This window comes from Bacillus sp. Au-Bac7, from assembly GCF_021341655.1.
In the GTDB taxonomy this organism is placed as follows: Bacteria; Bacillota; Bacilli; order Bacillales; family Cytobacillaceae; genus Niallia.
Window position 1 is genome coordinate 1 of the sequence record NZ_JAJTTG010000024.1, and the last position, 45,619, is coordinate 45,619.

General features: G+C 37.4%; 42 protein-coding genes and 4 tRNA genes. 11 read left to right on the forward strand and 35 right to left on the reverse strand.

The window, feature by feature from the left end; genetic code table 11:
* A partial coding sequence (locus LXM54_RS26135; RefSeq protein ID WP_233319047.1) for a JAB domain-containing protein occupies positions 1-374 on the reverse strand: 374 nt, incomplete at its 3' end.
* A gap of 164 nt (positions 375-538) precedes the next feature.
* On the reverse strand, positions 539-889 hold the full coding sequence (locus LXM54_RS26140) for a hypothetical protein (RefSeq protein WP_233319048.1): 351 nt from the start codon (positions 887-889) through the stop codon (positions 539-541).
* A 183-nt stretch (positions 890-1,072) separates the two neighbouring features.
* Here LXM54_RS26140 and LXM54_RS26145 point away from each other — a divergent pair, with 183 nt between their 5' ends.
* Together LXM54_RS26145 and LXM54_RS26150 are read left to right on the forward strand one after the other, a co-directional pair.
* Positions 1,073-2,914: an HsdM family class I SAM-dependent methyltransferase gene (locus tag LXM54_RS26145; RefSeq protein ID WP_233319050.1), complete on the forward strand. Its 1,842-nt coding sequence runs from the start codon at positions 1,073-1,075 to the stop codon at positions 2,912-2,914.
* A complete protein-coding gene (locus LXM54_RS26150) occupies positions 2,914-3,861 on the forward strand; it encodes a restriction endonuclease subunit S (protein ID WP_233319053.1) in 948 nt (315 codons plus the stop codon). Before LXM54_RS26145 ends, LXM54_RS26150 begins: the two co-directional genes overlap by 1 nt.
* 43 nt (positions 3,862-3,904) lie before the next feature.
* Here LXM54_RS26150 and rlmH read toward each other — a convergent pair whose 3' ends face one another.
* The 23 genes from rlmH to LXM54_RS26265 form a co-directional block, all read right to left on the reverse strand.
* Positions 3,905-4,384: a 23S rRNA (pseudouridine(1915)-N(3))-methyltransferase RlmH gene (rlmH, locus tag LXM54_RS26155; protein ID WP_192486400.1), complete on the reverse strand. Its 480-nt coding sequence runs from the start codon at positions 4,382-4,384 to the stop codon at positions 3,905-3,907.
* Positions 4,385-4,464: 80 nt separating this feature from the next.
* A complete protein-coding gene (locus tag LXM54_RS26160) occupies positions 4,465-4,626 on the reverse strand; it encodes a CxxH/CxxC protein (RefSeq protein ID WP_192486417.1) in 162 nt (53 codons plus the stop codon).
* Positions 4,627-4,832: 206 nt separating this feature from the next.
* Positions 4,833-6,038: a S1C family serine protease gene (locus tag LXM54_RS26165; protein WP_233319055.1), complete on the reverse strand. Its 1,206-nt coding sequence runs from the start codon at positions 6,036-6,038 to the stop codon at positions 4,833-4,835.
* A 242-nt stretch (positions 6,039-6,280) separates the two neighbouring features.
* A complete protein-coding gene (locus tag LXM54_RS26170) occupies positions 6,281-7,069 on the reverse strand; it encodes an MBL fold metallo-hydrolase (RefSeq protein ID WP_192486398.1) in 789 nt (262 codons plus the stop codon).
* Between the two features lie 7 nt (positions 7,070-7,076).
* Positions 7,077-7,889: a two-component system regulatory protein YycI gene (locus tag LXM54_RS26175; RefSeq protein ID WP_233319056.1), complete on the reverse strand. Its 813-nt coding sequence runs from the start codon at positions 7,887-7,889 to the stop codon at positions 7,077-7,079.
* Complete coding sequence (locus LXM54_RS26180) at positions 7,876-9,195, reverse strand: YycH family regulatory protein (RefSeq protein WP_233319059.1); 1,320 nt, start codon at positions 9,193-9,195, stop codon at positions 7,876-7,878. Before LXM54_RS26180 ends, LXM54_RS26175 begins: the two co-directional genes overlap by 14 nt.
* Positions 9,192-11,024 (reverse strand): cell wall metabolism sensor histidine kinase WalK, encoded by a 1,833-nt coding sequence (gene walK, locus LXM54_RS26185; RefSeq protein ID WP_233319061.1) that lies wholly within the window; start codon positions 11,022-11,024, stop codon positions 9,192-9,194. Before walK ends, LXM54_RS26180 begins: the two co-directional genes overlap by 4 nt.
* A 9-nt stretch (positions 11,025-11,033) precedes the next feature.
* A complete protein-coding gene (yycF, locus tag LXM54_RS26190) occupies positions 11,034-11,744 on the reverse strand; it encodes a response regulator YycF (RefSeq protein ID WP_233319063.1) in 711 nt (236 codons plus the stop codon).
* 465 nt (positions 11,745-12,209) lie between these two features.
* Positions 12,210-12,282: transfer RNA gene (locus LXM54_RS26195), tRNA-Phe, on the reverse strand.
* Between the two features lie 58 nt (positions 12,283-12,340).
* A tRNA-Asp gene (locus LXM54_RS26200) sits at positions 12,341-12,416 on the reverse strand.
* 19 nt (positions 12,417-12,435) lie between these two features.
* Positions 12,436-12,507, reverse strand: a tRNA-Glu gene (locus tag LXM54_RS26205).
* 11 nt (positions 12,508-12,518) lie between these two features.
* Positions 12,519-12,594, reverse strand: a tRNA-Lys gene (locus tag LXM54_RS26210).
* Between the two features lie 174 nt (positions 12,595-12,768).
* Positions 12,769-14,061, reverse strand: a complete 1,293-nt coding sequence (locus LXM54_RS26215) for an adenylosuccinate synthase (RefSeq protein WP_233319064.1) — start codon at positions 14,059-14,061, stop codon at positions 12,769-12,771.
* Positions 14,062-14,314: 253 nt separating this feature from the next.
* Positions 14,315-15,679, reverse strand: a complete 1,365-nt coding sequence (dnaB, locus tag LXM54_RS26220) for a replicative DNA helicase (protein ID WP_233319065.1) — start codon at positions 15,677-15,679, stop codon at positions 14,315-14,317.
* A 144-nt stretch (positions 15,680-15,823) separates the two neighbouring features.
* Complete coding sequence (gene rplI / locus LXM54_RS26225; RefSeq protein ID WP_233319066.1) at positions 15,824-16,273, reverse strand: 50S ribosomal protein L9; 450 nt, start codon at positions 16,271-16,273, stop codon at positions 15,824-15,826.
* Entirely contained in the window at positions 16,270-18,243 is a 1,974-nt protein-coding gene (locus LXM54_RS26230; protein ID WP_233319067.1) for a DHH family phosphoesterase, read from the reverse strand. Before LXM54_RS26230 ends, rplI begins: the two co-directional genes overlap by 4 nt.
* 296 nt (positions 18,244-18,539) lie before the next feature.
* On the reverse strand, positions 18,540-18,776 hold the full coding sequence (rpsR, locus tag LXM54_RS26235; RefSeq protein WP_233319107.1) for a 30S ribosomal protein S18: 237 nt from the start codon (positions 18,774-18,776) through the stop codon (positions 18,540-18,542).
* A 41-nt stretch (positions 18,777-18,817) separates the two neighbouring features.
* A complete protein-coding gene (gene ssb, locus LXM54_RS26240; RefSeq protein WP_233319068.1) occupies positions 18,818-19,336 on the reverse strand; it encodes a single-stranded DNA-binding protein in 519 nt (172 codons plus the stop codon).
* A 54-nt stretch (positions 19,337-19,390) separates the two neighbouring features.
* The gene (rpsF, locus tag LXM54_RS26245) at positions 19,391-19,681 is read right to left on the reverse strand and encodes a 30S ribosomal protein S6 (protein WP_233319109.1); all 291 of its coding nucleotides are present in this window, start codon (positions 19,679-19,681) and stop codon (positions 19,391-19,393) included.
* Between the two features lie 146 nt (positions 19,682-19,827).
* Positions 19,828-20,979, reverse strand: a complete 1,152-nt coding sequence (locus LXM54_RS26250) for a glycosyltransferase family 4 protein (protein WP_233319070.1) — start codon at positions 20,977-20,979, stop codon at positions 19,828-19,830.
* Positions 20,980-21,241: 262 nt separating this feature from the next.
* A complete protein-coding gene (ychF, locus tag LXM54_RS26255; protein WP_233319072.1) occupies positions 21,242-22,342 on the reverse strand; it encodes a redox-regulated ATPase YchF in 1,101 nt (366 codons plus the stop codon).
* Positions 22,343-22,504: 162 nt separating this feature from the next.
* Positions 22,505-22,702: a DUF951 domain-containing protein gene (locus LXM54_RS26260; RefSeq protein ID WP_233319074.1), complete on the reverse strand. Its 198-nt coding sequence runs from the start codon at positions 22,700-22,702 to the stop codon at positions 22,505-22,507.
* Positions 22,703-22,715: 13 nt separating this feature from the next.
* Positions 22,716-23,576, reverse strand: a complete 861-nt coding sequence (locus LXM54_RS26265; protein ID WP_233319076.1) for a mechanosensitive ion channel family protein — start codon at positions 23,574-23,576, stop codon at positions 22,716-22,718.
* Between the two features lie 305 nt (positions 23,577-23,881).
* Between LXM54_RS26265 and yyaC the strand changes: the two genes are divergently transcribed.
* Complete coding sequence (gene yyaC, locus LXM54_RS26270) at positions 23,882-24,499, forward strand: spore protease YyaC (protein WP_233319077.1); 618 nt, start codon at positions 23,882-23,884, stop codon at positions 24,497-24,499.
* A 34-nt stretch (positions 24,500-24,533) separates the two neighbouring features.
* On the opposite strand, the gene LXM54_RS26275 is transcribed toward yyaC, so the two are convergent.
* From LXM54_RS26275 to rpmH, 10 genes are all read right to left on the reverse strand, one after another.
* Positions 24,534-25,391: a ParB/RepB/Spo0J family partition protein gene (locus tag LXM54_RS26275; RefSeq protein ID WP_233319079.1), complete on the reverse strand. Its 858-nt coding sequence runs from the start codon at positions 25,389-25,391 to the stop codon at positions 24,534-24,536.
* Positions 25,384-26,145: a ParA family protein gene (locus LXM54_RS26280; RefSeq protein ID WP_233319081.1), complete on the reverse strand. Its 762-nt coding sequence runs from the start codon at positions 26,143-26,145 to the stop codon at positions 25,384-25,386. Before LXM54_RS26280 ends, LXM54_RS26275 begins: the two co-directional genes overlap by 8 nt.
* A 407-nt stretch (positions 26,146-26,552) precedes the next feature.
* Entirely contained in the window at positions 26,553-27,443 is an 891-nt protein-coding gene (noc, locus tag LXM54_RS26285) for a nucleoid occlusion protein (protein ID WP_233319083.1), read from the reverse strand.
* A gap of 224 nt (positions 27,444-27,667) precedes the next feature.
* Entirely contained in the window at positions 27,668-28,387 is a 720-nt protein-coding gene (gene rsmG / locus LXM54_RS26290) for a 16S rRNA (guanine(527)-N(7))-methyltransferase RsmG (RefSeq protein ID WP_233319086.1), read from the reverse strand.
* A gap of 100 nt (positions 28,388-28,487) precedes the next feature.
* Complete coding sequence (mnmG, locus tag LXM54_RS26295; protein WP_233319112.1) at positions 28,488-30,368, reverse strand: tRNA uridine-5-carboxymethylaminomethyl(34) synthesis enzyme MnmG; 1,881 nt, start codon at positions 30,366-30,368, stop codon at positions 28,488-28,490.
* Between the two features lie 30 nt (positions 30,369-30,398).
* Positions 30,399-31,784, reverse strand: coding sequence for a tRNA uridine-5-carboxymethylaminomethyl(34) synthesis GTPase MnmE (gene mnmE / locus LXM54_RS26300; protein ID WP_233319088.1), 1,386 nt, complete (start codon positions 31,782-31,784; stop codon positions 30,399-30,401).
* 372 nt (positions 31,785-32,156) lie between these two features.
* Positions 32,157-32,792, reverse strand: coding sequence for an RNA-binding cell elongation regulator Jag/EloR (jag, locus tag LXM54_RS26305; protein WP_233319090.1), 636 nt, complete (start codon positions 32,790-32,792; stop codon positions 32,157-32,159).
* Positions 32,789-33,568: a YidC family membrane integrase SpoIIIJ gene (gene spoIIIJ / locus LXM54_RS26310; RefSeq protein WP_233319092.1), complete on the reverse strand. Its 780-nt coding sequence runs from the start codon at positions 33,566-33,568 to the stop codon at positions 32,789-32,791. The genes jag and spoIIIJ overlap by 4 nt, the downstream gene beginning before the upstream one ends.
* A 99-nt stretch (positions 33,569-33,667) precedes the next feature.
* A complete protein-coding gene (gene rnpA, locus LXM54_RS26315; RefSeq protein WP_233319094.1) occupies positions 33,668-34,018 on the reverse strand; it encodes a ribonuclease P protein component in 351 nt (116 codons plus the stop codon).
* 192 nt (positions 34,019-34,210) lie between these two features.
* A complete protein-coding gene (gene rpmH, locus LXM54_RS26320; RefSeq protein WP_127738799.1) occupies positions 34,211-34,345 on the reverse strand; it encodes a 50S ribosomal protein L34 in 135 nt (44 codons plus the stop codon).
* Positions 34,346-35,077: 732 nt separating this feature from the next.
* Here rpmH and dnaA point away from each other — a divergent pair.
* The 8 genes from dnaA to LXM54_RS26360 all read left to right on the forward strand — a co-directional run bounded on the left by dnaA (position 35,078) and on the right by LXM54_RS26360 (position 45,441).
* Positions 35,078-36,418 carry a chromosomal replication initiator protein DnaA gene (gene dnaA, locus LXM54_RS26325; protein ID WP_233319096.1) on the forward strand — a complete coding sequence of 447 codons (1,341 nt, stop codon included), beginning with the start codon at positions 35,078-35,080 and terminating at the stop codon, positions 36,416-36,418.
* Positions 36,419-36,604: 186 nt separating this feature from the next.
* Positions 36,605-37,738, forward strand: a complete 1,134-nt coding sequence (gene dnaN / locus LXM54_RS26330; protein WP_233319097.1) for a DNA polymerase III subunit beta — start codon at positions 36,605-36,607, stop codon at positions 37,736-37,738.
* 245 nt (positions 37,739-37,983) lie between these two features.
* On the forward strand, positions 37,984-38,196 hold the full coding sequence (yaaA, locus tag LXM54_RS26335; RefSeq protein ID WP_233319099.1) for a S4 domain-containing protein YaaA: 213 nt from the start codon (positions 37,984-37,986) through the stop codon (positions 38,194-38,196).
* Positions 38,197-38,213: 17 nt separating this feature from the next.
* The gene (recF, locus tag LXM54_RS26340; protein ID WP_233319101.1) at positions 38,214-39,332 is read left to right on the forward strand and encodes a DNA replication/repair protein RecF; all 1,119 of its coding nucleotides are present in this window, start codon (positions 38,214-38,216) and stop codon (positions 39,330-39,332) included.
* 15 nt (positions 39,333-39,347) lie between these two features.
* Positions 39,348-39,596: an extracellular matrix regulator RemB gene (remB, locus tag LXM54_RS26345; RefSeq protein WP_233319102.1), complete on the forward strand. Its 249-nt coding sequence runs from the start codon at positions 39,348-39,350 to the stop codon at positions 39,594-39,596.
* A 91-nt stretch (positions 39,597-39,687) separates the two neighbouring features.
* A complete protein-coding gene (gene gyrB, locus LXM54_RS26350) occupies positions 39,688-41,598 on the forward strand; it encodes a DNA topoisomerase (ATP-hydrolyzing) subunit B (protein ID WP_233319114.1) in 1,911 nt (636 codons plus the stop codon).
* 73 nt (positions 41,599-41,671) lie between these two features.
* Positions 41,672-44,182 carry a DNA gyrase subunit A gene (gene gyrA / locus LXM54_RS26355; protein WP_233319103.1) on the forward strand — a complete coding sequence of 837 codons (2,511 nt, stop codon included), beginning with the start codon at positions 41,672-41,674 and terminating at the stop codon, positions 44,180-44,182.
* Between the two features lie 179 nt (positions 44,183-44,361).
* Positions 44,362-45,441, forward strand: a complete 1,080-nt coding sequence (locus LXM54_RS26360; protein WP_233319105.1) for an HD-GYP domain-containing protein — start codon at positions 44,362-44,364, stop codon at positions 45,439-45,441.
* Positions 45,442-45,619 lie beyond the last annotated feature (178 nt).

The window sequence follows — 45,619 nt, forward strand, 5'->3', positions numbered from 1 at the left end:
ACTTTTCCTGATGGATGATTATGCCCCACGATAATGGAGGCAGCGTTGGAGAGGATTGCCGACTTCATTACTTCCCTGGGGTGAACAATGCTGGCATTTAAACTGCCAATGTGACAGACATTAATTGATACCGGCTGATTCTTGGTATCTAGGGAAACTACAATGAAATGCTCTCGATCCTTATCTTCCAGAAAATGTTTTAACAGCTTGTACCCATCCTCCGGTGATCTCACTATCCGCTCTTTGTAAAGCAAACTTGATTCCTTAACCAGTTGTAATGATACGACATTGATTCGTTTTGCTGGTACAGCTTTTCTTTCCTGTTTGAATAATGATAGTTGGGCTTGGTTAATTTTAAGGTATGACTCTTTCATTTTCTCTCTCCTTAACATGAAAAACCCAATACCTTCCTGGTATTGGGTTAATTAATCACTAAAGTAATGTACATTCCAAATTTATTGCTCAATAATAAATCTTAGATCACTAATTAATCAAACAAATTTACTTGTTTCGTTCTTACCAAAATAAAAATTAGCGGTTAAAAAATATCCTCTTCTTTAATATAAATATCCAAGACATTACCTTTACATCTGACAACACAGAAATTCAAATAATTTTCTCCGTTAATAAAAATCCTGGTCATCCATTCTGCATTTAATACATCCCCTTCTTCTTTAAAAGAAATCGTTGAATTCATTTCATCCCAACAAACCATATCCTCTTTGTTTGCGAATATTATTACCCCAAAAACTTTTCTTAAATCAAAATTGGTCTTATCAACATTCCCCCCCAAGTGTCTAAAATAAGTGTCCATTCTCAAAGTTAGGTACTCTTTTACCTTTTGGTTACTTATTAATTCAAGGCTTTCAAATGAATTGACTTTTATCATTAGAATTGACCTCCTTCCTAAATATAATATATAATTATTTTTGCACTAGATTCACATAGATAATTTACAGTTATTATTGATTGATTTTTAAAGGCACGAAATTCATTATTGATTTATCTTACCAATGATGCTAAAATTTCATTAGCACTAAAGTCATGTATTACATATTACAGGGAGGTCATTATGGTTAAACAGATTAAACATACTAATGAGCGGATCACCGAGGATTTGTTAGATGAGCTATTTGCAAATCTAGGATATAAGCAAGAAAACATTCATATTGAAAAACAAATTAGCGCTGACTCAAGAATCAAAAAGTTATTAAAGAATGCCAGTAAAAGTGGCAATGGAAAGGGATCACCTGAACACATTATTACTATTGATGGCTATCCCGAATTTTTAATCATTACTGAATGCAAAGCCGATATAAAATATCATGAAAGTCAAGATTTAGCCAATCCTAAGGACTTTGCAGTTGATGGTGTAATCCATTACATGAATTATCTATCAAAAGAGTTTAATGTAATCGGTATTGCCGCTTCTGGTATGACTAAAGATAAACTTTTGATTTCAACCTTTTTCCTAGGGAAAGGATTAACATCAAATAAACTTACTCGATTACCAGATGAAAAGATCCTGCCAATTAATGACTACATCAAGGCATGGCAATTTGACCCCAATGTAAAAAAACAGCAGAAGGATGATCTAATCAAATTCTCAAAGTTATTGCATAATTATTTGCGCGACTATGCCAAACTTTCAGAGAATGAAAAACCCTTGCTTGTTAGCGCTATTTTATTAGCTCTTGAGGACCCTTCATTTGAAGCAGGATACGAAAAATCAAAACATGATGCTGCTTTGTCTCGAAAAATTATTCAGTCTATCTCTGAAATTTTAGAAGAGAATGATTTGCACGAGGACCAAAAAAACAAGATTTTATCTTCATACAGTTTCATTCAGGCCCATCCTGAATTAACTAAACGAATTGAAGACACAAAGAAGCGTGTATTACTAAATTTGGTTAAACAAATTGATGAAAATATTATGCCTTTTATTCGTATTCATCAGGATATGGATATGGTGGGGCAATTTTATGGGGAATTTTTGCGTTATACTGGCGGTGACAAAAAAGCCCTTGGTATTGTTTTAACTCCACAGCATATTACAGAATTATTTGCTGAACTGGCGGAGCTTACCCCTCAGAGCAAAGTACTTGACACATGTGCAGGTACTGGAGGTTTTTTAATTGCCTGTGCTGCAAAAATGATATCGCTAGTCGGCAATGATTCAGAAGCAATGGAAGAAATTACGCAAAATAACCTTATAGGCGTGGAACAGCAACCCAATATGTTTACTCTTGGAGCTGCAAATATGCTTTTAAGAAAATACGGCATGCAACACTCCTTCCAAGATAATAGCTTCGACTTGAAGGGTATTTTAACTGCACTTGAACCAGATGTGGGCACCATAAACCCACCATATGCACAAAAAGGCGAAGGATTATCTGAGCTAGAATATATTGAGTTTTTGCTAGACTGTGTAAAAAAAGACGGAAAAGTTTTTGCTATTGTTCCAATTTCATGTGCCATAGCACCTAGTCCAGCAAAGAGTCGTTTATTAAAGTCCCACACACTTGAGGCTGTAATGAGTATGCCAAATGACTTGTTCTACCCAGTTGGTACTTATACATGTATTATGGTATTTACAGCTAAAAAGCCTCATCCTTCAAATAAAGAAACTTGGTTTGCCTATTGGAAAGATGACGGATTTGAAAAAACAAAAAATAGCGGAAGATTAGATGTTAATGGCACATGGGAAATAACTAAAGATCATTGGGTAGATATGTACACCAATAAATCGGAAATTGTTGGTGTAAGTGTAAAGCATAAGGTTACCAGTGATGATGAGTGGTGTGCAGAGGCCTACATGGAAACTGACTATTCAGACCTTGTCCAAGAGGATTTTGAAGCGGAACTTGAACGCTTTATTACCTTCAAAATGGCTAACAAAGGACGGTTGATTTAATGGCTAAAATAGGCGAATTATTCGACATACAATATGGCAATAGCTTCGCTCTTAATCAGTTAAATGTTGCTGAACAAGGCATTTCATTTGTTTCAAGGACTTCAAAGAATAATGGTGTCTCAGCTATTGTAGAACCGATCGAGGGAATTAAACCATTCCCTCCCGGTTTAATAACTGTAGCTCTAAGTAGTATGAGTGTGTTAGAAACTAACGTTCAACCCTATAGCTTCTATACAGGATATCATGTTGCAGTTTTGACTCCCAAAAATGATATGTCAATAAATGAAAAGGTATATTATTGTCTTTGCATTGAAAAGAATAAATATCGATATTATTTTGGACGGCAGGCAAACCGTACTTTAGCAGGTTTAGAAGTACCGGATGCGCCTCCTATCTGGATTAACCAAATTGACGTCGATTCATATAATCAATTAGACAACAGCTTTTTAAATAAAGAGGTACCGAATCTTGATATACTGAAATGGAAATCGTTTAGGCTATCCAGTATTTTCAATGTTTACACTGGGAAAGGGCCGCTAATACGAGATGCAAAGAAAAATCCTGGAAACATACCCGCAGTTTCAGCAACTCAGTTCAATAATGGTATTGTAACCCATACAAATTACGATTCAGAATTAACACATCCTGGAAATGTACTAACCCTCGCGAAAAATGGTAGTGTTGGTGAGGTCTTTTACCAATCGCATAATTTTGTTGCTACCTCCGATGTGCTAGTTCTTGAGCCCAAGTTTAACTTCAATGTATATCACGCTATGTTTCTAATACCGATTATAAAAAAACAACGACATAAATATAATTATGGTCGTAAGTGGAACAAGGAAGATTTAGAAAATGCAATGATCCCCTTACCTGCTAAGGATAACAGCCCAGACTTTATGTATATGGAGCATTATATTAAGACGCTCAAATTTAGCAAATCCTTATAAAAAAGAGATGGAATCCCATCTCTTTTTTTTAAAAAAACCTCATTTACTTATGGTACGGTTCCCCCCGATTAATCCGAAACGCCCGATAAACCTGCTCCACCAATATCAAGCGCATAAGCTGATGGGGAAAAGTCATCTTACTGAAGGAAAGCTTGTCGTCTGCCCTTTTTAATACTTGGCTGCTCAAGCCTAGCGAACCACCAATAATGAAGGTTACTTTGCTTTTTCCATAGGTTGCGAGCTTATCCAATGTTTCGGCAAGCTCTTCGGAGGATTTTTGTTTACCTTCTATGGCTAATGCGATGACATGAGCGTCAGCTGGCACTTTTGCAAGTATCCTTTCCCCCTCTTTGTCCTTAACTTGAATCATCTCTGCCTCACTTAAAACCTCTGGGGCTTTTTCATCTGGCACTTCAATTATTTCTATTTTAGAATAACTTGATAGTCGCTTTGTATATTCTTCTATTCCTTGTTTTAAATATTTTTCTTTTAATTTCCCAACAGTTATAATCGAGATATTCACAGTTATTCCTCACTTTACAAACAATATATCCACAGAAGTTATCCACATATCCACATTTTTAATCCACATATAGTATGGAATCACTTGTTCGCCACAATATATATTGCGTTATTTTTACAATATTCACAGGTTGTTGATAACTTTTTTTCTTCGTCTATTTTCTCTAAAGACGGGAATGTTTCATACTCATTAACGATTGTATCTATTGCTATATCAACATGTTCCTCGCAGCTGTATATCATACTCATAAACTCCTTTGTTCTGTTCAGTTCATTTATTTCTTTTTTAGTCTGTGGATATTTTTGCTTTTTATAATCAAAACAAGTTATCCACACTCCATCTTACCATTCCTTGCTGAAACTGCAACTTCTTCAGGAAATAATTGTCCACAATTAATAATCAATACCTTTTTTAATAAAACAAAAAAGGAGGGACAATCTCCCCTCCTTTACATCTTATCTTCTGCTAATGTAAGTTCTGTTGTTTTCTCTTTACCTTCACGATAATATTTAATTTTAAGCTTATCGCCGACTTTTTTATCTGTATACAAATGCTTGCGAAGTTCTACTAAATCGGTAATCTCCTCACCATCCAGTTCAACAATAACATCCAATTCTTTTAAGCCTGCCTTTTCTGCAGGAGAATTAGGAGAGACTGATTTAATGGCAACACCTGTAGTTAAGTCTTTTGGCAGCTTAAGCGCCTCTTCCTGATAATACCCTGGTATATCGCTCACAGACTCAAGCTCAACTCCCATATAAGGGCGTTGTACTTCACCATTCTGCTCGAGGTCTTCTATTATGGGAATGGCAGAATTAATAGGGATAGCCAAACCTATTCCCTCTACAGAGGATTCAGAGATTTTCATACTGTTAATGCCAATAAGCTGACCCTTAATATTAACTAGTGCTCCTCCACTGTTACCTGGATTGATTGCCGCATCGGTTTGAATAACCTCTGATTGCCAGTCAGCAACTCCATCATTATTGATATCAACTGGAATTGTCCTGTCGAGCCCAGAGACGATTCCTTGTGTAACCGAACCAGAAAAGGTTAGACCGAGGGGATTTCCGATAGCTATAACTGGTTCGCCTGACTTAAGCGCGTCTGAATTCCCGAACTCAGCAACCTTCGTAATTTCCTGTGAACTCACCTTAAGCACTGCCAAGTCAGTCCATATATCGCTACCGATAAGCTCAGCACTAATTTTTTTACCGTTTGCAAGGGTAACCTCAAGCTCTGAAGCTCCTTCTACAACATGGTTATTTGTTACGATATAAGCAGCATTTCCGCTTTTGCGATAAATAACTCCAGAACCTGTGCCTGCCTCGGATTCACTTGCATCTGCCCAAAAACCTGACTCTTGTAAATTTGTTATTCCGACAACTGCATCAGCAGCAATATCAACTGCTTTTGTAACATCTGTATCAACATCAACAGTTACACCTTGTGTGATTCCACTGTAATTTGTTCCGCTGTTTGAACCTTGCAGCATGGACAGTATTCCTAATTGGGATAAACGGGGAAGCAACAGGACAATGATTAATGCCCCAATAATTGCACCAACTAAGCCAGCAAAAAAGTAGCCTCTGCGTTTTCGCTGAGGTCTGCTCCGTTTATATTCTTCATAACGAAATTCCTCATCATTTGCCATCTTTAATACCGCCCTTCCTTCTTTAACAATGTTTTTCTTAGTATGTCCTTATTCTTTAAAGACAACGCTATCTTAGCAAAGCTGCACCTATAATTACCTTATTAATTTTTCCTATTTCTCGTAAAAACAAACTAAGTAATGAAGGAAGTTGTAGTCCATAACCATTTTATTAAGCTGAAATCTTGCTTATGACTTAAAAGCTGAACAAAAAAAGCAAGCAGAATAATTCTGCTTGCTTTCATTTAGATGGCCATTAAGTTTGTCGGTTTTTTAGGATCTGTATCAAACAGGCCTAACTGATCTGATAACTCAATACCACGCTGTTCTAAAGTTTGTGTCACTGACATCCTTGCCAAATCTTTAATGTTATTATCCATGCTTAAATGTGCCAAATAAATGTGCTTGGTGCGGTCACCGATAACCTCACTCATTGCAATAGCAGCATCTTCATTGGAAACATGGCCAACATCACTCAATATCCTTCTTTTAATATTCCACGGATATCTTCCCATTCTGAGCATTTGTACATCATGATTGCTTTCAAAAACGTAGGAGTCAGCATTGCGGATAATCCCTTTCATGCGGTCACTCACATAGCCAGTGTCCGTTATAAGCACAAGCTTTTTATCTCCTTGATGAAAAATATAAAACATTGGCTCTGCCGCATCATGGGAAACGCCAAATGATTCAATGGAGACATCTCCAAATGTTTTGACTGTTTCCATATCAAATTGAAACTTCTGTTCAACCGGTATCTCCCCAATTAGAGGCTCCATTGCCCTCCACGTCTTTTCATTAGCGTAAATTGGCAGCTTATACTTTCTCGCTATAATGCCAACACCTTTAATATGATCACTATGCTCATGTGTAACGAATATACCAGACAGCTTGTCCATTTTTCGGTCGATGCCTTGGAACAGTGTTTCCATCTGCTTTCCGCTCAAGCCTGCATCAACTAAAAAAGCATGTTCCCCTGATTCTACATATATAGCATTGCCTGTACTCCCACTCGCGAGAACACTAAAATGCATGTTTTGTTCACTCCAATTTCGTCTCTTCCATCTCTGGCTTAATAATCTCCCCATTCAATGCATTGACATAAAGGTTTTTCTGTCCTTTGATCGTAATCTTCCAAGTTGGCGCCAGCAGCTGTACAGATGGCGCATTTTGCTGTGAATAATAGCCGAGCTCCACATTTGAGATATAAGTACCCATTTCTAAATAGGCATTCTTATAGAGGGCAAAAATGGCCTCTAACGGCTTTACGAGCATTTCCTTTTCATCGAATTCTTTAATGTCCTGCAGATAGGTTTGATTATAGGATACGATATTATTTTCTTCATTCACTAAAAAGGTCAATTCTCCTTTTAAATTGTGATATAAAGTCTTGCCATTATATTGCTGATAATAGGTAATCGTATTATCCTTCTTCTCCCAGAATACATATTGATCACCATTTAAAATATTATTCTTAATAAAATCAGTCAATTCTTCTTTCTTAAATTCATCACTTAGCTTTATCGGTTTTTCTAATATAGACTGTAGCATAGTAGAATCTTGAACTCTAATACTTTGACCGCTTAGCCTGCTTTTTTCAAGCTCCTCAACATCCTCATCACTGAAAGTCATAGATTTTGCTGTTAAATACTGACCTTTTTCTACATTTGATGGAAACTTGTCTTCATCATACTTAATGCCATCAAGTGCCAATGTTTTTGCGATTGGTGTTTCTGGCTCTTCTGTCTCAAACTGTTCATTATCCTTTTTTAACTGTGTGTACTCATATATCAAATATATATCCAACAGTAAGAAGGCTACAATAAAAATAGTCTTAATTTTACTCCAATCCACTTTTTGTGCCCCCTGTCTTCACTTCCCCTAATTGACGCCATTGCCCATTATATAAGTAAAACCAGCTTGGCTCTAAATAAACATAGCTCGGGTTGGTTATGACCATATCATAGCCTGGCACAATAGCCTCCAGCTTATCAGGATCGAAGTTTTCCGAGGACTTAATTTCCTTTAACACAGAACTTCCTGAATCTAGCTTTTGAGTTGTTGTATCAATTGGTTTTGCTGTTATCGTCAGGTTGCTTGTAATGAATTGCTCTATCTTATTATTTTCCCAGCTAACCTTTATAGAAGAAAGGCCGTTCTTCAAGTTAAAGACTGGGAAGCCTGTTTCATTATAAATACGGAAATTAATCGTACTTTGATCATTATCATTGCCTACATATAAAAAGCTGTTAACCCAGCCTCCATGGCTATTCACAAAGTCAATGCTATTCTCGATGATTTGATTTGGACTAAGCTCATTTACGGTAATCCCAGATGTGCTTTTAAAATTAACAACATGTGTATCCTTTATTACTCTCAAGATACTAGTATCATCTGTATAAACTTCCTGATTTGTCTCAACGCTCTTTTGAGCTAAACTTGAATTAGTAAAAATAGCATTTTTAAGTCTAGATGAATCAACTGTCTCGCTCTTATATATATATCTATTTATTTCAGTTTCTTCTGTTGGCAAATAGATCAGCTTACTTCCTGCCTGATAGCTGAAATAAGCGTTGTAAGGTGTTTCTTCAGCAGTAATATTTTTCTGAAGGTCTTTAATGTTATTGATATAACTAACAGAAATATTGCTTTTATAAACCTTGTTTTCTTTCTCTGAAATAAAGTAAACCGTTCCTTCATCTTCATTCACAAGATTATAGGATACAAGAATCGTATCAAAATTAAAAAGATTGCTCTCTTCAATATGAAGTATATCCCTATATAGACTGAAAGGTGTCTGACCTGGGAAACGAATTTCCATACTATCTGTTTCTTGTTTAATAAAAGAAGGTATATCATTTATTTCTTCGGAAATATTCTCAAGACTTCCGTATTCGACCGTTTTTAACACTTCTAGAACTGAATTTATTTCGTCCATTGAAATTGTACCATAAGTTTCACCATCTACATGCTGGAAAATTCTATCGGGTCGAACAATATCAGCTACCTCTTTTTTGCTGCCGATTTTTTCAGGCTCCACAATATTATCAGTTGGAAGCTCTGTTGTGTTACCTTGATCTGTCCAAAGCAAATAATACATGAGCAGACTTAACATCACTAAAATTGTCAGTACTAAACTTTTTATATTTTCATAATTCATACCCAATCATCCTCTTCAGATTGAATATAAGGAAGTGTAAAGGAAATCTTCGTGCCTTTTCCTTCTTTACTTGATGCCCAAATTCTTCCCCCGTGTGCTTCAACCATTTCTTTCGCAATAGCTAAGCCAAGACCAGTTCCACCGAGCCTTCTTGTTCTCGCTTTGTCTACACGGTAAAAACGGTCAAAGATTTTGCTTATATTTTCCTTAGGTATGCCAACACCATTATCTGCTACACTCACAATGATTTGCTGCTCCTGTTCTTTAATAGAAAACGTAATTTTCCCACCTTCAGGAGAATACTTCATTGCATTTGAAATGATATTATCGAGCACTTGTGTTAATTTATCTTCATCAATTTCCACAAATGCTGCGTGTTTTGGCAGCTTCCGTTCAAAGACAACGTTTTGTTCCTTTGTCAATTCGAAACGATCAATGATTCTATTATAAAACACCATAAAATCAACTAGTTCTTTATTCAGCTTGTAATCTCTGCTGTCGAGCTTGGACAGCTGTAACAAATCATTTACAAGGCGAATCATTCGCTCTGTTTCGTTTTGAGTCACTTCCAGAAACTTTGGAGCAAGTCCATCATCCTGCCATGCACCCTCTGCCAATGCTTCCACATAGCTTCGCATCGTCGTTAATGGGGTCCTGAGCTCATGAGAAACATTCGCCACAAACTCTTTTCTTTCCATATCAATTTTCTCTTGTTCCGTAATATCATGAAGTACAGTAATTAAGCCATTTACAAAGCCTGTTTCTTTTTGAATGACAGAAAAATTCGCTCGAAGAATATATGGTTCATAATTTGTACTATAATCCAAAATAACAGATTCCCGTTCCTCAAGCAGTTCATCAAAAGTATATTTATCCTTTAAACCAAGCAACTGAATAATCGGTTCCGATAAGACTGTTTCACGTGAAACATCCAGCATTTTCGCAGCAGGTTCATTGATAAGAATAATTCTCCCTTTTCTGTCTGTGGCGATAACGCCATCAGTCATATAAGAAAGGACAGAGGACAACTTTCTTCTTTCACTTTCTGTAGATGCCTGAGATTCTTGGAGCTTTTTTGTCAAATTATTAAAAGTGATTGCCAGCTGTCCAATTTCATCAAATCCGTACACTTTAACCTTCTGTGAAAAGTTTCCCTTAGAAAGTGCAAAAGCATGTTTCTGCATATCAGAAATTGGTCTTGTAATTGTTCTTGCTAATAAAATCCCCAGTACTGCTGTGACAATTAAAGTGATAGCTGTCCCTTTTTGAAAGATACTGTTTATACTGTCCAGACTGTCATACACTTGCTGAATCTTACCTACAGTATAAATTACCCCAACAGTTTCGCCGCCCTGCTGCCTGATTGGCGTAATTAACACATATTCTTTTTTATTGGATGTAACTCTAATATAGGAAGTCGGTTGCGAAGAATTGGACATAGCCCTTCTAACTTTACTTTGCACCATTTTCTGTCCGACTAAATTTTGTTTTTCAGGATCTGAGGTACCAATAATAATGGAGTTATTATTTATTACCCTTATCTCCTGAATATCTGTTGCATTATTATGCTCGCTTAACAGTCTTCTCACATCTTCTTCAAGAGTTGTATCGGCATTTTCTACTGGCCGCTCTTTTACAAACTGTTCCTCCATATATATAGAAACTATATTTACCTTTTCCTGAATAGAGGTCTTAAAGTTTTCGATTAAAGTGGACTGCAGCTTTTGTACAAAGTATACACCGATAATCTGTATCGATATGAGTATGAGCAATACAATTATTATCATTAGCTTTACATGAATTGATCTAAAAAAACTAACTTTTTTCATTAATATCTATTACTCCTGTTCAGGATTACGCAAGTAATACCCTACCCCTCTTCTCGTTACAATCCAGGTTGGATGGCTTGGGTTATCCTCTATTTTTTCTCTCAATCTTCTCACCGTCACATCCACTGTACGAACATCACCGTAATAATCATAGCCCCAAACCGTTTGGAGCAAATGCTCTCTTGTCATTACTTGACCAATATGTTTTGCCAAATAATGAAGAAGCTCAAACTCACGATGTGTCAGCTCAATCATTTCCCCTCTTTTTGAAACAATATAAGCATCCGGGTGAATAATTAAGGAGCCAACTTCAATCTCATTTGATTCATTCTCTTCCTCTGCAGCAGCAGGAACCTGCTGATGACGTCTCAAGTTAGCTTTAACGCGAGCAATAAGCTCTCTCGTACTAAAAGGCTTCGTTACATAATCATCTGCGCCAAGCTCAAGACCAAGCACTTTGTCGATTTCAGAATCCTTTGCTGTAAGCATAATGATTGGCATCTCATACTTTTTGCGAATTTCACGGCAAACTTCCATTCCATCTCGCTGCGGAAGCATGATATCAAGCAAAACTAAATCGGGCTGCACTTCTTCTACCATTTCCAATGCAGCATTGCCATCATAAGCACAATGTACTTCAAAGCCTTCCTTCTTTAAATTAAATTGCAGAATATCAGCAATCGGTTTTTCATCATCTACTACAAGTATCTTTTTATTCATGCATTTCTATCTCCTTCATTGTTCTATCTATTCAAATTGTTGGTATTTCTACTATAGCTCTACTTTACCATTTTCATTTTATATATTCACTTTTTTTCTATTCTTCTATTCTTCCGCATTTTCATTGCATTTATTTAGACATTTCCTAAAACCTATTTGAAAAACCCTCCTAAATAGAGGGTTAAAAATTTCAATATAAAATGAAACCTTTTAGGACTCTCATCCGTTTAATAACATGTAGTTTCATTTTCCTTTATTTGTGGTTGAGAGGTATTTTTTTCGCTTGCCTCTCGCCTCTTTTTTTGTCTTCAAATATCCAATGCTTCCTCTAATTGCAGAATCCGCCTTATATCATTTTATCATAACTCCATTTATTATCTGCAAACGTTGCAAGAATGTAATAGAAATGTATTACTGTTGGAATAAAAAAAACAACCATGCAAAATGCATAGTTGTTTTTAAGGATGGCTCAGGACGGAATCGAACCGCCGACACAAGGATTTTCAGTCCTTTGCTCTACCGACTGAGCTACTGAGCCATATTTATATTTTCTATATAATATATGTAAAATATGCATATTGCATATGAAACAAAAATGGCGGTCCCGACGGGAATCGAACCCGCGATCTCCTGCGTGACAGGCAGGCATGTTAACCGCTACACCACGGGACCAACTAATCTATATATAAAATGACCCATACGGGATTCGAACCCGTGTTACCGCCGTGAAAGGGCGGTGTCTTAACCGCTTGACCAATGGGCCATATTAAAAAATGGTGAGTCATGCAGGATTCGAACCTGCGACCCTCTGATTAAAAGTCAGATGCTCTACCAACTGAGCTAATGACTCGCTTTTAAAAGTAAACTTGCAGACCGTTTATTTTGCTGCTTTATTCGCTTCATTTGCGACGCTTTTTATATTATCATGCATTTAGTATATATGGCAATACTTTTTTTAAAAAAAATTAAAAAAATATTTAGGAGCCGCTCTTAAAAGCGGCTCCTTCCTACTAAATCAGCTCTTTTAGCTTTGTCTCCATGGGCTATGAACCACATTTGTCTGACTTCTGTCTGGCCCTACTGAGAAAATAGATAATGGAATACCTGTAAGCTGCGCAACTCTTTCTAAGTAGTGGCGTGCATTTGCAGGTAATTCACTTAGTGATTTACAACCTGTAATGTCCTCTGTCCAGCCTGGAAGCTCTTCATAAACTGGTTCACATTGTGACAATACTTTTAGGCTTGCAGGGAACTCTTCCATAACTTCCCCTTTATATTTATATGCAACACAGATTTTCAATGTCTCAATGCCTGTAAGCACATCAATAGAGTTAAGAGAAAGATCTGTAATGCCGCTTACTCTGCGGGCATGGCGTACTACCACACTGTCAAACCAGCCGACACGGCGCGGTCTTCCAGTAGTTGTACCGTACTCACGGCCGACTTCTCTGATTTGGTGGCCAATTTCATTATCAAGCTCTGTAGGGAAAGGACCATCTCCAACCCTAGTAGTGTAAGCTTTAGAAACTCCGACAACGTGCTTAATCTTCGTTGGACCAACACCAGATCCGATTGTAACACCGCCGGCAACTGGATTAGAAGATGTAACGAACGGGTACGTACCTTGGTCAATATCAAGCATTACGCCTTGTGCCCCTTCAAACAACACTCTTCTTCCCTCATCCAATGAATCGTTTAGAACAACAGATGTATCACAAACATACTGTTTAATCAGCTGGCCGTATTCGTAATACTCATCCAGGATATCCTCCATTTTAAAGCCGTCTGTTTCATAGATGCGCTCAAGCAAACGGTTTTTCTCTACCAAGTTACGCTCAAGCTTCTCTTCGAAAATTTCTCTGTCCAAAAGGTCAGCAATTCGAATACCAATTCGAGCAGCTTTGTCCATATAAGCAGGACCAATTCCCTTTTTAGTTGTCCCAATCTTATTAGCGCCTTTGCTTTCCTCTTCCACTTCATCAAGCTTTAAGTGATACGGAAGAATAACATGAGCACGGTTGCTTATTCTCAAGTTATCCGTAGTTACGCCTTTATCATGCAAGTATTTCAATTCTGTAAGTAGCGCTTTTGGATCGACTACCATTCCATTGCCAATAACGCAAATTTTATCGCTATAAAAAATTCCAGACGGAATTAAGTGTAATTTATATGTTTCACCGTTAAATTTAATCGTATGACCTGCATTGTTCCCGCCTTGGTAACGAGCAATGACCTCTGCATTCTCTGACAAGAAGTCAGTAATCTTTCCTTTTCCTTCATCTCCCCATTGTGTTCCAACAACCACGACTGATGACATATTCCCAAAGCACCTCCAAAGGTTACTATAAATTATTTAGATTCATTACCAAACAATCTTATTTTACCAATTTACGCATACAAAAGTCAACAAAACCCGAACATTCAAAACTAGAAAATAAATATATGTTCGTAATCATTCTACTAATATAGGGTTTTTTCAATAGACTTTAATCTTAAAAAATTTGAGTTTAGTTCCTAATTTCGGGCATAAAAAAAGGCAGATTGGCTGTTTAAAGCCAATCTGCCTATATTTAAGCTCCCGGCGGCATTGATGGGTCATCAAACCGCCTTTCCAAGTTAACAAATTTATTATATTCCTTAACGAAGGCGAGCTGGACTGTTCCCGTTGGACCATTCCGCTGCTTTGCTATAATAATTTCAATAATATTTTTACTTTCCGATTCTTTGTCATAATAATCGTCACGATATAAGAAGGCTACTATATCAGCATCCTGCTCAATACTTCCTGATTCCCTTATATCAGACATCATCGGTCTCTTATCCTGTCTCTGCTCCACTCCGCGGGATAGCTGAGACAAAGCAATAACTGGCACTTGCAGTTCACGAGCAAGCTGTTTAAGAGAACGGGAGATTTCCGATACTTCCTGCTGTCTGTTCTCTCCAGAGCGCCCGCTTCCAAGGATGAGTTGCAAGTAATCGATTAGGATCATACCTAAACCATGCTCCTGCTTCAATCTGCGGCATTTAGAGCGAATATCAGTGATTTTTACACCTGGTGTATCATCAATGAATATACCGGCATTAGAGAGGCTTCCCATCGCCATAGTGAGCTTACCCCAATCTTCGTCTGTCAATGACCCTGTACGTAGGCGCTGTGCATCAATATTACCTTCTGCACACAGCATACGCATGACAAGCTGCTCTGCCCCCATCTCAAGACTGAATATCGCTACATTTTCCCCAGTTGTTGTAGCTACGTTTTGAGCGATATTCAAAGCAAATGCCGTCTTACCAACAGAAGGACGGGCACCGACAATGATTAAATCATTTCGCTGAAAACCGGCTGTCATTTTATCGAGCTCAGCAAACCCTGTAGCAATACCTGTTATATCCCCTTGACGGTTATGCATGACCTCAATATTATCATATGTCCGTACTAAAACATCCTTAATATTGTGGAATGCCCCAGCGTTCTTTCTTTGGGCAACCTCAAGAATGTTTTTTTCTGCCTCACTCAGCAATACCTCTACTTCATCTTCTCTCGCATAGCCGTCCTGTGCTATATCAGTGGCTGTCCGTATAAGTCTGCGCAGCAAGGATTTCTCCTCAACAATCTTCGCATAATACTCAATATTAGCTGCTGTAGGTACAGATGCTGCCAATTCACTTAAGTAGCTGACGCCACCAGTATCCTCAAGATTATTGCCTGCTGAAAGCTCTGCTGTAACGGTAATAAGGTCAACCGCTTTTCCTGCATCGTTCAGCTTTAGCATTGCTGTATAAATCTTCTGATGGGCACCTCTGTAAAAATCCTCTGGTATGAGAATTTCTGAAGCCATCGTCAAGCTTTGAGGTTCTAAAAAGATTGCCCCTAGTACAGCTTGTTCTGCTTCGATATTTTGTGGTGGAATTCTATCATGGAGCATTTCACTCATAAAATTTTAAAACCTCCTTATTTTAAGAGGATAATGTCAAATTAGTACATGCCAAAAGAAAAAATGTGATCAGTTTGCCTGTATCACATTTCTCTCAAATCTATTCTATTTTATCATGTTTAAGCTTAAAAGGAACTTCCAATATTAGCTTAATTCTTTTACATGCACATTTAGTGTAGCAGATACCTCTTGATGAAGCTTCACAGGAACCTTCGTTACCCCTAATGAACGAATAGCATCATTTAATTCTATTTTACGCTTATCGATTTTGATTTTATGCTTTTTATTCAACTCATCAGCAATTTGTTTGCTAGTAATTGAACCAAATAGTCTGCCGCCTTCTCCTGATTTTGCCGTTAGCTCAACAGTAATTTGTTCCATTTTTTCTTTTAATACTTTTGCTTCTGCTAACTCATCAGCAGCTTGTTTTTCTTCTTTTTTCTTTTGAGCATTTAATGTGCTGACAGCTGCTGAGTTTGCTTCAACAGCAAGTCCTTGCTTTAATAGGAAGTTATGTGCATAACCGTCTGCCACATTTTTTACTTCGCCTTTTTTCCCTTTACCTTTAACGTCTTTTAAAAAGATTACTTTCATTCCTTTTTTCTCCCTTCAAAATACTCATCGATTGCCAGCTTCAGCCGCGCTTCTGCTTCTGCCATTGTCATGTTAGAAAGCTGTGTCGCAGCATTAGTTAAATGGCCGCCGCCTTTGAGGCTTTCCATTATAATCTGGACATTTATTTCCCCTAATGATCTTGCACTGATACCAATCTGTCCATCTCCTCTTGGCGAGATGACAAATGACGCATAAATGCCGTCCATCGTCAGTAAGGTGTCTGCTGTTTGCGCGATAAGGACATTATCACTATTTTCATTAGATTGAGCTTTAGCAATGGCAACGCCAGGTTTATAAAAAATTACATTTTCAATAATTTTAGCCTTTTTCACATAGTTACTGATATCTTCTTTTAAGAATTTCTGTACTAATACAGTATCAGCTCCCTGCCCCCGCAAGTAGGAAGCAGCATCAAAGGTTCTTGCCCCGGTTCTAAGCGTAAAGCTTTTTGTATCAACAATAATTCCTGCTAATAAAGCAGTTGCTTCAAGCATCTCAATTTTAGCTGTCTTTGGCTGATATTCCAGTAGCTCTGTGACAAGCTCAGCTGTTGATGATGCATATGGCTCCATATAAACGAGCAATGGATTATCAATGAACTCTTCTGCTCGCCTGTGATGGTCAATGACGACAACATCTTCAATCTTATGAATAAGCTTTTCCTCAATAACCAATGATGGTTTATGGGTATCTACGACAACGAGCAAACTTTCCTCTGTATCCATTTCCAGCGCTTGTTCTGGAGTGATGAAACGATCAAACAATGTTTCATGTTTTTTTATTTCTTCGAGCAGTCTTCTTACACCTAAATCAATTTCATTAGGATTTAAAATAATATAAGCTTCCTTTTTGTTCATCTGAGCTATCTTATGAATACCAATGGAAGCACCAATTGCATCCATATCAGGATGCTTATGACCCATGATGAAGACTTTATCACTTGCCGTTATCAATTCTTTTAAGGCATGGGATATGACTCTCGCTCTTACTCTTGTTCTCTTTTCAACAGGGTTTGTTTTTCCGCCATAGAATTTCACTTTTCCATTTGGCTGTTTAATAGCAACCTGATCTCCACCACGACCTAGTGCCAAATCTAGACTTGACTGCGCAATCGTTCCTAACTCAGGGAGTGAGGAAACTCCCGAACCAACGCCAATACTTAACGTTAGCTGAACATTTTGTTTAGAGGTTAACTCTCTCACTTCATCTAAGATTGTAAATTTATCTTTTTCAAGATGCTGCAGAATGTTTTCATTGAATACTGCAAAGAAGCGATCGGAAGATACCCGTTTCAATAAGACGCCATTGTCTGTTGCCCATTTGTTGAGAATAGAGGTAACACTGTTATTCAAACTGCTGCGAGTCTGATCGTCCATACCTTGTGTTAGATCATCATAATTGTCTAAAAAGATGATTGCAATTGCAGTTCTTTCATCCTCATACAACTTTTCAATTTCCGTTTGTTCTGTTACATCAAAAAAGTATAGGAGGCGCTCCTCTTTTTTATGGATAACACGAAACTTACGATTATGAAGCGTAATAATTTCTGTTTCAACCTCTTGCTTAATCAGAGGGATAACGGAAGGAGACACATCATATAATGATCTTCCGACTAAGCTGTCTTCTGTAAAACAGTAAGCTAAATATGGATTTGTCCACTCAATAAAGTACTCATCATTAATGAGCATAATCCCAATCGGCATTTCCATTAATGCTTCTTCTCCGACCTTTTTCACACGGTAGGAAAGGGTCGTAATATATTCTTCTGTTTCCTTTCTTTGTCGCAAATTCATCTGAATGATGAAATAAAAAGGGATAACAGAAAGGAGTAACCCCACCAAGGCAAAAAGCCAATTATAATAGGAGATGATACCAAGGAGGATCAGAGTAATGCCAATTAGACAAACTAATGGATAGCGAATTGATCCCTTTTCCAAAAAAGCAGGCAAAATTTATTCAACTCCTAATATAGTTAATTTAATATGTATACGGTTGTTTGTTCTTATTATTTACCGTATTTCGATATTTACGAAACAAGGGAATGTACTTTGCATCTTTTAGTATTTCCACTAACCCTTATATTCATAAACACGATTTTGCAGCCAATACATATAAAGAATATAGAGATACCCTCTATATCATTTTACTATTTTATAGAAGCTCATTCAAACATATAATTTGTATAGACTGTATTATATAAGGTATAAAAAAACACATTAGGATTTAACCCTAATGTGTTTTTTTATTATTCACCAGTTACGTATGGAAGTAAAGCCATAGTACGTGAACGTTTGATTGCAATAGTCAACTTACGTTGATATTTTGCACTTGTACCAGTTACACGACGAGGTAAGATTTTACCGCGCTCAGAGATGAATTTTTTAAGAAGATCTACATCTTTATAATCGATATGCGTAATGCCGTTAGCTGTAAAGTAGCATACTTTACGGCGTTTAGCACGTCCGCCTCTGCGTCCGCCCATTGCCATGTCAATTTCCCTCCTTTATAACTTATTTCCGATTATTAGAACGGTAAGTCATCATCTGAAATATCGATTTGACCGCTATTTGCAAATGGATCCTCGTCCATTCTCGTATAATCGTTATTTCTATTTTGGTTTTGAGGTCGCTGATTCTGATAATTATTAGAGCCTCCAAAAGGATTATCTTGTTCCCTTGGCGCACCATAATTCATGTTGTCATTTCTATTTCCAGAGCTGCTGTTTCTAGGTTCAAGAAATTGAACACTTTCCGCCTGCACTTCTGTTACATAGACACGTTTCCCATCTTGTCCCTCATAACTGCGCGTTTGAAGTCTGCCGTCAACGCCAGCTAAGCTTCCTTTCTTCAAGAAATTAGCTACGTTCTCTGCAGGTTTCCTCCAGACTACACAATTGATAAAGTCTGCTTCTCTTTCACCTTGTTGGTTCGTAAAAGTACGGTTGACCGCAAGAGTGAAAGTTGCAACAGCAGCTCCACTTGGTGTGTATCGCAGTTCAGGATCCTTCGTCAATCGGCCAACAAGAACAACACGGTTCATCATCAGTTTCAACTCCCTTCATCATGTTTCACGTGGAACATGAATTCATTCTATTTATTATTTAGCTTCTTCTTTAATAACAATATGACGGATAATATCCTCGCTAATTTTAGCTAGACGAGTGAACTCCTCAACTGCTACTGGTGCAGCGTTAACTTTCACTAGTTGGTAGTAGCCATCACGGAAATCATTGATTTCGTATGCAAGACGACGTTTACCCCACTCTTTCGCTTCAGTAACTTCCGCTCCATTATCAGCAAGAATACCGTTAAAACGCTCAACTAGAGCTTTTTTAGCTTCATCTTCAATATTTGGACGGATGATGTACATAATTTCGTACTTTTTCATCACTTTCACCTCCTTTTGGTCTAAACGGCCCGATTGGGCAAGGAGCAATATATACATTACTCACAAGATGAAATTATAGCATATTGAAAAACAATTTGCAATGAATACTAAAAAGAATTGCCACAGTTAATGTTTTAAGCAATACTTTACGCATATATTCTTTGATCTTCTCTGCTATTCATTATCACTTCTTCATATTCGCCAATCAAACCGTCAAGTATACTCTCCCAAGATTGGCTTAACGCATATTTACTGGCTGCTGTACCAAACATATTTCTCATCATTGTTTGATTTAATAATTCAATGATAGCAGCAGTGAAATGTTCTGTGCTTTTTGCTGGGCAAATTCTTCCCGTTACACCATCCTCCACCATTTCCTTAACACCGCCTGAATTGGAGACGATAGCAGGTGTTCCTGAAGCTAAGGATTCCAGTACGACATTTCCAAATGTTTCAGTTGTGGAAGGAAATACAAATAAATCTGCACTTGCATACACCTGTGATAATTCCGCACCTTTTAAATAACCGGTTAAAGTCATATTTTTTCTTTCTGCAGCTTTGCGCTTCCATTCAGGCAAGCATGGTCCGTCTCCTGCCAGCAGCCAATGAACTCTATTATTCCAGCTTTCAGGGAGGGAATCCATTATCGCTGAAAGGGTGGCTAAATCTTTCTCTGGAGCAAATCTGCCAACATACAAAAGAATATATTCTTCTTGTATATTGTATTTTTCTCTAATGGGTTGGTTTACTGCAATAGGATGGAATTGAGAGCAATCTACCCCTCTTCCCCATATTGACAAGGAATGGAAGCCAAGCTCAGCCAGCTTTGATTTAGTCTCTTTTGAAGGTACAAAGGTTCTTTCTGTGGACTCATGAAACCATTTTAAGTACTTATGAAGAACAGGCAGCAGCCATGATGCTCGATAATACTCCAAATATTGGTCAAAATGAGTATGGTAGGAGGAAACAACTGGTATGTGAAGTTTTTTAGCACAAAACAGGCCGTAGAGCCCCATCATATACGGTGTTGCAATATGTATGATATCTGGGTTAAATTCTTGAACTTTAGCCTTAATCCGTTTAGGGTTTGCTAATGCGGTCCTACATTCAGGATATAAAAAAACTGGAATGCTAAAAAATTGATTAATATTTGGGTATGCTGGAGTATCCTCCACTTCCGGTGCAAAAATCTGATATTGAATCTGCCTTTTTTCCAGATGATCTGTTAATCTCTTTAAAGAGTTGGCTACTCCATTCACTTGCGGAAAATAGGTGTCTGTAAAAATTGCAATTTTCACTTGTGAATCCCCCTTTGGAACATGTATTATGATCCCTCTAAAGAAATGATAGCACCGGTTTGAAAGGGGCATGTAAAGGCACTGTAAAAGTATTTTCTTTATCACACTGTCGAAATAAGCTTATTATTCATAAGCTATTTTTCTGGACTTTTCCCACTTGCTAAACTCTTTTCCAAGTGCTTGTGTCGAATAAGCTAAAGAAAATGTAAAAAACCGCCCTCACTTGTATAAGGGCGGTTTTTCTCTCATATATATACAGCTATTAAACATTAAAGCGGAAGTGAATAATATCTCCGTCTTTAACTACGTAATCTTTTCCTTCTAGACGAACTTTACCTGCCTCTTTTGCCGCAACCATATTTCCACTTACCATTAAATCTTCATAAGAAACAGTCTCTGCTCTAATAAAGCCTCTTTCAAAGTCAGAATGGATGATACCAGCACATTGCGGAGCTTTCATTCCTTGAACAAATGTCCAAGCACGAACTTCTTGCACTCCAGCTGTAAAGTATGTTGCTAGACCAAGCAAGTGGTAAGCAGCTCTAATTAGCTGATCAAGACCAGATTCTTCAATGCCAAGCTCTTCAAGGAACATTGCTTTTTCTTCCCCTTCAAGCTCTGCAATTTCTTCTTCAATTTTTGCACAGATTACGATTACTTCTGCATTCTCATTAGAAGCAAATTCTCTAACTTTCTGCACATATTCATTATTATCTGTATCGCCAACCTCATCTTCGCCGACATTTGCCACATAAAGAACTGGCTTGATTGTCAGCAAGTGAAGATTCTTCGCTAATTTAGCCTGCTCTTCCGTAAATTCAACAGCTCTTGCTGGCTTTTCTTCTTCAAATGCTGCTTTTAGAATTTCAAGAACTTCCAATTCTGCCACTGCATCTTTATCTTTTTGTTTAGCCATTTTCCCTACACGGGCAATTCTTTTTTCAACAGATTCTAAATCTGCAAGAATCAATTCTAGATTAATTGTTTCAATATCGGAAATTGGATCTACTTTTCCAGAAACATGAGTAATATTGTCATCAGCAAAGCAGCGCACCACTTGGCAAATAGCATCTACTTCACGAATATGGGAAAGAAACTTATTTCCTAAGCCTTCTCCTTTACTCGCACCTTTTACAATTCCAGCAATATCTGTAAATTCAAAAGTTGTCGGTACAGTTTTTTTCGGCTGAACAAGCTCAGTCAACTTATTTAACCTTGGATCTGGTACCTCTACGATTCCAACATTCGGATCGATTGTACAGAATGGATAGTTTGCAGATTCTGCACCCGCCTGTGTTATTGCATTAAACAATGTAGATTTACCGACGTTCGGCAATCCAACTATTCCAGCAGTTAACGCCATAATGTCACTCCCTTATAATAAACCTGCTTTTTATTGAGCAGAAATTAATTTCATTTGTACTATTAAACCTTTACCAATTATAGATTTAACCTTCAAAAAAGACAAGTAGCCATGCTTGTCCGCAAGGTAAAAATACCTTATTTTCATAAAAAAAAGCATGAATCACTCTTCATGCTTTACTAACATTTTTTTCATTTTTCTCGCAAACTCTCTCCTTGGAATAAGGACGCTATGTTCACAGCCTTCACACTTAATGCGGATATCCATTCCCATCCTAATAATTTTCCAACGATTTGTGCCACAAGGATGTGCTTTTTTCATTTCAACAATATCATTGATAGCAAACTCTTTCTGTTCCATATTCCCTCCTGTTTTATTCCGGTTTAGAGTACATCATTAATTTCGGATATGGGCTCTCTATTCCATTCTCATCAAGGACATTTTTAATTTCCTTCCTTAACGCACGGGCAACTGTATAATGCTGCATTGGCAATGTCTCAGCAACAACTCTTATAACTACCTCTGCTGCCATAATGTTTTCAACACCTAAAAGCTCCGGGACACCGACAATTTGTTCATATTTTTCCGGAAATGTTTCAATAAGATCTTTAATAACACTTTCAGCCCTATCTATATCGCCCTTGTACGCTATGCTGACATCAACAACTGCTTTACTGTTGTTTAATGAGAAGTTTGTTACTTCCATTATACTTCCATTCGGTATAATATTCACTTCGCCAGTATAACTTTTTACTTTCGTTGTTCTTAACCCAATTTCCTCCACAACACCTTGAAATTGGCCGATCTGCACAACATCTCCTACAGAAAACTGGTCTTCAAAAATAATGAAAAATCCAGTAATAATATCCTTCACTAAACTTTGCGCACCAAAACCGACGGCTAAGCCAACAATTCCCGCTCCGGCAAGCAATCCCTTCACGTCAATATTCAATGTACCTAAAATCATCATAAAGGCAATAAAATAGATAACGTAGGTAAGGGTATTTTCCAATAGTTTAACTAGTGTAGCTTCTCTTCTTTCCGATATTCTGAGTGCAGAATGTGTTCTAACCTTAAATATGTTCCGCACAGCAATCTTAGCAACCCTTGTAACAACAACGCTTATTAAAATGATAATAATAATTTTTAAAGATCCCTGGCCTAAATTTATCCATATATTCTCATCTGTAATAACATCTACACTATCGTTCACTTTTTCTTCTAAATTATCCATAACACACCCCTGCTGCCTCTTTTCTCCCTTTTCAAAAGCCAGATTGTTATTCCTGGCTATTTAGTTTATTTTAACAGGTTCTAATTTTAGTTTGAAGTAATAACCTACCTGTTATTTTCTAGGTATATTATCATAGATCGACTTGTATGACCCCTATCTTTCTCCCTCTTTATCAATGGAATTGGCATGAAGATGTATAGAAATTAATATATATTCCTATAATGGTATTACTTTTACTTTGAAATAACATATTAAATTGAACAGCTTGCTTATTTATAGTTTCCTAGTGCAAAGGAGTAGATTTGATGAGCATCTATACCAATATATTTGATAAAAGTGAACTTCCGATAAGAATCGCCCATAATGAGCAGTTAGCATCCTATAAACTGGCAGACTCTTTGTATAAACAGTTGCCACCAGCTTCCTCTGCACAGCCAATTGTGTTTGTATGTATTGGCACAGATCGCTCTACAGGTGATTCACTCGGACCACTTATTGGAACATTATTAGCAGAAAAAAAACTAGGTTCCTTTTTTGTTTATGGCACTTTAAATGAACCTATCCATGCGCTGAACTTAGAAGAAAAGATGATGGAGATTCACGAAAAGCATAAAGATCCTTTTATCATTGGGATAGATGCTTGTTTAGGCAGGATGAAAAGTGTTGGTGTCATACATCTAGGGGATGGCCCCGTCAAACCTGGAAGTGGAGTTAAAAAGGAATTGCCGCCAGTAGGTAATATTCATATCACTGGAATTGTTAACATAAGCGGCTTTATGGAGTTTCTTGTACTACAAAATACAAGACTCAGTCTTGTGCTTGAAATGGCTAAAACGATTTCAAAAGGTATTTATCAAAGCAGTCTTCGTTATCGCTATGCTGAAGGACAGGAAGAATACTCTCTTCAAGAACGGCCCATTTAACAAAAAGAAGAAACCATATTTTGGTTTCTTCTTTTTAAATATCCTCATTACGATCGAGAAGCTGTAAAATTCTATCTAAATCATCTTCAGAAAAGAACTCAATCTCAATTTTACCTTTGTTTTTCGTTTGTTTGATATTCACTGTAGTACCGAATCTTTCTCTTAGGAAAGTTTCTTGTTCCTTTATAAAGACATTCTTTGTTTCTTTCTTTTCTTTCGGTGTTTCACGTGAAACATCTTCGTTCATTTGTTGAATTAAATACTCCAACTGTCTAACGTTCAAACCATCCTTGACTGTCTTTTCAACAAGCAGTGGCAGCTTATCTTTATTTTTTAATCCTAATAATGCCCTTCCGTGTCCCATTGAAATGGTTCCATCTGTAATCATCTCTTGAATAGCCGGCGGAAGTGATAGGAGTCTGACATGATTGGCAATATGAGGTCGGCTTTTGCCAAGGCGTTTAGCCAACTCTTCCTGTGTGAAATTTAATTTTTTCATAAGCAGCTGATAGGCATGTCCTTCTTCTATCGGAGACAAATCTTCACGCTGCAGGTTTTCCAGTACAGCAAGTTCCATCATTTGCTGTTCAGACAGTTCTCGAATTACTGCGGGAACCACTTCTAAATTAGCTTCTTTTGCCGCACGAAAGCGCCGTTCCCCAACAACAATTTCAAACCCTTTAATACTTTTACGTACAATGATTGGCTGAAGTATCCCATGTTCCAAGATTGATGCTTTAAGTTCCTCAATTGCCTCTTTCTCGAAAACTTTTCTTGGCTGATAAGGGTTTGGTCGCAATTCTTTTATATTTAATTCCTTAATTACTTCTTCTTTTTCTACTTCCATGCTCGGAAAAAAAGCGTCAAGACCTTTCCCTAATCCCTTAGCCACTCGTAACCACTTCCTTTGCCAACTCTAAATATACTTCTGCTCCACGGGACTTTGGATCATAAATGATAATTGGTTCCCCATGGCTTGGCGCTTCGCTTAGTCTTACATTACGTGGAATAATTGTTTTAAACACTTTATCCTGGAAGTATTTTTTTACTTCTTCTATTACTTGTATCCCTAAATTCGTACGGGCATCAAGCATTGTCAATAAGACACCTTCAATAGCAAGCTCATGATTTAAGTGCTTTTGCACCAATCTTACTGTATTCAGAAGCTGGCTCAATCCTTCAAGTGCATAATATTCACATTGTACTGGAATTAAGACAGCATCAGATGCAGTTAGTGCATTTATTGTTAATAAGCCTAAAGATGGCGGACAATCGATCAAAATATAATCATATCTGTCCTTAACTTCTTCCAATGCTCTTTTTAAGCGGACTTCCCTGGAGATTGTGGAAACAAGCTCTATTTCTGCCCCAGCTAATTGAATTGTTGCTGGAATTACATCAAGGTTCTCTACATTTGTTGCTTTGATGACTTGGCTTGCTTCAATGTCATCTACTAACACATCATAAATGCAATGATCTACATCTGCCTTTTCAATACCAACGCCACTTGTGGCATTTCCCTGTGGATCTGTATCAACTAAAAGTACTCTTTTTCCGATGTAAGCTAAACAAGAGCCAAGATTGACCGAGGTTGTTGTTTTTCCAACTCCCCCTTTTTGATTAGCTACCGTAATTACTCTCCCCATGATGTCACCTACCTTTATTACGATAAATTACCTTCAATTATTCAGCAGAAGGTGCTGTAAATGTTATTTTATTTATTTAAATCAGACATGAAAAAGTTATTTTATTGGTAATCAGGTGTTAAATACACCGTTTTCCCGTGATTATGACTGTTTTTATTCCTAAAAGGAACAAATGTAGCACAATCATCTATTATTTTATCATGAAAACTTCTAAATATCGTCATTTTTTAATAGAGTTTATAATATATAGAGGCATTGCTCTATTTTTTACTTCTATATATGCTACTGAAAGCCCATTTTTTCTAAGAATTTAGTAGCATTTATTTTTTTGCAGAAAAAAAGTGAGAAATTGAAACCAAAATGGCTAATGTTCTCACAGTGAATGATTTATATTCATTTTATAATAGCTATTTCTTTTTTGGAATTTTTATGGTGAATTGATAAAAATCCTCAAACTCTTCTTCTTCAGCATTTAAATTAATACCGCTGTCAGACACCATTGTAAGGGATTGTCGAATTGTATTGACTGCAATACGCATATCTTTGCTGAAAGCCTTTCTTTTTGGCTTAGGCTTTTGTTCTGCCTGTTCCAGCATTTTAGCGACGCGCTCTTCTGTCTGTTTTACATTTAAGTTCTTCTCTAGTATTTCTTGAAGGAGCTTAAGCTGCTTTTCTGTTTCTTTCAATGGAATCAGAGATCTGGCATGACGCTCTGATATTTGCTTATTGAGAAGTGCCTCCTGTATTTCCTCAGGAAGTTTTAACAGTCTCAGCTTGTTAGCTACCGTTGACTGTCCTTTTCCTAACCGCTGGGCAAGTGCCTCTTGTGTCAGGTTATGGAGTTCGAGTAATTTGCCGTAGGCTACAGCCTCTTCTATCGGTGACAGTTCTTCCCTTTGAAGGTTCTCTATCAAGGCTACAGAAGCAGTTTCTGTATCGCTCATATTCTTAATGATAGCAGGAGCTTCTTCCCACCCTAGCTTTTTCATTGCCCGCCAGCGTCTTTCACCTGCAATTATCTCATATTTACCTCTATCATATTCCCGTACAACAATTGGCTGTATAATGCCATGTGTATGAATGGTTCTTGATAATTCTTCTATTTTTTCATCATCAAATACAGTTCTTGGTTGAAAACGGTTTGGAACAATCTGGCTTATTGGCAATCTATTAATCTCTTCATTATTTACCATTTTTTCAAGCTCCTCATTAGCGTCTACCGTCTCGAATTGACTTTCTTCTTCTGTATTATTCCCTTTTTCGCCTAAGCCAAAAAAGCGTGAGAAAGAAGGCTTCAAAACCTGCACCACCTTTACGAAACTCCCTATTATTTAAAAAAATCCAAGCATTTTTACTGCAATATATAAATATAATAAGAAACTTCTTTAATTTTCATTTACTGTGCTTTTTATAGTTATATTATATAGTAGATAGAAAAAATGATATAGTACAAAAAATAAGATAATCGCCTGTTGATAAGCTATTTCTTTGATGAATATATGCTATTTTACATAGCATATATTCATTCAATCGGTTCCTTGTTTGGAGTACCTGGTTTTCTAGGGTACTTTTTCGGCGTTTGTTTTTCTTTTGAGATAACAAGTATGTTGCGCTCACTTTCTTCAATTGGAAGAGTAAATGAATGGGCATTGACCAATTTCCCGCCTAGAACAGCTATGGCTTTTTTGCCAGCTTCTATTTCCTCTTGTGCACTTGCCGCTTTCATAGCAACAAATACGCCTCCAACCTTTACCAATGGCATACATAGTTCACTTAAAACCGATAACCTTGCTACAGCTCTTGCTGTTACCATGTCGAAAGTTTCCCGATATTCTTTGTTTTGTCCGAATGTTTCCGCTCTGTCATGGATAAACTGGACTTCTTTTAAATCTAAAGCCTTTGCTAAATGCTCTAAAAAGTGAATACGTTTTTTTAATGAGTCAACAATTGTTATTTTCAGCTGCGGGAAAGCTATTTTCAGCGGTATGCTCGGGAATCCCGCCCCTGCTCCAACATCGCAAATATGAATAGGCGACTTAAAGCTTTCTAAATAAAATCCTGCTGTGATGGAATCATAAAAATGTTTCAAATAAACCTCAGATTGTTCTGTAATAGCAGTCAGGTTCATTTTTTCATTCCATTCAACAAGTGTTTCAAAATAAATCTTAAACTGTTCCATCTGCCTATCAGAGAGCTCCAGACCTTTCTCTCGGAGCATTTGTCTAAATTGTTCTGTATTCATGCTTGCTCCCTTTCCATCCAATTCCTGATTATGTATATTTTTTACAACAGGAGAGGCTTCTTGCCTAAGGTAATACAGGCAAAAAGCCAATCACTTTCTATTACACTCGCGCTATGCGACCTTGCTCCAAATATACTAATAGTATGGATATATCTGCAGGATTTACTCCAGAGATTCTAGAAGCCTGTGCCAAAGATAATGGCCTTACCATTTTCAACTTCTGCTTTGCTTCTGTTGCAAGGCTGGAAATTGCATCATAATCGATGTTCTCTGGAATTTTTTTGTTTTCCATTTTCTTCAGACGATCTACTTGCTGCAATGATTTATCAATATAACCTTCATACTTTATTTGGATTTCTACTTGTTCTGTTACTTCGTCAGATAAACCAGCTTCACTTGGTGCTAATTGTTGTATATGCTTGTAGTTCATTTCTGGTCTTCTCAGCAGATCCGCTGCCTTAATGCCGTCTTTCAATTCACTGCCGCCTTGTTCTTTAATGACAGCTTGAACTTGTTCATTTGGCTTAAGGATAATTTCTTTTAAGCGGTTCTTTTCTTGTTCGATCTGTTGCTTTTTGTCAGTGAATTTATTATATCTTTCTTCCGCTATTAAGCCGATTTCATATCCATAGTCAGTTAAGCGCAAATCTGCATTATCATGGCGAAGCAGAAGGCGGTATTCTGCTCTGGAAGTTAGCAGGCGGTACGGTTCATTTGTGCCCTTCGTAACAAGATCATCAATCAATACTCCAATATAGGCATCAGAGCGGCTTAAGATAAGCTGTTCTTTACCAGTGGCATTCAAACCTGCGTTAATTCCTGCCATTAAACCTTGGCCGGCAGCCTCTTCATAACCTGAAGTACCGTTAATTTGACCTGCTGTATAGAGATTCTTAATTTTCTTTGTTTCTAATGTTGGCCATAATTGAGTAGGTACAATAGCATCATATTCAATGGCATAACCTGCTCTCATCATTTGGACATTTTCCAATCCAGGAATTGTACGAAGGATTTCTTGCTGTACATCCTCAGGCAAGCTTGTTGACAAGCCTTGTACATAAACCTCCTGCGTATTCTTACCTTCCGGCTCAAGGAAAATTTGATGTCTTGGCTTATCATTAAAGCGAACGACTTTATCTTCAATAGATGGGCAATAGCGCGGCCCTGTTCCCTTGATCATCCCAGAATACATTGGGGATCGATGCAAGTTGTCATCAATAATTTGATGCGTTTTTTCATTTGTATATGTCAGCCAGCATGGCAGCTGTTCTGTAATATATTTTGTTGTCTCGTAAGAAAAAGCTCTTGGAACATCATCACCTGGTTGGATTTCCGTCTTGCTGTAGTCAATAGAATGACTGTTTACTCTCGGCGGTGTTCCTGTTTTAAAACGAACAAGATCAAATCCTAATTCCTGCAGATGTTCAGATAGACGAATCGATGGCTGCTGGTTATTTGGACCACTTGAATATTTCAGCTCACCAAGGATAATTTCTCCGCGTAGATAAGTTCCCGTAGTTACTACAACCGTTTTAGCAGTATAAGTAGCACCTGTTTTTGTGATAACACCTTTTACTGTATTGTCTTCTACAATCAACTGTTCAACCATACCTTGGATCAATGTTAAGTTTGGCTGATTTTCCAGTGTTTTTTTCATTTCGTGCTGATACATATATTTGTCTGCCTGTGCACGAAGAGCTCTGACTGCAGGCCCTTTTCCTGTATTCAACATTCTCATTTGGATATAGGTTTTATCGATGTTTTTACCCATTTCTCCGCCAAGTGCGTCAATTTCTCTAACGACAATTCCTTTAGCCGGCCCCCCAACAGATGGGTTACACGGCATAAAAGCTACCATATCTAAATTTATAGTCAACATCAATGTATTGGCGCCCAATCTTGCGGCTGCAAGACCTGCTTCACACCCAGCATGTCCTGCCCCAATCACAATGACATCATAATTTCCTGCTTCGTACTGCATCATGGTGCCTCCTAACTGCAACTTTTTCTTTTATTTACCTAAGCAAAATTGGGAGAACAGCTGATCAATCAGGCTTTCGTGTACACTATCGCCGATGATTTCACCAAGCAGTTCCCAAGTTCTTGTTAAATCTATTTGGACAATATCAATTGGGGTTCCCATTTCCACTCCTGAAATGGCTTCATTAATAGATTGAAGCGCTTGGTTCAGAAGGGAGATATGTCTTGTATTGGACACATATGTCATATCACTTGCTTCAATTGCACCTTCAAAAAACAGGCTGGAAATTGCCTCTTCTAGCTGGTTGATGCCCTTATCCTGCAACAGTGAAGTAGTAACCATTTTTTGATTAGCTGACAATTCCTTTATACGCTCCATATCAATTTTTTGCGGCAGGTCTGTCTTATTTACAATCACTATATAATCCATTCCCTCAACCGCTTTGAACAGATTGACATCCTCTTCTGTCAAAGCATCTGCATAATTGAGAACAAGCAGGATTAAGTCTGCTTCCTTTAAAACCTTTCTGGACTTTTCAACACCAATTCTTTCAACAATGTCCTCTGTTTCACGGATACCTGCCGTATCTAGCAGACGAAGAGGTACACCGCGCACATTAACATATTCCTCAATAACATCTCTTGTCGTACCAGGAATATCTGTTACGATTGCCTTATTATCTTGGACCAAGCTGTTCAACAATGAGGATTTTCCTACATTAGGCCGTCCTACAATAACCGTTGAAAGTCCTTCTCTTAATATTTTGCCTTGCTGAGAAGTCTGAAGCAGCTTCTTTATCTCCGCCTGTACAAACCGAGATTTATCGAGCATAAGCTGATGAGTCATTTCTTCCACATCATCATATTCAGGATAATCTATATTAACCTCAACTTGCGCGAGTGTCTCTAATATTTCTTGTCTCAAGGTTCTAATCAGCTTTGAAAGTCTTCCTTCCATTTGTCCAAGGGCTACATTCATTGCTTTGTCCGTTTTCGCTCTGATCAAATCCATGACTGCTTCTGCTTGGGACAAATCGATTCTTCCATTTAGAAATGCTCTTTTCGTAAATTCACCTGGTTCAGCAAGTCTTGCACCGTTCGTTACAAGCAACTGAAGCAAACGATTTACAGAAGCCATTCCGCCATGACAGTTAATTTCAATAACATCCTCTTTAGTGAATGTTTTTGGTCCCTTCATTACAGAAATCATTACTTCCTCAATTGTTTCATCCGTAGCCGGGTCAATGATATGCCCATAATGAATAGTATGACTTGCTACCTCTTTTATCTTTTTATTTCCTATACTTTTAAATACCTTATCTGCAATCGCAAATGAGTCTGGCCCACTCAATCTTACAATCGCAATCGCTCCCTCTCCCATTGGTGTGGAGATTGCAGCTATAGTATCAAATTCCATGCTGTCACCTCAAATCATTAAAAATCTATATATAGAAACTGATGTAAACTTATCAACAACTCATTTAATTGTTACAATAGATTAGATTATCATATCCACAACTTTTAAAAAAGAAAAAAATCCGCACACTTATCCACATTACTATTCTTTATTATTACCATTTTATCTTATCCACATGTGAATAACAATAAAACGCACCAAAAATAGCGCTGTTCAGACAAATAATTCACAGATTTTATGGCTATTTTGCCGAATATGCTCTGTAAAGATGAATACTGGTTAACTTTTGAAGGGAATTTTGCAGGATGTTAATGTAAGAAGGAACAAAAAAAGACAATCCCAAAAATTTTGAGATTGTCTTTTTTTCTTATTTTATGCTTTTTGAATAGGCTTTTTTTCTGGAGAAATGATAATATGCCTGAAAGCATCTTCACCTGATGAACAAGTGCTTATACCTTTAATGCCTGTTAATGCATTATGAATGATTTTTCTTTCATTTGACGGCATTGGCTCTAACGAAATTTCTTTGCCAATCTTTAGGGCTTTATGGGCCGTTCTTTCTGCAAGCTGTATAAGGGATTGCTTTCTTCTTTCCCGGTAGCCTTCAGCGTCTAGCGTGACCCTTAAGTATTCATCGGAATTCTTATTAATGACCAATTGCGTTAAATACTGAAGTGAGTTGAGCGTTTGTCCCCTTTTTCCAATTAAAAGGGCGATCTTGTCTCCTTTTAATTCAAAAAAGATATTCCTGCCCGACTTTTTTGCCGAAATAGATGCGTTAACTCCCATTTGGGTGCAAATATCCTGCAAAAATCGCTCTGCAGATTCTAGAGGCGTCTCAAGCTTCCTTACAGTTACAGTAGCCGAGCGGGCCCCAATTCCTAAAAAACCTTTTTTTCCTTTATCAACAACAATGATTTCGGCTTGGTTCTTTGTTGTCTTAAGCTGAGCTAAAGCTGATTCCACTGCTGCTTCGACTGAATGTCCTGTAGCAGTTACCTCTCTCACTTTTTGGCTCCCTCCAATTTTCCTGTCTGACCGGACTTCTTCAACTCCGGACCTTTGATGAAGTACGTTTGGATAATGGTAAAGATATTACCTACAACCCAGTATAGTGATAATGCAGCTGGGAAGTTAATAGCAAATACTAAGATCATGATTGGCATAATCCAAAGCATCATAACCATTTGCGGGTTTTGGTTAGCTGTTCCTGCCATTGTCATTTTTGTTTGGATGAATGTCGTAATCCCTGCAATGATAGGAAGCAGATAGAATGGATCTGGCTGTCCTAAGTTAAACCATAAAAATTCATGCTGAGCAATTTCTCTTGTACGTGAAATAGCGTGGTAGAAACCAATCAATATTGGCATCTGAACGATTAATGGAAAACATCCTGCCAATGGATTTACTTTATTTTCTTGGAAAAGCTTCATTGTTTCTTCTTGCAGCTTTTGTTGTGTTTTTTGATCTTTAGAGCTGTATTTTTTTCTTAATGCTTCCATTTCAGGCTGCACTGCCTGCATGGCTTTACTGTTTTTAGTTTGCTTAATCATTAACGGCAAAATAACAAGACGAACTAGTATTGTTACAATAATGATAGATACGCCAAAGCTTCCGCCGGCAAGTTCTGCTGTTTTAATGATGAGCTGTGATAATGGATAAACAATATATTCATTCCAGAAGCCATCACTTTCTGAAGTGATCGGCTGATTGAATTCTGTACATCCAGCCAAGATAGTCACTAAAAATAATAGACCAAATAGCAACACTAATTTTTTCTTCAACCGTAAAATCCTCCTGTTAATAAATAATAGAGCCAAAATTAGCTTCTGGCTTCATTGTATCCTAATTTAGATGATATAGGAAACGCTTAACTTGAAATTTCACTGAATCTTTCTTTTTAAGACCTTTGCAATTTTCAGAACATGGAGAAGGCTCTTTTTTGTTTCCTCATATTCCATTTCAGCTAGAGGCTTTCTAGCAATAATGACATAATCCGCTTCATTTTCCAAAGAATCTCCGATTTCCAAAAATATCTGCCTTATATACCGTTTAATTTTATTTCTCATAACGGCATTTCCAATCTTTTTGCTGACAGAAAGCCCAATTCTAAAATGAGCTTGTCCGCTTTTTTCATACTTATATACAACAAACTGCCTATTGCCGAATGATTGTCCCTTTTTAAATACTTCTTGAAACTCTTTACTTTTTTTTACGCGATATTCTTTCTTCAAATCATTTACTCCTTATTTATTCAATACTTTCCGAATCTATATTATTTATGTACCTTCCAACATAGAAACATCCTTTGCTTCAAAACCAGGAGCTTATATATCCATTATAGTATGGGCTCTTAAGATTTATTCTAAGAGCCCATAACTTTTCAGTCCATTTATCGAAAAAAAGACCACTGACGTTTCAGTGGCCTAAGCTGATAATACTTTTCTTCCTTTGCGTCGACGGCGAGCTAAAACATTACGTCCATTTGGACTGCTCATGCGGCTGCGGAATCCGTGAACTTTACTTCTTTTACGTTTATTTGGTTGAAAAGTTCTTTTCATTGTATATGACACCTCCCTGAGGAATAGCTGTTACAGACAGTCCTTACAATTATATAAACATAGCTGATTGATTGTCAACCATTCATTTATTTTCTAGTCTATTTATCCTTGTTGATCGCTCTAACAAGTTTTTGCTTTATGTTCTATAACATCGGAAATATCCTGTAAAACATATGCTACGTACTATATTTCTTTCTGAATAGTAATAATAAGGAATAGAAGGCCACTTGTCAATACGCTGTCATTTTTTGCTTCTCCCCAAATGGATATTTAATTTTTTTACATTGCTTAAATAAGCACTTAAATTGCATATTTCGAGCCTGTGGATAAAATTTCGACATTTTTTTCACTGTCCACAATACTTATTTACAGGTTTTTAACAAACTAATAACCTGTGGACATTTATTATCAACATATTGTTTCACTTGTGGATAAGATATGAAAAACCATTGCAGTTATTATGATTTTTTGATATTATAGTTTTGTTTTCACATTTGAATAATTTCTGTGTATAACTCTTTTATCCACAGAATGTGGATAAAATGTGGACAGCTTATTAGACACCTCTTAAAAGAGTTGTCCACAAATAGTGGATACTGTCGAAATGCTATTTAACTTCCTTATTATATATTTTTTCCACAGATCATTATTAATGTATTGGCAGATTAGCTCTTTTTTTTAGGAATCTGTTCTTTTCGGCACGCAAATAAAAAGGAAAAGGAGGGAAATTGGTTGGAAAATATTGCGGATCTATGGAATAAAGCGTTAAGCAATATTGAAAAAAAAATCAGCAAACCTAGCTTTGATACATGGCTTAAAGCAACGAAGGCACATGCCCTTCAAGGTGACAGCCTAATCATAACAGCTCCTAATGAATTTGCTCGAGACTGGTTGGAAGAACGATATTCCCAGCTTATTTCGGACATTCTTGAAGAAATAACTGGTGAAGAGCTTGGTGTAAAATTTATTATTCCTCAAAACCAAAAGGAGGAAGAATTTGATCTTCAAATCTCCTCTAAACAAAAGAAAAAAGAAGAAGAAACAACCGAACAAACAATACTGAATTCTAAATATACTTTTGATACGTTTGTAATTGGTTCTGGGAACCGCTTTGCACATGCTGCTTCTTTAGCAGTAGCTGAAGCACCGGCTAAAGCTTATAACCCGCTTTTTATTTACGGGGGTGTAGGTCTTGGAAAAACTCACTTAATGCATGCAATCGGGCATTATGTTTTAGATCATAATCCTTCAGCAAAGGTTGTTTATTTATCTTCGGAAAAGTTTACAAATGAGTTCATTAATAGTATTCGAGACAATAAAGGTGCAGAATTCCGTGATAAATACCGGAATGTTGATGTACTTCTCATAGATGATATTCAGTTTCTTGCTGGAAAAGAATCAACACAGGAAGAATTTTTCCATACATTTAATACTTTGCATGAGGAAAGCAAACAAATCATTATCTCCAGTGACAGGCCGCCAAAGGAGATTCCAACTTTGGAAGACAGGCTTCGTTCACGGTTTGAATGGGGACTAATAACGGATATAACTCCGCCTGACTTAGAAACAAGGATTGCCATTCTTAGAAAGAAAGCAAAAGCTGATGGGTTGGACATTCCAAATGAAGTCATGCTTTATATCGCGAATCAAATTGATTCCAACATCCGTGAACTAGAAGGTGCACTTATAAGAGTTGTTGCATATTCCTCCTTAATCAACAAAGACATTAATGCAGATCTTGCGGCAGAAGCATTAAAAGATATTGTCCCTAGCTCTAAGCCGCGCGTCATAACAATACATGATATTCAAAAAGTAGTCGGGGAACATTTCAGTGTGAAATTAGAGGATTTTAAGGCTAAAAAAAGAACGAAATCCATCGCTTTTCCTAGACAGATTGCCATGTACTTGTCACGTGAACTTACAGACTTTTCCCTTCCGAAGATCGGCGAAGAATTCGGCGGAAGAGATCATACTACAGTTATCCATGCACATGAAAAAATCTCAAAGCTCCTTGTATCTGATTCGCTTTTGCAAAAACAGCTAAAAGAAATCAACGAGCTCTTAAAAGTATAAAGCTGAATACTGTGCATAACTTTAACCAACTTAGACACAGTCTATCCACATGTGGATAGACTGTGTTTCCTTTGAAAAAGCGAGTTATTCACAAATTAACAGGGCCTACTACTATTACTACGATCTTTAAAAGAAATATTATTATAAATACGCAATAAAAAAACTAATGATACGGAGGATCAATTAATGAAATTTATCATCCAAAAAGATAATCTTGTCCAAGGGGTACAAGATGTAATGAAAGCCATAACTAGCAGAACAACAATTCCAATTCTGACAGGGATAAAAATCGTAGCAACAGAAGAAGGTGTTACATTAACAGGAAGTGATTCAGATATCTCTATTGAATCCTTTATTCCTAAAGAAGAAAATGATTCTGTCATTGTGGAAATTCAACGTCCTGGATCAATCGTGCTGCAAGCTAAATTTTTTAGTGAAATCGTTAAAAAGCTTCCTACTAGCCAAGTAGAACTTGAAGTAGATAACTTACAAACGGTAATTCGTTCAGGGAAATCGGAATTTAACTTAAACGGTCTTGATTCTGAGGAATATCCACATTTGCCTCAAATATCAGAAGAAAATATCTTTAAAATTCCAACTGACCTGCTAAAAAACATTATCAAACAAACAGTGTTTGCAGTGTCCACCTCAGAAACACGCCCGGTGTTGACAGGTGTAAACTGGAAGATTGAAAATGATGACTTAATCTGTATTGCAACAGATAGCCATCGACTTGCATTAAGAAAAGCAAAAATTGATTCAAATACGGAACAGTCATTTAATATTGTGATTCCTGGGAAAAGCTTAAATGAGTTAAACCGTATTTTAGATGACCATAACGAACCGGTTGAGATTGTTGTGACAGAAAACCAAATTCTATTTAAGGCGAAGCATATCTTATTCTTCTCTCGCCTGCTTGAAGGGAATTATCCTGACACAAATCGTCTAATTCCGACAGAAAGCAAAACGGAAATAGTTGTGAATGCAAAAGAATTCCTGCAATCTATTGATCGTGCATCCTTGCTTGCAAGAGAAGGACGGAATAATGTCGTTAAATTCTCCACCATTGGAGAGGATGTAATTGAAATTTCATCTTTTACGCCTGAAATTGGTAAAGTTGTAGAGGAGCTAATCAGCGAGTCTATTCAAGGTGAAGAACTGAAAATATCTTTTAGTGCCAAATATATGATGGATGCTTTAAAGGCTTTAGAAGGAACGGAAGTGAAAATTAACTTCACTGGTGCTATGCGACCGTTTGTAATCAATCCGTTAAATGATGATTCTATCCTTCAGCTAATTCTTCCAGTGCGAACATATTAACAGCTGCCTAAAGCTTATAGGGTGTCCCATAGGGGCATCCTATTTTCCTTCATGAATAATATATTTAGGCAAAGCAGGAATTATGAATGTTTTTTATAGACGAATTTAATGCCTAAATGTTCGTCAAAATCTCTTGAAAATGTGCTGAATACTACTAATTTATAGAAATATTTCAGTTTTCTTTGTGTATCGTTAAATAATTTAGTAAAATAAAGAGATACGATTAAACTTGAAAGAGTGAAAACATGAACAATCAAATTAAAATTGAGACGGAATATATAACATTAGGCCAATTCTTGAAGGTTGCAGATATTATCCAATCTGGAGGAATGGCAAAATGGTTTTTAAGTGAACATGAAGTATTTGTCAATGGAGAACAAGATCAGCGCAGAGGCAGAAAATTAAGGTCAGGCGATAAGATTGAAATTCCCTCTATTGGTACATTTACAGTTCTGTAAAAAAAGGATGATCCCTTATGTTTATTGAGCAGCTGCAATTGAGGAATTACCGTAATTACGAGCACCTGGAAGTGGAATTTGAGAATAAGGTAAATGTCATTCTGGGAGAAAACGCGCAAGGCAAAACAAATGTCATGGAATCCATCTATGTTTTAGCAATGGCAAAATCCCACAGAACTTCAAATGATAAAGATCTTATTCGCTGGGACTCAGATTATGCTAAAATAGAAGGTAGATTAAAAAAAGCACATGGGCCGCTACCCATGCAGTTAGTTGTGTCTAAAAAAGGAAAAAAAGCTAAGTACAATCATATTGAGCAACGGAAGCTAAGCCAATACATCGGCAATATGAATGTTGTGATGTTTGCTCCGGAAGACCTAAATCTTGTTAAGGGTAGTCCTCAAATTAGAAGAAGATTTATTGACATGGAAATCGGGCAGATTTCCCCTGTTTATTTGCACGATATGAGCCAGTACCAAAAGATTATGCAGCAGCGAAACACTTACTTAAAACAACTGCAGATGAATAAACAGTCAGATCATACAATGCTTGAAATACTGACAGAGCAGTTTATTGATATGGCAGTGAAGATAGTATCAAAGCGTTTTGAATTCCTGGAACTTCTGGAAAATTGGGCAATCCCAATTCATAAAGGAATTTCAAGAGGACTGGAGACATTACAAATTCAGTATAAACCCTCGGCAGATGTATCAGAAGATCTAGATTTGTCGAAAATGAGAAGAGTATACGAAGAAAAGTTTGCCAGTGTGAAAAAAAGAGAGATTGACCGAGGTATGACCTTGTTCGGTCCCCATCGAGATGATTTATTGTTTTTCGTAAATGGAAGAGATGTTCAAACTTTTGGTTCACAAGGTCAGCAAAGAACTACAGCACTTTCGATTAAAATGGCAGAAATCGAACTCATACATGCGGAGATCCGTGAGTATCCTATCCTTTTATTAGATGATGTGCTCTCTGAATTAGATGATTATCGACAATCTCATCTTTTGAATACCATCCAAGGAAAGGTACAAACATTCGTGACGACTACGAATGTGGATGGAATTGATCATCAAACATTAAAAGAAGCATCTACATTCCAGGTGGAAGCAGGAACGATGAAAAAGATTCAATAGCTTTGAGGTGAAAAAGTGTACGTTCATATTGGTGAAAATGTACTTATAAGAACTGTAGATATCATTACAATTTTAGACAAACAAACAATTGGTTCCTCTGAGATTACAACTGAATTTTTAAATACGCAAAAAGAGACAACAATAAGTGGCGACAGTAAAGCTTATAAATCTATTGTTATAACAAAAGATGCCATTTATTATTCTCCAATTGCTTCCAATACACTAAAAAGGCGATCATACAGACTGACAGCTCAGGAGTATTAGCAATTTTAAGGTCTAATAGGATAAGCAAAGAGTAAATTTTTGGATGTCAATAGAAAGTAAGGTGATCAATTTGTCAATGGAACATGATCCAATGGAACAACAATCATATGATGAAAGTCAGATACAGGTACTTGAAGGGTTAGAAGCGGTCCGCAAAAGACCAGGGATGTATATTGGTTCAACAAGCGGTAAAGGCTTGCACCATCTTGTATGGGAAATTGTAGATAATAGTATTGATGAAGCACTGGCAGGTTACTGCGATGAAATCAACGTCATTATTGAAAAAGATAACAGCATTACAGTTAAGGATAATGGACGTGGTATTCCTGTCGGGATTCATGAAAAGATGGGAAGACCTGCAGTTGAAGTAATCATGACAGTACTTCACGCCGGTGGTAAATTTGGTGGCGGAGGATACAAAGTATCCGGAGGTCTTCATGGTGTAGGTGCATCTGTTGTTAACGCCCTTTCATCCGAGTTGGAAGTTTTTGTTCACCGGGATGGGAACATATACTACCAACAATATAAAAAAGGTGTTCCTCAGGAAGATCTTAAGATTATCGGTGAATCAGATGTAACAGGTACAACAACAAGATTCCAACCGGATAGTGAGATTTTCAAAGAAACTCTCGTCTATGATTATGAAACATTGGCAAACAGAATTAGAGAGTTAGCCTTCTTGAATCGCAATATTAAAATTACCATTGAAGATACAAGAGAAGGTATGGAGAAGCGTAAGGAATATCACTATGAAGGTGGAATAAAGTCCTACGTTGAGCATTTAAACCGCAATAAAGAGGTGCTGTTTGAAGAGCCTATCTATATTGAAGGAGAAAAAGACGGCATTACTGTCGAGGTTTCACTCCAATATAACGATGGCTACACAGGCAACATTTTCTCGTTTGCTAATAATATCAATACACACGAAGGCGGAACACATGAATCCGGTTTTAAAACTGCATTGACTCGAGCAATTAATGACTATGCAAGGAAAAACGGAGTGCTTAAGGATTCAGAAGCAAACCTTTCAGGAGAAGATGTCAGGGAAGGGATTGTGGCTATCGTTTCAATTAAGCACCCTGACCCGCAATTCGAAGGACAAACAAAGACAAAACTAGGCAACTCAGAAGTTCGGGCAATCACTGACACAATCTTTGCTGATCATTTTGAGAAATTCTTGCTTGAAAATCCTTCAGTAGCTAGGAAAATTGTTGATAAAGGTCAAATGGCATTGAGAGCTAGAATTGCTGCTAAAAAAGCAAGGGAGTTAACGCGTAGAAAAAGCGCCCTTGAAGTTTCCAGCTTACCTGGTAAATTAGCAGATTGCTCGTCAAAAGACCCTGCAATAAGCGAATTATTCATAGTTGAGGGTGATTCTGCAGGCGGTTCAGCAAAATCAGGAAGAGACCGGCATTTCCAGGCAATCCTGCCGTTAAGAGGAAAAATCCTGAATGTTGAAAAGGCTAGATTGGATCGTATCTTATCCAATAATGAGGTTCGTTCTATGATTACCGCTATTGGTACTGGAATTGGAGACGACTATGATATTTCAAAGGCTAGATATCATAAGGTTGTTATTATGACAGATGCGGACGTTGACGGTGCACATATTCGAACACTGCTGCTCACTTTCTTCTACCGCTATATGCGGAAAATTGTAGAAGCTGGATATATTTATATTGCTCAACCACCGCTTTACAGTGTCAAGCAAGGGAAAAAGCTTGAGTATGCATATAATGACCGCCAATTGGCTGAGGTACTTGAAAAATTGCCAGCATCACCAAAACCGAATATCCAACGCTATAAAGGTTTAGGTGAAATGAATGCAGAACAGCTGTGGGATACGACAATGGATCCTTCCACAAGAGTGTTGCTGCAGGTAAGCCTGGATGACGCAATCGAAGCGGATGAGACATTTGAAATGCTAATGGGTGATAAAGTAGAACCACGCAGAAACTTTATCGAAGAAAATGCAGTATATGTGAAAAACCTGGATGTTTAAGATAAATGCAAAAGAATGACTATGGTGCTAAAGGAGATTTAGCACCTTGCGCTTTGCTTAAGGAGGTTCCTATATGGCTGATATGCCGAATTCTCAAATTAAAGAAATAAATATAAGCAAGGAAATGCGTACATCCTTCTTGGATTATGCGATGAGTGTCATTGTTTCCCGTGCACTTCCAGATGTTCGAGATGGACTTAAACCTGTTCACCGCCGGATATTATATGCTATGCACGATTTAGGAATGCATTCTGACAAACCGTTTAAGAAATCTGCTCGTATTGTTGGGGAAGTAATTGGTAAGTACCATCCCCACGGTGATAGTGCTGTATATGAAACAATGGTTCGTATGGCGCAGGATTTCAACTACCGTTATATGTTGGTAGATGGTCACGGTAACTTCGGTTCAGTTGATGGCGATTCTGCTGCAGCGATGCGTTATACGGAAGCAAGAATGTCCAAAATAGCGATGGAGCTGTTAAGGGATATCAACAAGGATACTATCGACTACACAGAAAACTTCGATGGAGAAGAAAAGGAACCTGTTGTTTTACCATCCCGTTTCCCAAACCTTTTGGTAAACGGAACAAGCGGGATTGCAGTTGGTATGGCTACAAACATACCGCCGCATCAGTTAGGAGAGGTTATTGACGGTGTTTTGGCTGTCAGCAGAAACTCTGATATTACAATTCCCGAATTGATGGAAATAATACCTGGTCCTGACTTCCCTACAAGTGGAATGATTGTCGGGAGATCTGGCATCAGAAAGGCTTACGAGACAGGCAGAGGCTCTATCATTGTTAGAGCTAAAGTGGAAATCGAAGTAAAGCCGAATGGTAAAGAAGTAATAATCGTCAAAGAAATCCCTTATCAGGTTAATAAAGCTCGTCTAGTAGAGCGAATTGCTGAGTTGGTTAGGGATAAGAAGATTGATGGTATTACAGACTTAAGAGATGAATCAGACCGTAATGGAATGAGGGTTGTTATTGAAGTTCGCAAGGATGCAAATGCTAATGTGCTGCTGAACAACTTATATAAGCACACAGCAATGCAGACAAGCTTTGGTATTAACTTGCTTGCGCTAGTGGACGGACAGCCTAAAGTGCTTAACTTAAAGCAATGCCTTGTTTATTATTTGGATCATCAAAAGGTTATCATTCGCCGCCGTACTGAATTTGAGTTGAGAAAAGCAGAAGCGCGCGCTCATATATTAGAGGGCTTGCGCATTGCACTTGATCATTTAGATGAAGTAATTGCCTTAATTCGCGGTTCTAGAACAACAGATATTGCTAGAGAAGGACTAATGAGCAATTTCAATCTGTCAGAAAAGCAAGCTCAGGCAATCTTGGACATGCGTCTGCAAAGATTAACTGGACTTGAAAGAGAAAAGATAGAGGAAGAATACAAGGAATTAGTAGCATTGATTGCCGAGTTAAAATCTATTTTAGCTGATGAAGAAAAGCTGCTTGATATTATCCGTGAGGAGCTCCTTGAAGTAAAAGAGCGTTTCAATGACAAACGCCGTACAGAAATTGTAGCGGGCGGAATTGAAAATATCGAGGATGAAGATTTAATTCCAGAAGAAAATATCATCATCACACTAACTCATAACGGTTATATTAAGAGATTGCCTGCGTCTACTTATCGCGCTCAAAAACGCGGTGGCCGCGGTATTCAAGGTATGGGAACAAATGAAGATGACTTTGTGGAACAGCTTAGCACAACTTCCACTCATGATACGATTCTATTCTTTACGAATAAAGGGAAGGTATATCGCCTTAAAGGCTATGAAATCCCTGAATTCAGCCGCACAGCCAAGGGGATTCCGATTATCAACCTCCTTGGAGTAGAGAAGGATGAATGGGTGAATGCTATCATACCAGTCTCAGAATTTGTCGATGATTGGTTCCTATTCTTCACGACTAAGGAAGGAATATCAAAACGTTCTCCGCTATCATCATTTGCAAATATCAGGAATAACGGGCTAATTGCCGTTAACCTAAGAGATGGAGATGAATTGATTTCTGTACGTCTCACTGACGGTAACAAGGAAATTATCATTGGAACTAAAAATGGGCTTCTAATCCGTTTCCCAGAGACAGATGTTCGCTCTATGGGTAGAACAGCTACTGGTGTTAAAGGGATTACCCTATCCTCTAATGATGAAGTTGTTGGTATGGAAGTGTTAGAGGAAGGTTCAGAAATTCTTATCGTGACGAAAAATGGTTACGGAAAGAGAACATCTGCAGAGGAATATAGAATCCAAGGAAGAGGCGGTAAAGGTATTAAGACTTGCAATATTACTGACAAAAATGGACCGTTAGTTTCCATGAAGGCAGTAAATGGTGAGGAAGACCTGATGCTAATTACTACGGGCGGTGTCTTAATCCGTATGGCTGTCGGCGATATATCATCTATGGGTAGAAGCACTCAAGGTGTTAAGCTGATTAAGCTTAATGAAAGTGAAAGCGAATTTGTAGCAACAGTCGCTAAAGTGGAAAAAGAAGAAGAAGCTGAAACAGAAATGCCTGAAGAAACAGCGGAAGATAGCACAGTATCTGATGCTGCTGAAACAGAGGAGTAAGAAGCTGCCAAAAGCAGCTTCTTTTTTTCGCTCTGGACATTTAAATGGTATAGGTAATATGACCCTTATAATCCCAAAAATAAGAATTTTCCAGTATTTTTTTTAAAAATAAGGTTATCATTTCAATAAAAAATAAAGTAGAATATAGTATAAAAGTCCTTATGAGGGTGGAGTAATACATGAATGTAAGTGTTAATCGTTTAATGGCCGGGTGCATCTTAGCAGAAGATGTTTTCAGCATGACGAATAGACCGATAATAACTTCTAAAACTGTATTGACAGACGAGCATATAAATCTTCTTAAAGCATTTCAAATTGAGAAGATAGAGATTGAAAATACTCAGATTGATGGAAACTTTCTCGATGAGCTTAAAGAGGAAGATAGTGCAGGATTGAAAAAGAAAGAAGAGAGTTTCTTTGATAAATTTCTTCTTGCTGTTAACCAGTACAAAAAGGAGTTTCGTTCTTGGCAGTATGGTGTACCGCTGAATATTCCTGCAGTTCGCACAATAATGCTGCCGCTATTGGAGGATTTAGAGCAGTATAGCAAGGAAGTATTTTCTTTATATCATTTATCTAATAAAAAAGAATATATCTATCAGCATTCTGTTGCAGTAGGTGTTATTAGTGCTCTTATAGCAAAAAAAATGGACTACAGTAAAGGGGAAATCGTCCAAATCGCTATGGCCGGCTGTTTAAGTGATGCAGGGATGTCAAAAATACCATCTAACTTAATTACAAAGGAAGAACCTTTGACGGAAGAAGAATTTGAGGAAGTGAAAAGACATACAAGCTATAGTTTGCAAATGCTGCCAGAGCATGCTCTCTTAAAAAAAGAAACAAGACTTGCTATACTTCAGCATCATGAAAGACTTGATGGGAGCGGTTATCCATTAGGTAATGAAGATAACAAAATTCATCCATATGCAAAAGTTATAGCTGTCTCTGATACTTTTCATGCTATGACCTCCCAAAGGTTATATAGAAGCAAGCAATCGCCTTTTAAAGTTCTAGAAAAGATGCAGCAGGATTATTTCGGAAAGTTTGATCACGTCGTACTTCAGGCTTTGAGCAGCAGTATTATTCAGTATACTATTGGAAGTACTGTAAAGCTTTCTAACGGGCAAAGAGCTGAGGTTTTATTTATTGAAGGTAAGTCTGCCACAAGACCTCTTGTAAAGATAGCAGAGGATGGTATGATGCTCGATCTGGAAAAAAACAGGCATCTTTATATTGATGAAATTCTGCATTATAGCTGAAATTAAAAAATCTATTTATATTTTATAAAAAGATATTGCACTCTTTGAAATAAGTTGCTATAATCATACAAGTCAGCAAGACAGATAGAAAGTTTTGTGAAAAACCTCTAAAATTTCCTGTTGACTTGTATAGAATGATATGTTACTATATAAAAGTTGCTTCTGATAGCAACGAAAA

What these genes read in the sequence shown, in the direction of transcription:
- LXM54_RS26140 (WP_233319048.1), bottom strand. Translation starts at nt 889, where the DNA reads ATGATAAAAGTCAATTCATTTGAAAGCCTTGAATTAATAAGTAACCAA.
- LXM54_RS26145 (WP_233319050.1), top strand. Translation starts at nt 1,073, where the DNA reads ATGGTTAAACAGATTAAACATACTAATGAGCGGATCACCGAGGATTTG.
- LXM54_RS26150 (WP_233319053.1), top strand. Translation starts at nt 2,914, where the DNA reads ATGGCTAAAATAGGCGAATTATTCGACATACAATATGGCAATAGCTTC.
- LXM54_RS26160 (WP_192486417.1), bottom strand. Translation starts at nt 4,626, where the DNA reads ATGATATACAGCTGCGAGGAACATGTTGATATAGCAATAGATACAATC.
- LXM54_RS26165 (WP_233319055.1), bottom strand. Translation starts at nt 6,038, where the DNA reads ATGGCAAATGATGAGGAATTTCGTTATGAAGAATATAAACGGAGCAGA.
- LXM54_RS26170 (WP_192486398.1), bottom strand. Translation starts at nt 7,069, where the DNA reads ATGCATTTTAGTGTTCTCGCGAGTGGGAGTACAGGCAATGCTATATAT.
- LXM54_RS26180 (WP_233319059.1), bottom strand. Translation starts at nt 9,195, where the DNA reads ATGAATTATGAAAATATAAAAAGTTTAGTACTGACAATTTTAGTGATG.
- walK (WP_233319061.1), bottom strand. Translation starts at nt 11,024, where the DNA reads ATGAAAAAAGTTAGTTTTTTTAGATCAATTCATGTAAAGCTAATGATA.
- yycF (WP_233319063.1), bottom strand. Translation starts at nt 11,744, where the DNA reads ATGAATAAAAAGATACTTGTAGTAGATGATGAAAAACCGATTGCTGAT.
- LXM54_RS26215 (WP_233319064.1), bottom strand. Translation starts at nt 14,061, where the DNA reads ATGTCATCAGTCGTGGTTGTTGGAACACAATGGGGAGATGAAGGAAAA.
- dnaB (WP_233319065.1), bottom strand. Translation starts at nt 15,679, where the DNA reads ATGAGTGAAATGCTCCATGATAGAATTCCACCACAAAATATCGAAGCA.
- rplI (WP_233319066.1), bottom strand. Translation starts at nt 16,273, where the DNA reads ATGAAAGTAATCTTTTTAAAAGACGTTAAAGGTAAAGGGAAAAAAGGC.
- rpsR (WP_233319107.1), bottom strand. Translation starts at nt 18,776, where the DNA reads ATGGGCGGACGCAGAGGCGGACGTGCTAAACGCCGTAAAGTATGCTAC.
- ssb (WP_233319068.1), bottom strand. Translation starts at nt 19,336, where the DNA reads ATGATGAACCGTGTTGTTCTTGTTGGCCGATTGACGAAGGATCCTGAA.
- rpsF (WP_233319109.1), bottom strand. Translation starts at nt 19,681, where the DNA reads ATGAAAAAGTACGAAATTATGTACATCATCCGTCCAAATATTGAAGAT.
- ychF (WP_233319072.1), bottom strand. Translation starts at nt 22,342, where the DNA reads ATGGCGTTAACTGCTGGAATAGTTGGATTGCCGAACGTCGGTAAATCT.
- LXM54_RS26260 (WP_233319074.1), bottom strand. Translation starts at nt 22,702, where the DNA reads ATGGAACAGAAAGAGTTTGCTATCAATGATATTGTTGAAATGAAAAAA.
- LXM54_RS26265 (WP_233319076.1), bottom strand. Translation starts at nt 23,576, where the DNA reads ATGGATAATTTAGAAGAAAAAGTGAACGATAGTGTAGATGTTATTACA.
- yyaC (WP_233319077.1), top strand. Translation starts at nt 23,882, where the DNA reads ATGAGCATCTATACCAATATATTTGATAAAAGTGAACTTCCGATAAGA.
- LXM54_RS26280 (WP_233319081.1), bottom strand. Translation starts at nt 26,145, where the DNA reads ATGGGGAGAGTAATTACGGTAGCTAATCAAAAAGGGGGAGTTGGAAAA.
- rsmG (WP_233319086.1), bottom strand. Translation starts at nt 28,387, where the DNA reads ATGAATACAGAACAATTTAGACAAATGCTCCGAGAGAAAGGTCTGGAG.
- mnmG (WP_233319112.1), bottom strand. Translation starts at nt 30,368, where the DNA reads ATGCAGTACGAAGCAGGAAATTATGATGTCATTGTGATTGGGGCAGGA.
- mnmE (WP_233319088.1), bottom strand. Translation starts at nt 31,784, where the DNA reads ATGGAATTTGATACTATAGCTGCAATCTCCACACCAATGGGAGAGGGA.
- rpmH (WP_127738799.1), bottom strand. Translation starts at nt 34,345, where the DNA reads ATGAAAAGAACTTTTCAACCAAATAAACGTAAAAGAAGTAAAGTTCAC.
- dnaN (WP_233319097.1), top strand. Translation starts at nt 36,605, where the DNA reads ATGAAATTTATCATCCAAAAAGATAATCTTGTCCAAGGGGTACAAGAT.
- yaaA (WP_233319099.1), top strand. Translation starts at nt 37,984, where the DNA reads ATGAACAATCAAATTAAAATTGAGACGGAATATATAACATTAGGCCAA.
- recF (WP_233319101.1), top strand. Translation starts at nt 38,214, where the DNA reads ATGTTTATTGAGCAGCTGCAATTGAGGAATTACCGTAATTACGAGCAC.
- gyrB (WP_233319114.1), top strand. Translation starts at nt 39,688, where the DNA reads ATGGAACAACAATCATATGATGAAAGTCAGATACAGGTACTTGAAGGG.
- gyrA (WP_233319103.1), top strand. Translation starts at nt 41,672, where the DNA reads ATGGCTGATATGCCGAATTCTCAAATTAAAGAAATAAATATAAGCAAG.
- LXM54_RS26360 (WP_233319105.1), top strand. Translation starts at nt 44,362, where the DNA reads ATGAATGTAAGTGTTAATCGTTTAATGGCCGGGTGCATCTTAGCAGAA.